The following is a 57,671-nucleotide window of genomic DNA, read 5'->3' on the forward strand; positions in this document are numbered from 1 at the left end:
TCGTTGGCGTATTTCTGCGTGGATATGCGCTAGGCCGAGTTCCGGTGTATTTTGCAATCGGCGCGTCGGCGACTTTTTCGATAGTCCTTTTTACAGGATTGCCCGCGCAATTAATGGAGTACTTCTATTCCGTTTTGCAGTAACGACGAGCAAAGGGAAACATAGAATTCGCCGTCCGATTGGCCCCGATTACTAAGAAATATCCCAATCATCCTCATGCGCAACTTCGCCAATCGCGGTCCACGTGACACGTATTCTGGCGATCCGTGTGTCCGACCAAGTTCGGAACACCGCGCTAAAACCTTCGGGTGTGATGTCTTCGGCTGCCACCTCGGCACGCAGGGCCGACGAGGTGTCCACGTCCCACAGCGAAACGCCAATCTGAACCACGGGAATCGACCGGAACGGTTGGCTGAACATGATAGCCGACCGGCGCTGGCGCGGACCTTCACCCGTCCACATTTCGCCACCATCAGCGAACTCGGAAAATAATACGGCCTCGCCTTGGTCTATACCAATCGGGTGGGTTCTAAATGTCTTCATTCATTCGACTTTATCAATGAACCCCCAGAGGTTAACCCGGTATTTCGATAAAAACACTACAAAAAAACGGCCCCGCATCTACGGGGCCGTTTTTCTTGATCAATCGAACGCGACTGGCCTTACAGGCTCATGTGCGTTCCAAGGGCTTCCATGTCGGCCAGCAGCTTGGCGGCGTCGTCGACGATGGTCTGATCGTCGCCGTTCTTCGCCGCTTCGTGCGAAGCGCGGGCCTCGGCAATCAGGTCGTCCAGATGCGACCGGGTCACTTCGGCAACCGGAATGGCCTTTTCGGCCAGAACCGACAGGCTATCACCGTTGATCTGGGCAAACCCGCCGGTGACCAGGTATTCGCTGGCTCCTTCGGGTGCCTCAACCTTCAGCAGACCGGGGCGCAGCGTGGTGATGGTAGGGGCATGATCGGGCATTGCCGTCATGTCCCCGTCCGCGCCGGGAATCTGGACCGCGGTAACCGCGAGCGAAGCTAGGCTCCTCTCGGGGCTGACGAGGTCGAATTGCATCGTGTTTGCCATCAGGGATACTCCTTAGGCGGCTTCTGCGGCCATCTTTTCCGCTTTGGCGATCACTTCGTCGATGCCGCCAACCATCAGGAAGGCTGCTTCGGGCAGGTGATCGTATTCGCCGGCGACAACCGCTTTGAACGACGCGATGGTCACATCCAGAGGTACCTGAACGCCCGGCGAACCGGTAAAGACCTGGGCCACGTCGAACGGCTGCGACATGAAGCGTTCGATCTTACGGGCACGGGCCACGGTCAGTTTGTCCTCTTCCGACAGTTCGTCCATGCCGAGGATGGCGATGATGTCCTGCAGCGACTTGTAGCGCTGGAGGATCTGCTGAACGTCGGTCGCAACCTTGTAGTGCTCTTCACCGACGATGGCCGGGTCAAGCAGACGCGAGGTCGAGTCGAGCGGGTCAACCGCAGGGTAGATACCCTTTTCCGAGATCGCACGGTTAAGAACGGTGGTCGCATCCAAGTGTGCGAACGAGGTTGCCGGCGCAGGGTCGGTAAGGTCGTCCGCAGGCACGTAGATCGCCTGAACCGAGGTGATCGAGCCCGACTTGGTCGAGGTGATGCGTTCCTGCAGGGCGCCCATGTCGGTGGCCAGTGTCGGCTGATAGCCCACAGCTGACGGAATACGACCCAGCAGAGCCGAAACCTCGGAGCCCGCCTGCGTGAAGCGGAAGATGTTGTCGACGAAGAACAGAACGTCGGTACCGGACTGGTCGCGGAACTGCTCGGCCAGGGTCAGACCGGTCAGAGCAACACGCGCACGTGCTCCCGGAGGTTCGTTCATCTGGCCGTAAACCAGCGCCACCTGCGATTCCGACAGGTTGTCCGGCTTGATCACGTTCGATTCGATCATCTCGTGATAAAGGTCGTTGCCCTCACGGGTCCGTTCACCAACGCCCGCAAACACCGAGAAGCCCGAGTGCACTTTTGCGATGTTGTTGATCAGTTCCATGATCAGAACGGTTTTACCAACGCCGGCACCGCCGAACAGGCCGATCTTACCGCCTTTGGCGTAAGGGGCCAGCAGGTCAACAACCTTGATGCCTGTGACCAGAACTTCCGACTCGGTCGACTGTTCTGCGAAGGTCGGCGCAGGCTGGTGGATTGCGCGGGATTCGGTTGCCTCAACCGGGCCCTTTTCGTCAATGGGGTCGCCAACAACGTTCAGGATGCGGCCCAGAGTGGCGTTGCCAACCGGAACCGAGATCGGCGCGCCCATGTCGGTCACTTCTTCGCCACGGACCAGACCTTCGGTCGCGTCCATCGCGATGGTGCGGACAGTGTTTTCACCCAGGTGCTGAGCAACTTCCAATACCAGGCGCTTGCCGTTGTTGGTGGTTTCCAGCGCGTTCAGAATTTCAGGCAGCTGATCTTCGAAGTGCACGTCCACGACGGCCCCGATGATCTGTGTGACTTTGCCTTTTGCATTCGCCATGTTTCGTCTCCGGTTTTCTTACAGCGCTTCGGCGCCGGAAATAATTTCAATCAGCTCGTTGGTGATCACGGCCTGACGCGAGCGGTTGAACTGGATCGTCAGCTTGTCGATCATCTCACCCGCGTTGCGTGTCGCGTTGTCCATCGCGGACATCCGTGCACCCTGTTCAGACGCTCCGTTTTCGAGCAGAGCCGAGAAGATCGCGGTCGCAACCCCCTTGGGCAGCAGGTCGGCCAGGATGGCCTCTTCGCTGGGCTCGTAGTCGAAAATGGCACCGCTGTCGTCACCCTCGGTTTCCTCGAACGAGGCGGGGATGACCTGCTGTGCCGTCGGGATCTGGGTCACAACGTTGACGAACTTCGAGTAGAAGATCGTGGCAACGTCGAACTCACCCCCGTCGAAGCGGGACAGGATGTCCTTCGCGATGTCTTGCGCGTTGGTATAACCCAGACGCTTGACCTCGCTCAGGTCGATATGTCCAACGAACAGCTCGCCAAAATCACGCTTGAGCGCGTCGCGGCCTTTTTTGCCGACGGTCAGAACTTTGACTGTCTTGCCCTTCAGGCGCAGCTCTTCCGCCTTTTGGCGGGCCAGTTTGGCGATGTTCGAGTTGAAGCCGCCGCACAGGCCGCGTTCAGCTGTCAACACAACCAGCAGATGGACATCATCACTGCCCGTACCACGGAGCAGCTTGGGGGCGCTGTCGCTGCCCCCGACCGACGCCGCCAGCCCCGCCATCACGGCATTGAACCGTTCGGCATATGGGCGCGAGGCTTCGGCAGATTCCTGGGCGCGGCGCAGTTTTGCAGCCGCGACCATCTGCATGGCCTTGGTGATCTTGCGGGTCGATTTGACCGACTCGATCCTGTTTTTAAGGTCCTTCAGACTAGGCATCGGAACCTCCTCTTACGCGAAGGTCGCGGCGTATTCGTCGATCGCTGCCTTGAGTTTGTCTGCTGCGTCACCTTTGATCTTCGGATCTTCGTCGGTGATCCACTTCAGCAGTTCAGCGTGCTTACCGCGCAGGTGCGACAGCAGGCCAGCTTCATAGCGGCCAACGTCAGATACGTCGATCTTGTCGAGATAGCCGTTGGTGCCGGCGAAGATGACGCAAACGATTTCAGCGTTGGTCAGCGGCGAGTACTGCGGCTGTTTCATCAGCTCGGTCAGACGTGCGCCACGGTTCAGCAGCTGCTGGGTTGCGGCGTCGAGGTCCGAACCAAACTGCGCAAAGGCCGCCATTTCGCGGTACTGAGCGAGCTCCAGCTTAACCGGACCAGCAACCGACTTCATCGCGTTGGTCTGAGCCGAAGAGCCCACACGCGAAACCGACAGACCGGTGTTCACGGCAGGCCGGATACCCTGATAGAATAGTTCGGTTTCAAGGAAGATCTGACCGTCGGTGATCGAGATCACGTTGGTCGGAATAAACGCCGAAACGTCACCACCTTGAGTTTCGATAACCGGCAGAGCGGTCAGCGAGCCTGCACCGAAATCTTCGTTCAGCTTCGCCGAACGTTCCAGCAGACGGGAGTGGAGGTAGAAAACGTCACCAGGATAGGCTTCACGTCCGGGCGGACGGCGCAGAAGCAGGGACATCTGACGATAGGACACAGCCTGTTTCGACAGGTCATCATAGATGATCAGCGCGTGGCGGCCATTGTCACGGAAGTATTCGGCCATCGCGGTTGCGGCATAAGGTGCCAGGAACTGCATCGGCGCCGGGTCGGACGCGGTTGCGGCCACAACGATCGAGTAGTCAATCGCGCCGGACTCTTCCAGCTTCTTCACCAGCTGTGCAACGGTCGAACGCTTCTGACCGACCGCAACGTAAACGCAGTACAGTTTCTTCGACTCGTCGTCGCCTGCCGCGTCGTTGTAGGTTTTCTGGTTCAGGATGGTGTCCAGAGCCACAGCGGTTTTACCGGTCTGGCGGTCACCAATGATCAGTTCCCGCTGGCCACGGCCGATCGGGATCATCGCGTCAACCGATTTCAGACCGGTCGCCATCGGCTCGTGCACCGATTTACGCGGGATGATGCCAGGGGCTTTTACGTCTGCAACGCCACGCTTGGTTGCGTTGATCGGACCCTTGCCGTCAATCGGGTTACCCAGACCGTCAACAACGCGGCCCAGCAGTTCGTCACCGATCGGAACGTCCACGATTGAGTTGGTGCGCTTGACCGTGTCACCTTCTTTAATGTCACGGTCAGAACCGAAGATAACGACACCAACGTTGTCGCTTTCCAGGTTCAGCGCCATTCCCATGATGCCGCCAGGGAATTCGACCATCTCACCGGCTTGCACATTGTCCAGGCCGTATACACGGGCAATCCCGTCACCGACGCTCAGCACGCGGCCGATTTCGGCCACTTCGGCTTCCTGACCAAAATTCTTGATCTGGTCCTTCAGGATTGCAGAAATCTCTGCAGCTTGGATTCCCATTTATCCGACCTCTTTCATTGCATTTTGTAGGGAGTTCAGCTTCGAACGGATCGAGCTATCGATCATTTTCGAGCCCACTTTAACGACAAGACCGCCGATGAGGCTTTCATCAACGGTCGCATTGATTGTCACGGTCTTGCCCACACGCTCGGACAGCGTCTTGGACAGTTTATCCATTTGCGTCTTGGTCAGCGCCTTGGCCGAGGCGACATCGGCGGTCACTTCGCCACGCTCATCTGCCAGCATGTCGCGCAGAACCTGCACAAGCTGCGGGATCACGAACAGGCGACGTTTTTCAGCCATCAGACCCAGCGTGTTGCGCAGGATGGTGTGCAGCCCCATCTTGTCGGCAACTGCGGTAATTGCGGCTTCTTGTTCCGCGCGGGAAACCAGCGGTGATGCGATCAGGTTGCGCAAGTCGGCGCTTTCGCCCAGAGCTGCCGCCAGATCGTTGATGCCGGATTCCAGACCTGAGAGGTCATTATTCTCTTTGGCGATCTCAAAGATCGCTGTGGCATAGCGCTCGGCAATGCCAGTGGAAATCGAAGCTGGTTCGGACACGTCCACCCTTCCGATATTTGAGGCCCCGATTTCGCGTAGCGGCCGCTACCCGGGGCGTGAGGAAACCCCGTCCATAAAGGGCGGGGATCAAAATCACCGGGGATGTAGCAGAGCAGAACCCAGCTAGCAATATATTATCACGGTAAACACTTTATCCACAAAACGTTTAATTTCAGCCACTTAAGACAGGTGCGACCCTTTTATCCGGCTGAGACGGGCGAAAAATGTTACGAAAGTGTAGGTTTTTGCGATTCCTGTGGCCTTTTTCCCTCAATTTTCGCGATTTGATGCGGGAAAAGGGCCTGACGTCTCAGGCCGGTTTCAGCAGACCATCTAGCGCCTTGATCGGCCGGCGCTCCGCGTCTTTTGTGACATTGCCGCTGGGGGGCCTGATATGTTTGGTGACCTCGACCATCAGCACCCCGCCCGCCATGATCGTCGGCAAACGCTGCCCGGTCTTTTCGATCAGACTGCCCGATTTCAGCCAAAAACGACGGAAGGACGGCGGCAGGTAGAGCGCCGAACAATGGCGCTCCGGAATAAAGTGATGCGCCTTGAGCTGACTCTCCAGTTGCGAAGCCGAATAGGGCCGACCGAAGCCAAAAGGGGTCTTGTCCGTTCGTGACCACAGCCCTGCCCGGTTCGGAACGATAAAGAACGCGCGACCACCCGGCCCCAGTACGCGCCAGCATTCATCCAGCAACTGACTGGGCCGTTGCGACGTCTCCAGCCCGTGCATGACAATCAGCTTGTCGACATGACCGGTTTCGATAGGCCACAGTGTTTCCTCGGTCAGAACGGACACATTGGCCATGCCGGCAGGCCACGGCATAACACCTTGCGGACCCGGCATCAGGCCAATGACGCGCCGTGCATCGGGCAGATAGGGGCGCAGCAACGGCACTGCGAATCCGAAACCCACAACGGTTTGCCCCTTCGCCTCGGGCCACTGTTGGAGCAATCGTCCACGGATCGCCGCCTGCGCCGCGCGGCCCAGGGTACTGCGATAATAGAAATTCCTCAGATCCTGCACATCAAGATGCATTGCGGACACCCGGTCAATCGGCTTAGCTGGGCGCAGTCTAGCAACGAAAGGGCAAAAGGCCATGCCTCTTGAGATCGTTACCATTCCTTGTCTCAGCGACAACTACGCCTTTCTGGCGCATGATGCCGTTAGCGGCAACACCGCACTGATCGACGCGCCCGAGGCCGAGCCCATTCTGGCCGAACTGGACAAGCGCGGATGGACCCTATCTCATGTCCTGCTGACTCATCACCATTGGGACCACGTCGACGGGTCGGCCGGTATTCTGGAAAAACAACCGGCCAAGGTGATCGGTGCCGCAGCGGACGCGCACCGCCTGCCCCCGCTGGATCGGCAGGTCAGCGATGGAGACACATTCAAAATCGGCGGCGAGCCTGTGCACGTGATGGACGTATCCGGCCATACCGTCGGACATGTCGCTTACTATATGCCGGAAAGCGCGGTCGTCTTTACCGCCGACAGTCTCATGGCGTTGGGTTGTGGCCGCCTGTTCGAGGGAACGGCACCGCAGATGTGGACCTCGCTCAGCAAACTGGCTGTGTTGCCGGATGAAACTATGGTATGCTCGGGACACGAATATACACAATCCAATGCAAAGTTTGCCATTACCGTCGATCCCGACAACAAGGCATTGAAGCAGCGCATGGCGGATATTGACCGTGCACGCGCCGCCGGAGAGCCCACCGTACCGTCGAGTCTGGCCTTGGAAAAAGCAACAAACCCGTTTTTACGCGCCAACGATCCGGCGATTCAGGCGCATCTGGGGATGCCGAATGCCGACCCTGCACAAGTTTTTGCGGAAATTCGGGCTAGAAAAGACCGCTTCTAGTGCCTAAATCGCCTTCTTCACGGCCACGGTCACGTGAAATGTGACTGTCAAGTGAAAGAAAACCCTTGAAGCCGCGCCACGATCAACCAAACTCTAATAGTATGAGGACATGGTTGGATGGGGTGCCGGCCAAAGGCTGCCCCTTTCGACCCAAGACAGAGGAGCACCCGCGTGCCTTCATTCTCGAGCACATTAGAACAAGCCATTCACGCGGCCCTGGCGGCTGCGAATGAACGGCGCCACGAATTTGCTACGCTTGAGCATCTGCTGCTGGCGCTGCTGGAAGAACCCGACGCCATTCGCGTCATGAAAGCCTGCAGCGTTGATCTGGATGAACTGCGCAGCACGCTGGTCGAATTCATCGACGAAGATCTGTCGAACCTGGTGACAGATATCGACGGCTCCGAAGCCGTGCCAACGGCCGCTTTCCAGCGCGTCATTCAACGCGCGGCTATTCACGTCCAAAGCTCTGGCCGCACCGAAGTGACAGGGGCCAATGTACTGGTTGCAATCTTTGCCGAACGCGAAAGTAACGCGGCCTATTTCCTGCAGGAGCAGGACATGACCCGTTACGACGCGGTGAACTTCATCGCGCATGGCGTGGCCAAGGATCCGGCCTATGGCGAGAACCGCTCGGTTTCCGGCGCGGATCAGGTCGAGGAAGAAGTTCAGGCGAGCGCAGGTGAAGGCGAGCAGAAAGAAAGCGCGCTGGGTAAGTACTGTATTGATCTGAACGCCAAGTCCCGCGCAGGCGATGTCGATCCGCTGATCGGTCGCGCCGACGAGGTTGAGCGCTGCATTCAGGTTCTCTGCCGTCGCCGCAAGAACAACCCGCTGCTGGTGGGTGATCCGGGCGTAGGCAAAACCGCCATTGCCGAGGGACTGGCACATAAAATCGTCGGTGGGGAAGCCCCTGAAGTACTGTCCCACACCACTATCTATTCTCTGGATATGGGGGCTCTGCTTGCGGGCACTCGCTACCGCGGTGACTTTGAGGAACGCCTGAAGGCAGTCGTGACCGAGTTGGAAGATCACCCCGACGCGGTGTTGTTCATCGACGAAATCCACACCGTCATCGGTGCTGGTGCCACTTCGGGTGGCGCGATGGATGCGTCGAACCTGCTGAAACCTGCCCTACAAGGCGGCAAGCTGCGCACCATGGGCTCGACCACATACAAGGAATTCCGTCAGCATTTTGAGAAGGACCGCGCGCTCAGCCGCCGGTTCCAGAAGATCGACGTGAACGAACCTTCGGTCGAGGACAGTGTAAAGATCCTGCGCGGCCTGAAGCCCTATTTCGAAAAGCACCACGAGATCAAATACACTGCGGATGCGATCAAGACCGCTGTTGAGCTTTCGGCGCGCTATATCAATGACCGCAAGCTGCCCGACAAGGCCATCGACGTGATTGATGAGGCCGGTGCCGCACAGCACCTGGTCGCGGAAAGCAAGCGCCGTAAGACCATCGGCGTTAAAGAGATCGAGGCGGTCGTCGCCAAGATCGCGCGCATTCCGCCCAAGAACGTCACCAAGGACGATGCCGAGGTACTGAAAGACCTCGAAGCCTCGCTGAAACGGGTGGTGTTTGGACAGGACGAGGCCATTGAAGCGCTGTCCAGCGCGATCAAACTGGCCCGTGCCGGACTGCGTGAGCCTGAGAAGCCCATCGGCAACTACCTGTTCGCCGGTCCGACCGGTGTGGGTAAGACCGAAGTTGCGAAACAGCTGGCAGATACGCTGGGTGTGGAACTGCTACGCTTTGACATGTCGGAATACATGGAAAAGCACGCAGTTTCCCGTCTGATCGGCGCGCCCCCGGGCTATGTCGGCTTTGATCAGGGCGGTCTTCTGACCGACGGTGTCGATCAGCACCCGCATTGCGTGCTGCTGCTGGACGAGATCGAAAAAGCTCACCCGGACGTTTTCAACATTCTGTTGCAGGTGATGGACCACGGTGAGTTGACCGATCATAACGGCCGCACGGTGAACTTCCGCAACGTGGTTCTGATCATGACCTCGAACGCAGGCGCGCAGGAACAAGCCAAAGCCGCCATCGGCTTTGGCCGTGACCGTCGCGAGGGCGAGGATACCGCCGCGATCGAACGGATGTTCACGCCGGAGTTCCGCAATCGCCTGGATGCCGTGATCTCGTTCGCGCCGCTGCCGAAAGAGGTCATCCTACAGGTGGTCGAAAAGTTCGTGCTGCAGCTTGAAGCACAATTGCTGGATCGCAACGTGACCATCGACCTGACGCCCAAGGCCGCTGAATGGCTGGCGGACAAAGGCTATGACGACAAGATGGGTGCGCGTCCGCTGGGCCGTGTCATTCAGGAGCACATAAAGAAACCTCTGGCCGAAGAACTGCTGTTCGGCAAGTTGGCCAAAGGCGGTGTGGTCCGCGTGTCCGTCAAGAAGGGCGAATTGAACCTGGAGATTCTTGGCCCCGATCAGCCGCGCATTCCGGGCGACAAGCCCCCGCTTTTGACAGCGGACTGATCCGCGTACTGATTGCCTAATCTGATCGCCCGGTTGACCCATCAACCGGGCGATTTCCATTTGTGCAACGACCAACACAGGTTGCCATCCACTGATGGTTTTTTCGACGGAATCCCAAGCACAGCGCGTGTCAATTTTATAGTCGAACCGCACAGGGGATTTTCATGACCAAAATCATAACCGTTTGGAGCGTTGCATTCGCCCTTACCACCGTTGCCGCCATAGCGACCGCTCAGCAAAGGTTTCGCTATCACGATGAAACGGAAACCAGACCGCTGGCCTTGCAACCGGCAACGGTCGACCCCGGGATCAGCCGCTCGGAGGTAAAGGAGTCCCGAACCAATTTGCGTGTCTCGGCCAATGGCATTCCGGATCACCTGGTAGGCAAGTTCCCAAACCGGGGGAATCCCCACCAGATTTCCGAGCAAAAGGTCAATCTGAAGATACCTGCCAACCCTAAACGCAATGGGTCTATCTCGCCGCTTGATCTGGGGTGGAATTTTGGCGTGTCGTTGAACGGGGTCGTGTTTGACCCGCTGGCCGCCGAGTTTTGGCAGGGGAACCCTCGCTCGGGCTGGTCGTACAATGCGCTGGGTGGCGCAGTCGCTCTGGGGCTCGACGAAAACTATGCCCATGTGCAACCCAACGGGAAATACCATTACCACGGCATTCCCACAGGTTTGGTCGAACTGTTGGATTATGCGCCAAACCGTCATTCGCCGCTGATCGGCTATGCGGCAGACGGTTTCCCGATTTACGCAATGACTGGTGTCGTGAATGGGACTGTGACGCAAATGACGTCATCCTATCGTTTGAAGAGCGGCAATCGCCCCGGCGGCAGCGCACCTGACGGAAAGCACGACGGAACGTTCAATGAAGACTACGTGTATGTCGCTGGCGCCGGAAATCTGGACGCGTGCAATGGGGCCTTCACGGTATCGCCAGAATACCCCTCAGGCACATACGCCTATTTCCTGACCGAGACTTATCCCGTCGTGCCGCGCTGCTTTGCCGGTACGCCAGACGACAGCTTTCGGTTCGGGCGGCGCTGACCAGAACCTGACGTGGTTAACAAGTATGCTGTTACCTTTCGGTGAGTTTCAGCTCGATCCGCCGGTTCTGCGCCCGTGCCTCCGGCGTATCCGCCGGATTGACAGGCTGGAACTCACCAAACCCGTTGGCGGCCAGTCTGTTGGGCGGAATACCCAGCGCGTCGACCATGTAACGCACAACTGACAATGCCCGGCCCTGGCTCAGTTCCCAGTTGTCGCGGTATCGCCCGGATCCGGCCAGCGGCACGTTGTCCGTGTGACCGTCGACTCGGATCACCCAGTTCAGACCTTCGGGAATTTCGGCTGCCACGCCACGCAGGATGTTGGCCACTTTGGCAACCTCTTGCCGCCCAATCGGTGACAACACGGCCGAGCCTGTGTCAAACAGAACCTCCGACGAGAACACAAAGCGGTCACCTTCAATCCGAACGCCTTCCTCATCCCCCAGGACATCACGTAGACGGCCAAAGAACTCCGAGCGGTAGCGCTGCAGATCTTCGGCTTGAGCAGCCAGTTCCTCGTTCTGACCGGACAGAGCTTCGGCCTCGGCCTCCAGCCGTGCGCGTTCGGCCTCTTCCAGTAGACGGCGGCGACGCTCTTCCGAGGCCGCGCGGGCCAGCGCTGCGTTCAGGTCCTGACCCAGTGTCTGAATGCGGATATCGGCGGCGGCATTGCGTTCTTCATAGTCGTCCAGAATCGCTTGCAACCCGCCCAGCTGTTGGCGCAGCGCAGCCATCTGTTGGTTCAGCAATGCAGTTTCGCGTTGCGCTTCGGCGGAAATCTCCTTCTCGGCAGAAATCGCATCGCGGGCAACAGCCAATAGGGCCGAACGCTCTTCCGCCAGCGATCGCTGGGTTTGCGCTTCGGCCTGTGCTTCAGTTTGTGCGGCAAGTGCGGCCTGTAGCTGGTCCAGCAACTCTTCGGTATTCAACGCACCAAACTGGCGCTCAAGCTCCGCTTTGGCCGCACGCGCGGCAGCTAGCAATGTCAGCGTATCCTCGGCTTCTTTACGCTGTGCTTCCAAAGCCAGCGTCATGGCCGTCAGTTCAGCGTCGGCATCTTGCAGTCGGTTACGCAGGTTTTCGGCAGCGGCGGCCTCGGCCAGTTTAGCGGCCTCTTCCGCGCTCAGCTGTTCCTCCAGCTCTCCGATCCGTGTGGCCTGTGACGCTTCGCTTTGCTCCAGGTCCGAGACCAAAGCTTCCAACGCCTCACGCCGGGCAGCAGCAAGCCGCGCAGCTTCGGTCTGCTCGTCGATCTCGGCCCGACTTTGCGCCAATGCGAGATTCAGCGCCTGCTGTTCATCCAGCAATTCCGCACGTTGAGATTCCAAAGTGGCGATTGCACCGCGCGCACGTTCCTGATCTGCCAGCAGTGCGGTAACCTGCGCCTCGAAATCGGTGATGCGCGCCTGTGACAGGGCCAGATCAACCTCGGCCCGCGCCAGTGTATCCTCGGTTTGCGACAGGGTTGCGTTCAACGCCCCGAGACGTGCCTGCAACCGGCTGTTTTCACGCTCTTCCAGACCCAATGCCCCTGCCAGCGCCGCGACCTCATCGGATAGCGCGGTCAGTTCGTCCTCTTGTCCGGAGATGGTCTCGCGCAACACGAACTGAACCACCATGAAGATGGTCAGCACAAAGGTCAGCACCATCAACAGCCCTGTGATCGCGTCAACAAAGCCCGGCCAAACCGATCCTTGAAAACGCTGACCTGTGCGGCGGGACAGAGCCATAAGTTACTCTCCTTCCGGAGCGGTGCGAACGGCGCCTCGAGGTAATGTCAGGGCTTTGACCAGCAATTCGATATCTTTGCGCATCTCGCTCATGCTTTCCTGCCGACCAGCCGAAATTTCTTCGAGAATGCGCAGCAGCTGCACGTCCATCGATCGCAGGCGCATCCGGCTTTCGGCGTCGATGCCATCACCGGTGCCCTGTTCGCGCATATGATCCAGTAGTGCATCCTGCCCAAGGGCTACGCGTTCCAGCGCGGCCGTTACACCTTCGCTATCGGACTGCCGGATATTCATTTCCCCAATCGCGTCAGCCAACTGACCCAACTTGGACGAAACCGTAGCCCGGTCCGCCTCCTGCGCCGAGAACAGATCCTGTAGCGCATCCATCTGTTCGGACATGGCATCCAGAACGGGCGTCAGCACAGCGATTTCCGCGCCGCCCTCATCGCCTGCGGCAAAGCCGACCCGAGTGATCGAGGACAACCACTCCTCAAGCTCTCGGTAGAACCGGTTTTGCCCATGGCCTGCAAACAGTTCCAGAAGACCGACGATCAATGATCCGGCCAAACCCAAAAGGGATGAGCCGAACGCCACGCCCATGCCTTGCAACTGCGCCTCAAGCCCGACCATCAGGCGGTTGAACACGGCCAGTCCTTCTTCGCCCTCTTGCGGGTTCAGGCTGCGGATCGTATCGACGATGGCTGGAACCGTGGTTGCCAGACCGAAGAACGTGCCCAAAAGGCCAAGGTAAATCAGCACGTTCGTGATATAGCGCGTGATCTCACGCTCTTCTTCAACCCGTTCCGCGACCGAATCCAAAATCGAGCGTGTGGACGTTGAACTGATCTGCGACCGCGCGCCCCGCTCCCGCAACAACGAGGCCAGCGGTGCAAGTAATTGGGGCGTACGGTCATCTTCGCGGACGACTCCGCCGACAAAGGCCTCGATCCAGCGGACCGAACCGATCAATTGCGTCACCTGATAGAAACAGGCGAATACGCCGATCACAAACACCAGAATGATAAAGCCGTTCAGGTACGGGTTTGCCTGAAAAACCGGCATGACATAGGGCAACGCCATGAAGACGCCCAAGCCCGCTAGGCCAATTGCGACTAACATCATCACAATCTGACGAATGGGATGCGAGAAATGGGGTCTCGCGCCCTGATGTGCCTGCGCCATGCGCGTTGATCCTGATTTTGCCTGCTCTTGCCCGAATCTAGCGAAAATCAGCCGGTGACGCCAAGGGTTTATGCGGTGATGCTGCGCACCCGTTGCGCTAACCACTCAAGATCAGGATCCCGCAGGTCGATCTCGGCCAGATGTTCGGCAGTATTATACAGGTATTCCTTATTCGGCCCGCGCCCACCAACCGCATGAGCGATGATCTGTGCCTGCTCCTCAAGTGGCAGACCGCCGCAATATTGCACATGGTCTGCATCTATCACGTAGGTCACGGCGTTAACGATCTCGCCATTGTCCAGACGCACGTCCAGCATCTTTTCGACGTAGGCCGAAGAAATCAGTTCACGCTCGCGCAACTCATGCAATGTTCGGTCTTCGTGACCCGCCTCGACCGCAAGCGCCAGACCCTGGCAATTGACATCCGCCTGTTCGTCCAGCGCCAGCACAAGACCGGGGTGTTCTTCGGTTCCGCGATGGTGGATCGAGCTCATGCAAAAGGAGCGCGCATAGCCCTGCAATGTCGCGTGTTCACTGCGGGCCACGGGAAAACCCGGATTCCACAGCAGCGATCCATATCCGAAAACCCACATCGTCATAGCTCTGGTCCTTGCCCGTTTGCGTCTATAAACATCAAATTCAACGCGGGAAAAAGGGCCAACTGCCATGCGCGGTCTTATACGAGTAATCATTTTATTGGCGGTTGTCTGGAGCGCCTATTGGTTCGTCGCCGGATTCGGATTGCGAAACGCGATCACCACCTGGTTCGACAATCAGCAGGAAAGAGGATGGCAGGCGGAGTTTTCGGATGTCTCGACCGCTGGGTATCCGTTTCACCACGTTACGCGTCTGAACAGCCCGGCACTGGCCGATCCTGTGAATGGCACGGCCTGGAGCGCAGACTGGATCGAGTTCCAAAGCCCCGCGATTTGGCCCGGACGGCAGGTGCTGCGCTTTGCGGATACGCCACAACGCCTGTCGTATTTCGACCAGACCGCGACCATCGAAGCCAGTGATCTGCAGGCCGAGTTGCAATTGCAGCCGGGTGTCGCGCTAGTACTGGAAAAGATGGCGCTGACCGCGGGTCCGTGGTCGATCACAGACGATGCCGAAGCTTTGGCGGGGGGCAACACGCTAACGTTGGTCATGGAGCAGACATCCGTTCCCGAGGCATATGCAGTCGGCGCCAGGATCGATGGGTTCACGCCGGGGGACAATCTGCGGGAGCTAATGCGTTCGGCCACAACTCTGCCTCAAGCGTTTGAAACGCTTGAGATGGACATGACGGTCACGTTCGACAAAGCCTGGGATCGAACGGCTCTGGAACAGAGCAGACCGCAACCGGTGAAGATCGATCTGCAACTGGCCGAGATCAAGTGGGGCGAATTGCGCCTGTTTGCGGCGGGTCAGTTGGATGTGGACGCTCAGGGCATTCCCACCGGTGAAATCGCAGTCAAGGCCGAGAACTGGCGGGATATGATTGCCATGGCCAACGCAGCGGGTGCTCTGCCCGATCAGGCCGTTGATCCTGTTACGCGGGCGCTGAATTTCATGGCCGGGCTAGGCGGCAATCCTAATGCGCTGGACCTGCAGTTGAACTTTCGGGACGGCTTCGTGGCACTCGGTCCATTGCCCCTTGGGCCTGCCCCGCGTCTGATCCTGCGCTAACGACAATATGGACCGCGGCGGTGGCGGGCCGTGTCCAGATGGAAATGGTCGCGGTGGTAGCGGTCGGCATTCGGCCCCAAAACGGTTCCAAACGGGCCACATGCCCCGCGCCAGACTTTGGTCAACTGGCTTTGCGACGGATTTTTGCGCCAGCCATTCAGGACCGTCACGACCTCTCCATCCGCCATTTTGAAGGCCGAGATGTCGATTGCCCGGCCTTTCCCATGCTCTGAAATGCGGGCACCCTTGCGGTTGTTCCGCGTCCGGCAAGCGTAATGCGCAGCGACCTGCAATTCGACCACCGGCCCGCGCCGCTTGAACGTCGGCTTGACCGTCTTCTCGACCCAATTGTTCAGCGCGACTGCCGTACCACAATCCATCGTGGATGGCCGGCTTAACGTGACACCCGACACCGAGGTGACCTGAACAGCGTCTTTGATACCGCAGGCATTTATCTTGCCCGGCACCTTGCCCACCGCCTTGCCCTGAATATCAATATCACCGCAGACAGATCCCTTGCGCAGTTTGCGCTTTTTGAACAGAGCCTCCTGTTCCAGAGATTTGGGCCGCAGGTAAGGCATCAGAGAGGTGTCGGGGCCAAGAAGCGGCAATTCGGCTGGGCGGGCCGCAACGGCCAGCACCTGCGGTGAAACCGGACGCAACTCAGGTCGCGTGTTTGGCAGCGCCAACTGCGGCGCGGTACTTAGGAAAGCGACGGCCTCAACTACTGGAGTCGTGCCGGGGCGCGAAACCGGGAACAGAGAGCGCTCTGGAGAGCCGGCCTGAGAAGATGAGGCGCAAATTGCCGCCAGTCCGATCAGAAAGGTTCTCCAGCCGTGTCTCATGGGTTCGTTTTTCCCCGTCCGAAATCGGGCTTGTCCGTGTCCTGCCCGGCGTCGATGATTCCGCGCCGGATCGCGCGTGTGCGAGTGAAATAGTCGAATAATTGCTCGCCGTCACCTGTTCTGATCGCGCGCTGCAAGGCAAACAGCTCTTCGGTGAACCGGCCGAGGATCTCCAACGTTGCGTCCTTGTTGGTCAGGAACACGTCTCGCCACATAGTCGGGTCCGAGGCTGCAATACGAGTGAAGTCCCTGAAACCAGCTGCGGAATACTTGATGACTTCGGTGTCCGTCACCCGGCGCAGATCGTCGGCCACGCCAACCATCGTGTAAGCGATCAGGTGCGGCGCGTGCGAAGTGACGGCAAGAACCAGATCATGGTGATCCGCATCCATCTCATCCACGTTCGAGCCCATGCCCTCCCAAAGCGCACGCAGGCGGGCGATTGCATCCGGGTCCGAGCCTTCGACCGGCACCAGCAGGCACCAGCGATTGTCAAACAGCTCGGCAAAGCCGGACTCAGGGCCGGAATGTTCGGTCCCCGCCAATGGGTGCGCGGGGATGAAATGCACACCTTCGGGAATATACGGAGTCACAGCTTGGATGACATGCCGCTTAACCGAACCTACATCGGTCACCGTGGCCCCCGGTTTGAGGGCCGGAGCAATATCCTGGGCGACAGCGCCCATTGCGCCCACGGGAACACAAAGCACGACGAGGTCGGCGCCCTCGACTGCCTCTTTCGCGGTGTCACACACGCGGTCGCACAGGCCGATCCGGCGGGCGGTCTCGCGGGTTGCCTCGGACCGGGCATAGCCGGTCACTTCGCCAGCAAGTCCTGCGCGTTTGATGGCCCAGAACATGGACGAGGCGATCAGGCCCAGCCCGATCAAGGCCACACGATCATAAACTTGGCTCATGCGGCGCCCCCTTTGAACGCAGTGATGGCCGCAACAACGCGGCGGCAGGCTTCTTCATCGCCCACGGTGATCCGCAGGGCGTTTGGCAGGTTGTAGCCCGCCACACGGCGCACGATCAAACCCTGGGTCTTCAGAAAGTCATCACAGGCCTCGGCCTCGGCCTGATCGGCAAAGCGGGCGAGGATGAAATTGGTGCAGGACGCGTCCGAAGGCACTCCGATCTTGGCCAATTCCTCTGACAACCAAACCCGCAAACGCGCGTTTTCGGATTGGCAGAAAGACAGAAACTCCACGTCTTTCACAGCGGCCTCTGCCGCTGCCAACGCGGTCAAAGATAGGTTAAACGGCTGACGCACCCGGTTCAGCACGTCGATGATCGACTGCGCAGCATAGCCCCAGCCGACACGCATCCCGCCCAGGCCGTACACCTTGGAAAAGGTCCGGGTCATGATCACGTTTTCAAACCGGTCCACCAAGGACGCGCCACCGTCGAACCCATCGACAAACTCGGCATAGGCCCCGTCGATTACCATCAGGCAAGTCGGCGGCAGCGCCTCGGCCAGTCGCACCAGTTCCGCCTCGGGGATCATAGTCGAGGTCGGGTTGCCCGGGTTGGTCACGAACACGATACGCGTCTGGCCATTCACGACAGCCAGAATGTTGTCGACGTCCACATGGCGCGCGCGTTCGGCCACCATAACGGGCGTCGCGCCGGCCATGCGCGCGATGATCGGGTACATCGAGAACCCATGCTCGGTATAGATCACCTCATCCCCCGGCCCCGCATAGGCCTGAGCGATAAATTGCAGCACTTCGTCACTGCCGACGCCGCAGATGATCCGCGCCGGGTCTAGCCCGTGACACTCACCAATCGCTGCTCGCAAGCTGGCGTGATCGGTGCTGGGGTAACGATGCAGGGTTACCGCGCTTTCCCGAACAGCTTCGATCGCCTTGGGGCTGGGGCCGAACGGGTTTTCGTTCGAGCTGAGCTTGATCACATGCTCCACCCCGGCCACATGCGACTGGCCGCCCTGATAGAGCGCGATGTCCATAATGCCGGGTTGTGGGGTGATCTTGTTCATAAGAGGCTCCGTTGTTGGAGCCTCTCATACCTGTCTCAACGGATTGAGAAAAGCGGCAATTCCGTCACGCCGCCTTGAAGCGGGCGGTCGCCGGGTCCGCGTTGTAAAAGCGCGTGAATTCCTCAGTCCGGTGGGACAGTTCATTGACGCTGTCGATGATGAACTGAACAGTCTCTTCGCTCATCAGGTAAGAGAAGTTCAGGCGGACCCATCCCGGTTTCTTCATCTCTTCCCCTGCGGCCAAAGCCGCGTGAAGCTCCGTGGACGATTCCTTGTCAATCTCCAGCAGGCGGTGCGCATATGGCCCGGCGCAAGCGCAACCACCGCGCGCCTGAATACCGTAGATGTCACTGAGCATCCGGGTGAACAGTTGCTGGTGCACAGGCTTGCCGGAATTGTCCCGCACAAGGAAAGAATAGATCGGCAAACGGTGCGGATTGTCTGTGCCCAGCAATGTCAGGTTCGGATTGTCGCCCCACCCTTTCAATGCCATCTCGTTGTATCGCGCTTCGCGTTTGGCGATCTCATCGGTACCGACAACGTCCTTGACGATGAAGGCAAGCGCCGCGCGAATATCACCGATGACGTTGGGCGTTCCGGCCTCTTCGCGCGTTGCCAGATCTTCGCTGTAGTCATGGCGCCAGGGCGAAACAAAACTGACAGTGCCACCGCCGGGCCAGCTGGGACATGTGCGCCGCACCGCGTTCTCGTTGACGATCAACACTCCGGATGCGCCCGGGCCGCCCGGAAACTTGTGAGGGGAAACAACGATGGCGTCCTTGCGCGCACCCTCTGGCCCCATGTCCATCGGCAGATAAGGTCCCCCCCCGGCGTAATCCCAGATCGAAACAGCACCATGAGACTTGAGAAGGCGGGTGATCGGATCCGGATCGGTGATGATGCCGGTCACATTGGACGCCGCTGAAAAAGACCCGATGATCAAATCGGAACCGGCGTTTTCAACCAATGCTTTTTCCAGCGCCTTTAAATCGACGCCACCTTCAGGTGCTTCGGGGATTTCGATCACCTGCGCCTTGCTTTCACGCCACGGCAGAATGTTCGAATGATGCTCGTATGGTCCAATCAAGACAACCGGCCGGTCAGCCCCTTCAACTCCCATCAAACTGACCAGCCGGTTAAGACCCGCAGTGGCGCCGGAACCGGTAAAGATCACCGCGTCCTTTTCGTTCGCTCCAACAATGCGGGCTATCTCTGCGCGCGCTTCGCGGCGCAGACGGGTCATGAAAGACCCACAATAGGAGGCTTCGGTGTGGCTATTGGCATAGAAAGGCAGCACCTCATGGGCAACAAAATCCTCTACTTGCTGCAGCGCACGACCCGAAGCGACGTAATCCGCGTAAACCAGCGGCACGTCCCCATTCAGACCGGGGATCAGAACATTTTCTCCGATCAGCCCATCGCGCAGGGTGGAATTGCGAGTGGTGGATTGGAGGTCTGCGCGAAATTTGGACAAGGTCATGGTTAAATCTCCGTATTGCACTATCAAATATGATTGATGCACGGTGGGGAAACTTCACCTTTCTTTGGATGGATTTCCAAAATGTTGTGTCATATGCTTCGGAATGGATGAAAAAATAGATCAAATTGACAAGCGCATCCTTCGTGAGCTTCAAACAGACGCCACCCTGTCTCAGCGTGAGCTGGCGGATCGGGTTGGGTTATCGCAGAACGCCTGCTGGCGACGCCTGAAAGCCTTGAATGAGAATGGGGTCATTATCGGCTCGACCGCACGGATCGCGCGTGAAAAGCTGGGGCTGAGCCTCGTTGTATTTGTCATGCTGCGCACACGGCACCATTCGGCAGAGTGGCTGCAGGCCTTTCGAAGGCATGTTCTGACGATCCCCGAAGTGGTGGATTTTCACCGCATCGGCGGCGACTATGACTATCAGTTGAAAGTCGTTACGCAGGACATGGCGTCCTATGACAAGGTCTATCAGCGACTGATCGACAAAGTAGAACTGGACAGCGTGACGTCCTATTTCGCGATGGAGGCCATCGCCGAAGGGCGCCCACTGCCGATTTGATCAGGCCACGAACATTGGGCGTTTTTCGCGAAAGAATGGAACGGCGATGGCACGAAACGCCTCAAGTTTGGCTGAAGGCCAGACATCCGGATGCGCGACGATCCAGATATCCGCGTAAGGTCGCGTTTGAAACTCGGGCACCTGAACCAGCCCCGGCAGCGACCGCCCCAGAAACACGGGCATCCTGACCACGCCCAACCCGGCCTGTGCAGCGGCGGCCATTGCGACCATGTCATCGAACCGCATCTTGATACGGGATCCGGGGCGTGACGTGCGTACATGTTCAGGCAGGTCCTGTCGGCGTTCGTAAGCCAACCAATCCACGACGCCCTCTGGATCATTGGCAATTTGCTCGGCCAGTTCTGGTGTGGCAAAGCTGGCCGCATGTTGTTCCGCCAGGCGCAACCCTTTAAAGGAATCGCCGGGATTGCGACTGATACGGATGGCGATATCGGCTTCACGCTTGTTGAGGTCGAGGATTTCGTTCGCTGCTCGGACCCGCAAAGTGACGTCTGGATGCTTCTTGCTGAACGCATCCAAAACCGGAGCTAATACATGGGCGATCAGCAGTTGGGGCGCGGTTAGCGTCAACTCTCCTTCCAGCTTTTGGTCGCGCCCGGATAACCCGCGCAGCATGGCATGCTCTGCGATCTCCATCTCGGCCGCATGGCGGGCAACCAGTTTTCCCGCTTCAGTGGGCCGATACCCGTCAGCCAATCTTTCGAACAACACCTCTCCTGTCGCGGTCTCTGCCCGGGAAATGCGGCGCGCAACGGTGGTATAGTTTACCCCCAGATCCTCGGCAGCAGCGGACAAGGTCCGCCTGCGCACAACTGTCAAAACTGCGCGATAGTCATCCCAGTGAATGTTCATGCGTGCAAAATTGCATATGATGAATGCAAAAGCACGCATTTTCGCCAACCGGCACGAGACTTAGTTTTGCGTCACACAAATGAGGACCAAAACCATGATCTACGCATACGCCAAACTCACAGTGCAGAACCCCGACGCTCTGGTCGCCTATCGCGAGCAGGCAGGCCCTGCCTTGGCCCGTCACGGCGGCAAGGTCGAACAGGCCACTACCGAAACAACGGCGTTGGACGGCACACCCGATCTGCCTGACGTTGCTGCCCTACTGTCCTTTCCGGACAAGGACGCGGCCCTTGGCTGGATCAACGACCCGGACCTGAAAGAGCTTCACGATCTGCGCCGCAGCACCGGAGCATCGGTCATCGTTTTGCTGGGATGAAAGAAAAAGAGCCGCGCTGGGAAGCGCGGCTCTGAATTTCGGCCGGATCGGCGAAGATTAGTTCTTCGCGTAGAATTCGACGACCAGGTTCGGTTCCATCATGACCGGGTAAGGCACATCGCCCAGGCCCGGTGCGCGTACGAAAGTCGCGGTCATTTTCGAGTGGTCGGCGTCGATGTAGTCAGGAACATCACGCTCGGCCAGAGCAACAGCTTCCAGAACAACAGCCAGCTGCTTGGACTTGTCGCGCACTTCGATGACGTCGCCTTCTTTGACACGGTAGGACGGGATGTTGACCCGCTTGCCGTTCACTTTGACGTGGCCGTGGTTCACGAACTGACGTGCAGCAAACACGGTCGGGACGAACTTGGCACGGTAAACAACAGCGTCCAGGCGGCGCTCCAGCAGACCGATCAGGTTTTCACCGGTGTCGCCTTTGACACGCTCGGCTTCGGCGTAAATACGGCGGAACTGCTTCTCGGTCAGGTCGCCGTAGTAGCCTTTCAGCTTCTGCTTGGCGCGCAGCTGCAGACCGAAGTCCGACAGTTTGCCCTTGCGGCGCTGACCGTGCTGGCCGGGGCCATATTCACGACGGTTGATCGGGGATTTCGGACGACCCCAGATGTTTTCGCCCATCCGGCGGTCGATTTTGTACTTGGCAGACGTGCGTTTGGTCACGGCTGATCTCCTTCGTTTAGGTCGAGGCCTGTGCAGGCCACTATGAAGGGCGTTGTCCTCTTGAGGTTTCCCCCATGACAGGCATCCCCTTGCGGGGGCCACCAACACCAATGAAGCCGCGCTTATATCCGCAGAACTGGCAGAGTCAACACGGCTTGGGAAGTTTTGCTAATGATCAAAGAACCGATCGGCTCGTGCGCTCAGTCCGCCATGGTCCTGGCACAAACGGCAGGACGATCAGCCGATTTTCCCCAGCCTTCATCGGCTCGCGCCCGTGTTGGGAATGTGACGACAGTTCGATCCAGCTGAAGCGAATCGCTTTGATCTTCAAATTCGGTATACGCGCCGATCCAGAAATCCTGATCACGGACAGGGCATCCGTCTTCGAAAACCAGGACAGGGTCCGCTTCTCCGGTAACCAAATACAGGTGCGCTGTAAACGTTTGCGCTCCGTTGGTCAGAACGACAACACCCATCGCGCCGTCAGCCGCTTCCAGCGAAGGCACTAAGCTCTTCAACATTTTTGCGGTGTTCTCTTGGGCCTGCCCCGATAGAGCTAGACTTTGTGGGGAGGATTCAGCCAACGAATGTACTTGTCCACGCCACGACCACGCGGCACCAACCTTCAAAAAAGACTGAGGCGCCGCCTCAAGCCCATCCAACTCTGTCTGCGTCCACGAAATGGCTATACGACCGCTATGCCCGGCTCTCATTGTGCCCGCCTGTACCTTTCAACAAATCACTGCTCACTGGGCTATTCTTATCAGGGCAGATTCTGTCGGAAAAGAGACGGAAATGCAGCAATCACGAAAATGTTGCCGGAGAGTCATTTTAAAATGAGACTCCGGCGGCACTTTATACAACCCTAGGGAGAAAACGACAGAGTCGTCAACCACATTTTGAGTACCCACAACTGCGGCAAGTCATGCAACCCTCTATCATCACCATGTCAAACTGGCCGCAAGACGGGCAGGCCTTACCGCGTGGTGCGTCCATGTTGACGACCTGAGCTTGTGGATCGGATTTCAGCCCCATGCCTTCGCCTTCGAGAAAGCCGATATTGATCATGTGCTGTTCAATCACGCCACCAATAGCGGCCAGAATCGAAGGGATGTATTTTCCCTGAACCCACGCACCGCCCCGTGGATCGAACACCGCCTTCAGCTCTTCGACAACAAAGGACACGTCTCCACCCCGTCGGAAAACGGCCGAGATCATCCGGGTAAGCGCCAATGTCCAGGCGTAGTGTTCCATGTTCTTGGAGTTAATGAACACCTCGAACGGACGACGGCGACCGCCGATTACGATGTCGTTGATGGTCAGGTAAATCGCGTGCTCGCTATCGGGCCATTTCAGCTTGTAAGTCGACCCCTCCAGAGATTGCGGGCGATCTAATGGCTCGGACATATAAATCACGTCTCCGCCATCCACCTCATGCGGGGCATCGGCGCTTTCCCCCGGTGCCTTGTCATCGCTCTCCGACACCGTCAGGACCGATCCGGTCACATCATTGGGACGATAGGTGGTGCACCCTTTGCATCCCTGATCCCAGGCTTGCATGTAGACATCCTTGAAGGCGTCAAAGCTGATGTCCTCGGGGCAATTGATCGTCTTCGAGATCGAACTGTCTATCCATTTCTGCGCCGCCGCCTGCATCTTGACATGATCGGACGGAGACAGGGTCTGTGCGTTGACAAAGTAATCCGGCAATTCCTTGTCGCCAAATTTGTCGCGCCACATTTGCACGGCGTAATCCACGACTTCCTCTTCCGTACGTGAACCGTCTTTCTGCAGCACTTTCCGTGTGTAGGCATAGGCAAACACCGGCTCAATCCCGGACGAAACGTTACCGGCATAAAGCGAGATCGTCCCAGTGGGCGCAATCGACGTCAGCAGCGCATTTCGGATGCCATGTTCGCGGATTGCGTCACGCACGTCGTCATCCATTTGCTGCATGGTGCCGCTGGCCAGATACTTCTCGGCGTCGAACAAGGGGAACGCCCCCTTTTCCTTTGCCAAGTCAACCGACGCCAGATACGCGGCGCGGGCAATCGCGTGCAACCAGCGCTCGGTCTGACGCGCCGCTTCGTCCGAACCGTAACGCAGACCCACCATCAGCAGAGCATCCGCCAGCCCGGTCACACCCAAACCGATACGGCGTTTGGCCTGCGCCTCGGCGGCTTGTTCGGGTAGCGGGAATTTCGATGCATCCACGACGTTGTCCATCATCCGAACGGCTGTGGCGACCAAGTCCTGCATCACGGCTTCGTCCAGATGCGCGCCCTTCTCAAACGGCTCAGCCACCAGACGCGCCATATTGATCGAGCCCAGAAGACAGGCGCCATAAGGCGGCAAGGGTTGCTCGCCACAGGGGTTCGTCGCCGCGATGGTTTCCACGTAGCTGAGGTTGTTGGCCTGATTGATCCGGTCGATGAAGATCACGCCCGGTTCGGCATAGTCATAGGTTGCCTGCATGATCTTGTTCCACAGATCACGCGCCTGAACGGTGTGATAGACCTTGTCACCGAACACCAACTCCCACGGGCCATCGGCCTTGACCGCCTCCATAAAGGCGTCCGTCACCAGCACCGACATATTGAACATGCGCAGGCGGGCCGGGTCGGATTTGGCGGTGATGAAGTATTCGATATCCGGGTGGTCGCAGCGCATGGTTGCCATCATCGCCCCGCGGCGCGAGCCTGCGGACATGATGGTGCGACACATCGCGTCCCACACATCCATGAACGACAATGGCCCCGAGGCATCTGCCGCCACCCCTTTTACATCCGCGCCACGTGGGCGGATGGTCGAGAAATCATAACCGATCCCCCCACCCTGCTGCATGGTTAGCGCGGCCTCTTTCAGCATATCGAAGATGCCGCCCATGCTGTCGGGCACGGTGCCCATGACGAAGCAGTTGAACAGGGTCACCTGCCGTGCCGTGCCCGCACCCGCAGTGATACGCCCGGCTGGGAGGTATTTGAAATCCTCAAGCGCCTTGTAGAATTTTTCTTCCCAATGACCCAGGTCCTTTTCCACCCGCGCCAGGTCGCGTGCGATGCGCCGCCAGCTGTCCTCGACAGTCTGGTCGATGGGCGTGCCATCCGCCTTTTTGAAACGGTATTTCATATCCCAGATCTGCTCGGCGATGGGGGCGGCAAAGCGGCTCATTGGTGATTCCCTGTCTTGAAAGAGGTATCCAGACTATCCCAATTCACATGCGCACCACAACACCTTGATGACAGCCACCAGAGAGCTACAATATAAAGATGAGCCTCGGGACGACTCTGTGGGAAAGCTGTGGATAAGTACGTAAACCTCATAAAACTTTCGGTCGGATCGGAAAGCGTCGAGACGCTGATCGCGTGGCAGGACAGCCGTAAGCCGCTCTATGAGGACGGGTGCCCGCGCCACGTCACCCGCATGTGGCCCAAGCGTGAAACCGAGATTCTGAACGGCGGATCAATCTACTGGGTGATCAAGGGCGTCGTGCAATGTCGCCAAAAGATCCTGCGGCTGGACGAAGTGCGCGGCGAAGACGGCATCCGCCGCTGCGCCATCGTGCTGGACCCAGAGGTGCACCGCACCCAGAACGCTTTGAAACGCCCATTCCAGGGTTGGAGATATCTGAAACCCGAGGATACTCCCGCCGACCTTCCTAAAGGGAGGGCAGAGGACGATTCTCTACCCGATGATCTGAACCGCGCGCTGGCCGAGATCGGCGTGCTGTAATCAGCTCAGCCGATCCAAGAGTTCAGTCAGAATCTCTTTATCACCCGCATCATAATCAGCTACACGGCTACGCCACAGCGTTGCCTGCGATTGCAGGATCAGACCATCCGACAGGATCTTGAGGTGGTTGGCCCGCAGGGTTTCACCTGTCGATGTGATATCGGCAATCGCCTCGGCGGTTTCATTCATCACGGTGCCTTCGGTCGCGCCCTGGCTGTCAACCAGTGTGTAATCGGCAACGCCCGCATCAATCAGAAACTCTCGCACCAGTCGGTGATATTTGGTCGCAATACGCAAACGATGGCCATGGGTTTTGCGGAACGCCGCAGCCGCGGCATCAAGATCATCCAGGGTTTCCACGTCGACCCAGCATGCGGGTGTCGCGATGATCAGATCGGCTTTGCCGAACCCCAATTGTGAAACTTCCTCAATCTGCTGCTCCCAGCGTGGCAGTTTCTCTTGTACCAGGTCTGTCCCGGTCACACCCATATGAATGCGGCCCGCTGCCAGTTCGCGGGGTATTTCCCCGGCGGACAGCAAGATCAACGAGACGCCATCGATCCCCTCGACCTTACCAGCGTATTCCCGGTCTGATCCGCTGCGCGACAAGGTGATACCGCGCTTTTCGAACCACGAAAAGGTTTTCTCCATCAACCGGCCCTTGGAGGGCACGCCAAGTTTCAGGCTCATTGCGCATCCTCCTCAATTTCCAGCATCAGGTCGGGGCGCAGAACCCCACCAACGGCCGGAATTTCCGCCCCGTTGCCCAACTGACGCGTCAGCGCGTCATAGCGACCGCCGGTGGCAATCGGCGGCAGGTCCGGGCGACCCTCGGCATAGAACCCAAAAACAAACCCGTCGTAATATTCCATGGACGTGCGCCCATAGGCGGCCTCGAAATCCAGCGTCTCGACATCCACGCCGCGCGCCTGCAGGGCCGCTATTCTGGCCTCGAGCCGGTTCAGCGCCGGCGTGATCTGCGGCAGATCAACCGCGACGTCCCGCAACTGTTCAAGAGCAAAGGGCATGGTTTCCCGCACCGCCAACAGTGACTCGAGCCCCGCGAGTTCGCTATCCGAAATCGGTGGCGTCTCGCGATCTTCGCGCAAAGCGTCGATACGGGCCTCAATCTCGGCCGCACGGCGTTTGCCGATCAACGGCGCGTCGACACGCATCGGATCTTCTGCGTCCAACAGTTTTGCGCGGTTTTCTGGTTCGGGCTTTCGCCCCGAAAAGCGATCCAGCAGGATACGAAACCGACGCGGACGCCACAGGTGGCGCATCAAAGCAGCTTTACGGCGATCCGTGGTGCGAAGACCCTGAACAGCCGCAGTCAGAATGCCGATATCGCCGGTGGCGGCGCGCAGGGGCAGCCCACGCAATTGCAGGGCAAACAGCGAAAACACCTCGGCATCCGCCCCGGCCGGATCGTCACGGTCAAAGACCTCGTACCCGACTTGAATGTACTCGTTGGACCGGTCCGGGTCGTGCTCCTGCCGCCGGAAAACCTCGCCCGAATAGGTATAGCGCGCGGGCTCGGCCCCATCGTTCATGTGCATCTGCACAACCGGCAGCGTGAAGTCGGGGCGCAGCATCTGCTCGCCGCGCAAGGCGTCCGACGTCACATAAGCACGGGCACGAATGTCTTCACCATAGAGGTCCAGCAGTATTTCCGCCGGTTGCAGCAAAGGCGTATCCACGACCTGCGCCCCTGCGGCCTCGAACCGGACGCGCATCATCGCGGCGCGGGCCTGTATCTGAGAACGGTTGGCCATGGCTCAGTCCTGACTGTCCAGAATTTCACGCACTTTGGCGACCAGATCGCCGCGCGGCACTTCGAACTGACTGGGACGTTCTTTCCATTCCTCCAGCGTGGCGCTTTCGGCGATTTTCGCGCCAAGGATCAGATCTTTGATCTGCACGATCGCATTGGCCTTTTCATCGCCACCTTCGATCACTGCGATCGGAGAGTTCCGCTTGTCCGCGTATTTCAACTGATTGCCAAAGTTTTTGGGGTTACCAAGATACACCTCGGCCCGAATACCTGCGTTGCGCAGTTCGGCCACCATCGCCTGATAGTCGGCCATGCGGTCGCGATCCATGACGGTGACCACCACAGGGCCGGTGGCCTGTGCGGCGATCCGACCCTTTTCGCGCAGGGCGGCCAGCAGACGGTCAACACCGATGGAGACGCCAGTCGCGGGCACCTCTTGTCCGGTGAACCGCTTGACCAGATCGTCGTAACGCCCACCACCCGAAACCGAACCGAACTGCCGCTTGCGGCCTTTCTCGTCGAAAATCTCGAAAGTCAGTTCAGCCTCGTAGACGGGACCAGTATAGTAGCCCAATCCACGCACGACTGAAGGGTCGATCTCGATCCGGTCCGCGCCGTAGCCGCCCGCATCCAGCAAGGTGCCGATCTGTTCCAGCTCGGAAATCCCGTCCGCACCGATCTTGCTGTCGCCGACGGCGGCGCGCAGGTTGGCTAACGTTCCGGCCGCATCCGCAGCCTTGGAGGTCAGGAAAGCAATCACCGGCTCTGCCTGGTCGTCGCTGAGCCCAACGCCATCGATGAACGCGCCGGACGCATCCAGACGGCCCTTGGTCAGCAACTCGCGCACGCCAGCCTTACCCACCTTGTCGAATTTGTCGATGGTGCGCAGGACGTTGTCGCGGGCGGCAGCGTCTTCGCCAAGACCCATCGCCTCAAGCACGCCGTTCAGAACTTTGCGGTTGTTGACGCGAACCAGATAGTCGCCACGCGGGATGCCGACGGTCTCCAGCGTGTCTGACAGCATGGCGCAAATCTCGGCGTCTGCGGCCATCGAAGCCGTACCCACCGTATCCGCATCACACTGATAGAACTGACGATAGCGCCCCGGCCCCGGCTTTTCGTTGCGCCAGACCGGACCCATCGCATACCGGCGATAGGGCGTCGGCAGGTCGTTGCGGTGCTGCGCGTAAACACGGGCCAGCGGCGCGGTCAGGTCATACCGCAGGGCCATCCAGTCGCCTTTGTCATTCTCATCGACCTCCTGCCACGCGAACACGCCTTCGTTCGGGCGATCCACGTCGGGCAGGAACTTGCCCAGCGCCTCAACGGTTTCCACCGCGCTGCTTTCCAGGGCGTCGAACCCGTAACGATGATAGACGTCCGCAATAGCCCGCAGCATCTCGGTGCGCTGCGTGACTTCCTGGCCGAAATAGTCGCGGAACCCTTTGGGCGTAATTGCCTTAGGGCGGGGCTGTTTCTTGGGCTTGGCCATCGGGGGCGTCCTTCACGGGTCATGTTCCGCGCGCGGTCTATCCCATGGCCCGCATCGGGGCAAGGCGCGCTTTCGCTGGCCACGGCGTCACAGGGTCGCTATGACCAGCACAAGACACAGGAGTCGCCAATGCAGCATCTGGAAGAACAGATCGCCCACCTGACCCGCACGGTTGAAGAACTGAACACAGTCGTCACCCGCCAGCAAGGCGAAATCGACCGCCTGACCCGCCGGGTCGAGATGTTACTGCAGCGTGAGGCCGAACGGGCGCAGGAAGGATCAGGCGGGGTCGTATTCGGAGATGAACGCCCGCCGCATTATTGAGCGTTCAAAATCCCAGCGTTGTTTTCACTGCGTTATCCACCACTCCGCCCAAAAGGGCATCCTTATCCGCGGCGCATCCTTCTGACAGCGCGGTTATGAATGCTTCACGCAGCTGGGCCTTTTCCTCATCCGTGATCGCATGATCTTCGATATTGATCTGGCGATTGTAGAGCGAGAGGGCCGTCATCTTTCCGACGACAGCAACAACAAAGGCTTCGTCACCATCCGCCTCTTCAGCAATCGAGGCGCAGGTATAGTGCATCACAGGCAAAGCCTCCTGTACCATCTGTTCAGCCGCGTCATCCGCTGTGGCCATACACGGAGCCGCCAGAATTGCGGCACAAGCGGACATTCTGAGTTTGATAAACCGCATCGCCATCACTTCCAGTTATGTCCGATGATAGCACCGGCCACACCGCCGATTGCAGCGCCTTTGCCGTCACCAACCAGTGCGCCCACGCCTGCGCCGATCAGCGCGCCTTCGATGGTTTTCTTTTTCTTCTTGTCATCCGCCATCGCGGCCGACGCCATCGCCAGGGACGCAACAACGGCCAACGTGAATGCTCTGAAACCAATACCAGAGTGTGTCATATCGGAACCCTCCTATGACGGTCTTCAAATAGATATGGTATCAGCCTAGCGGCGTGATTTGCCTGTGGCAACAAAACGCTGTGTCAGATTTCCTCGACCGACATGACGCCGTCCAGGGATTTGATCGCCCCTTTGATCTGCGGGTTGATCGGGAAGTCCTGCCCAAGGTCCATCTCGACATCTCCCGGCAGACCGGGATCAAGCAGGCACAGATGGATCGGCCCTTTCGCCGCCCCTTTGGCCGCGCCAGCCGCGTCCTCAAGCACTTTGGCAACTGTCGGCAGCACCTTTGGTTCGTCCACGAAGATGCGTAAACCGGTCGCACCGGCCTCCGCCACGACCGAGTCCACCGGCCCGACTGAACGACCAAGCAGTTTGAGCTGATCGGCCTCCATCGTTGCTTCGGCGGTCAGGACGACCTGCGCGCCGGTTTCCAGAAACTCGCGGGATTTCTCCAGCGTTTCCGAGAACAGTGTGACCTCATAAGCGCCGGTCGGATCTGACAATTGCGCAAAAGCGAACCGGTTGCCGCGCGCGGATTTCCGTTCCTGACGCCCGGCGACCACGCCCGCCATCTTGGCGATCAGCGGACCGGAACGCGCCTTTTCGGTCACTTCGTCCAGCGTCAGAACCTGCTTGCGTTTCAAAGCGGGCATGTAGTCGTCCAGCGGATGGCCAGAGAGGTAGAATCCGATAGCCTTGAATTCTTCGCTAAGACGTTCAGCCGGAAGCCAATCCGGCGTCGGCGACAGGCGGGGTTCCGGCAGGTCATCGCCCGCTTCACCGAACAAAGACACCTGGTTCGAGTTCTTCTGATCGTGGATCGCAGCCGAATACTGCACCAGTTGCTCAAGGCTTTCGAAGACGCGGCGGCGGTTCTTGTCGAGCTGGTCAAAAGCCCCCGCCCGCGCCATCATCTCAAGCGGGCGCTTGCCGACCTTCTTCAGATCGACCCGGCGCGCGAAGTCGAACAGGTTGACGAACGGCTTGTCCTCACGTCCAGCAACCACAAGGTTCATCGCCTCGACGCCCACGTTTTTGAGCGCGCCCAGCGCGTAGACCAGATGACCATCGACCACATCAAATGTCGCCAATGAGCGGTTCACGCAGGGCGGTACATAGGGCAGTTCCAACCCTTTGCGGACTTCCTCAAAATAAATCGCCAGCTTGTCGGTCAGGTGGATATCGCAGTTCATGACGCCCGCCATGAACTCAACCGGGTGGTTCGCCTTTAGCCAGCCCGTCTGATAGCTAACCACCGCGTAGGCCGCAGCGTGGGATTTGTTGAAGCCGTAGTTGGCGAATTTTTCCAGCAGGTCGAAAACCTCGCTGGCCTTTTTGGCGTCTACGCCATTCTCGCCCGCTCCCTTTTCGAACTTGGGGCGTTCGGCATCCATCGCCTCTTTGATCTTCTTACCCATTGCGCGGCGCAGCAGGTCGGCGCCACCAAGGCTGTAACCCGCCATGACCTGCGCGATCTGCATCACCTGTTCCTGATAGACGATGATGCCCTGGGTTTCCTCTAGGATGTGATCGATTAGCGGATGCACGGATTCGATCCTGCGCAGCCCGTTCTTGACCTCACAATAGGTCGGGATGTTCTCCATCGGGCCGGGACGGTACAGCGCCACGAGGGCCACGATGTCCTCGATACAGGTGGGTTTCATGCGCTTGAGCGCATCCATCATGCCCGAGGATTCCACCTGGAACACCGCGACAGTCTTGGCCGCCGAATAGAGCTTGTACGTAGCCTCATCATCCAGCGGGATGGCGTTGATCTGGTTCTCGGCTCCGTCGGCGGGTTCATAGAGCTCAGTGCCATCGGCCGACACGTGCAAAGGTCGCCCGGACTTGAAGATAATATCCATCGCGTTCTGGATCACGGTCAGTGTCTTCAAACCCAGAAAGTCGAATTTCACCAAACCGGCCTGCTCAACCCATTTCATGTTGAATTGGGTGGCTGGCATATCGGACCGAGGGTCCTGATAGAGCGGCACAAGTGCATCCAGAGGGCGATCCCCGATCACAACCCCCGCTGCATGTGTCGACGCATTTCGCAGCAACCCTTCGACCTGCTGGCCATAGGTCAGCAGCCGGTCGACGACCTCTTCGTTGCGCGCCTCTTCGCGCAGTCGCGGTTCGTCTTTCAGCGCTTTTTCGATGGAGACTGGCTTTACGCCCTCTACCGGGATCATCTTGGACAAGCGATCCACCTGCCCGTAAGGCATTTGCAGTACACGCCCGATATCGCGCACGGCCGCCTTCGACAGCAACGCGCCAAAGGTGATGATCTGCCCCACCTTGTCGCGACCATATTTCTGCTGCACGTAACGGATCACCTCTTCGCGACGGTCCATGCAGAAGTCAATATCGAAGTCAGGCATGGACACCCGCTCGGGGTTCAGGAACCGTTCGAACAGCAGCGAATAGCGCAGCGGGTCAAGGTCGGTGATCGTCAGCGCATAAGCCACCAGCGAGCCCGCGCCCGAGCCCCGCCCCGGTCCCACCGGGATGTCGTGATCCTTGGCCCATTGGATGAAGTCCGCGACAATCAGGAAGTAGCCGGGAAAACCCATGCCTTCGATGATGCCCAGTTCGAAATCCAGCCTCTCCTGATATTCTTCAGGCGTGACCGCGTGCGGGATCACCGCCAGACGTTTCTGCAGGCCCTCATTGGCTATGCGGCGCAGCTCGGCCACCTCGTCATCGGCGAATTTCGGCAGGATCGGGTCGCGGCGATAGGCCATGAAGGCGCAGCGTTTGGCGATCTCGACCGTGTTCTCGATGGCCTCGGGCAGATCGGCGAACAGGGTCGCCATTTCCTGCTGCGACTTAAAGTAGTGCTGCGCTGTCAGGCGACGGCGGCCTTCCTGCTGGTCAACATAGGCACCCTCGGCGATACAGATCAGCGCGTCATGCGCCTCATACATATCTGTGGTCGGGAAATAGACGTCATTGGTGGCGACCAGTGGCAGGTTCTTGGCATAGGCCATTTCGACATGACCGCGCTCGGTCAGGCGTTCGGCCTCAGGCTGACCACCTTCGCCTGGATGACGCTGCAGTTCGATATACAAGCGATCCGGGAACATTCTCGCCAATCGGTCCACCAAGACTTCAGCGGCGGGGCGCTGCCCCTGTTGCAGCAACATACCAACCGGTCCATCCGGCCCGCCGGTCAGGCAAATTAGGCCGTCCGATCGGTCCGCGAGTTCTTCCAGCGTGACCTGCGGTAGCTGCCCACCTTTATCGACGTAAAGGCAGGAACTGAGCTTCATCAGGTTCTCGTACCCCACCTCTGACTGCGCCAGCAAAACGAGCGGCGCAGGCATTTTTGGTTTTTCCCCCGGTTGCGCCTTCACATAGGTCAGGTCGACCTGACAGCCCATGATCGGCTGCACCCCTGCCCCGCTGGCGGTCACGGAAAATTCCAAGGCAGAGAACATGCTGTTGGTGTCGGTAACGGCGACGGCGGGCATCTCCATTTTCTCACACAAGCCGGGCAGCTTTTTCAGCCGCACGGCGCCTTCCAGAAGGGAATATTCGGTGTGAACACGGAGGTGAATGAATCGAGGTGTACTGCTCATGACCGCCACGCTATCCCAGTCGGACACGGTGCAAAAGCAGGAACCTTGGCCGTCAGATGCCAAAAGGATAAGGCTTGATTATTCGGATTTTTTGGAAGGTGCTTCGGATATCAGAACAAACCAAAAGACAAAAGACCTTTAATTTCAAACAGCTGATCGTTAATCGGATATCTCGATCAAACGCCGTTGGCACCCATTGGTGTATCAATTAGGCAGTTTTTCTTGCCAGACAACCTATGCACTTTCTAACATCTGACGGCAAGCTATTCGCCCGCCACTCTTTCTACGTCGCATCGAAGGAGGGTACCGATGGGCGCAACCGGGTAAGGCGACGGGTTTCTCGAATGAATATCACGTTTCTTCTGAACGGAGAGACAGTGGAGCTGGCGGATGTCGATCCGACAGCGACCCTGCTGGACTGGCTGCGCGAGGATCGCGGCCTGACCGGCACCAAGGAAGGCTGCAACGAAGGCGATTGCGGGGCCTGTACCGTCATGGTCACGGATGAAGGCGGCCACAAGGCGCTGAACTCTTGCATCCTGTTCCTGCCTCAACTGCACGGCAAAGCGGTGCGCACGGTCGAGGGCGCAAGCGGTCCAAACGGCGAGGCACATCCGGTTCAGCAGGCCATGGTTGATCTGCACGGATCGCAATGCGGCTTCTGCACTCCCGGTTTCGTCATGTCGATGGTTGCAAGCCACGCCAACGGCGCAACGGATCACGACACGCAGCTGGCCGGGAACCTGTGCCGTTGCACCGGATACGCACCGATCATTCGAGCGGCAGAGGCGGCAGAGGAACAGCCCGTCCCGGTTTGGGTGAAGGATAAGCCTGTCGCAACGCGCGCCGCATCACCGATGCTGCCCGGCTCGTCCGACGAGTTGGCGGCTGTGTACGCCGAGAACCCAAATGCGACACTGGTTGCCGGAGCGACCGATGTGGGCTTGTGGGTCACCAAACAGTTGCGCGATCTCGATCCGGTGATCTTTCTGAACCGCTGCGATGATCTGAAAGAGATCACGATCACCGAAGAAGAAATCCGCTTTGGTGCCATGGTCGACATGAACCGCATGGGCGAGGCGCTGGCCGACCTGCACCCCTCTTACGCCGAAATGATCCGTCGTTATGCCAGTGTACAGGTGCGCCACGCGGCCACGGTCGGTGGCAACATCGCCAACGGTTCGCCCATCGGGGACAACCCGCCCGCCCTGATCGCCTTGGGTGCAACGCTGCATCTGCGTAAAGGTGACGCGCGCCGATCAATCCCGCTGGAAGAGTTCTTCATCGACTACGGCAAGCAGGACCGCGCGCCGGGCGAATTCGTCGAAGCGGTCAGTTTCGCCCGTCAGGAGGATCGTTTGAAAGCTTACAAACTCAGCAAGCGGTTCGATCAGGATATTTCGGCCGTTTGCGGGTGTTTCAATATCACGGTGACGGATGGCGTGGTCACCGATGCGCGTATCGCGTTCGGCGGCATGGCTGGCATTCCAAAGCGCGCCTCGAATGTCGAAGCAGCGCTTACGGGCGAACCCTGGACGCGTGAGACGGTTCAAGCCGCAACCCCGGCTTTTGCCAACGACTTCACGCCTATGACGGATATGCGCGCCTCGGCCAACTACCGGTTGGAGACGGCAAAAGCGATGCTCGAAAGGTACTTCCTCGAAGATCAGGGTGAAGTAACAAACGTATTGGAGGTATCGGCATGAGCGTGACCAAACCCCTCCCCCATGACGCGGCGCCGCTGCATGTCTCTGGTACTGCGCGTTATGTCGATGACATTCCAACACCAAAAGGCTCGCTGCATCTGGCCTTTGGCTTAAGCCCGATTGCCAAGGGTTCGATCACGTCGATGGATCTGTCAGCGGTAAAAGCTGCCGATGGTGTCGTCATGGTCATGACCGCCGACGATCTGCCTTTTGCAAACGACGTCTCTCCGTCGATCCATGACGAGCCATTGCTGTCAGATGGTTCGATTCACTACATCGGACAGCCCGTTTTCCTTGTGATCGCCACCAGCCATCTGGCCGCGCGCAAGGCCGCCCGGCTGGGCAAGATCGAGTATGCCGAGAAAACCCCAATCTTGACGGTCGAAGAGGCGCTGGCCGCAGACAGCCGGTTCGAGGATGGCCCTCGCATCTACGCCAAGGGTGACGCTGATGCAGCTATTGCCGGATCCGCGCGCGTCATCGAAGGCACGTTCGAGATCGGCGGGCAGGAGCATTTCTATCTGGAAGGACAGGCCGCGCTGGCCGTGCCGAATGAGGGCGCGGATATGCTGGTGCATAGCTCGACCCAGCACCCGACTGAAATTCAACACAAAGTGGCAGATGCCCTGGGCGTTCCCATGCATGCCGTTCGTGTTGAAACCCGCCGCATGGGCGGAGGATTTGGAGGCAAGGAAAGTCAGGGCAACGCGTTGGCCGTATCCTGCGCTGTCGCTGCTCGGGCAACCGGCAAGGCCTGTAAGATGCGTTATGACCGCGACGATGACATGATTATCACCGGCAAACGTCACGCTTTCCGGATTTCGTATAAGGCCGGGTTCGATAAGAACGGGCACCTTCAGGGCGTCTCGCTCCACCACTACGCAATCTGTGGCTGGGCGCAGGATCTATCCCTGCCCGTCGCGGACCGTGCGATGCTGCATTCCGACAACGCCTATCTGTTGCCGAATGCGCGGATCGAAAGCCACCGGCTGAAGACCAACACCCAATCCGCCACCGCCTATCGCGGCTTCGGCGGTCCGCAAGGTATGGTTGGTATCGAACGCGTCATGGACCACGCAGCCTATGAATTGGGGATGGACCCGGTCGAACTACGCCGCCGGAACTATTACGAACCGGCGCATAAGGTTGCGGACCCTGTGCCTACAGAAAAACCACTGGGCCACCCCGATCCGCATGAAGACCTGACCAGCCGTGGCGCGGTCGAGATGGGAGACGCGCCCGTGCGCCCCCTGCCCGCAGGCGGTAACACCACGCCATACGGTATGGAAGTCAGCGACTTTGAACTGCACGGAATGACCGAGAAGCTGCTGAAAACCAGCGATTATGTGTCACGCAAGGCCGCCATCGAGAAGTGGAATGCTGAGAACAGCGTGATCAAGAAAGGCATCGCTTTTTCCCCGGTCAAGTTCGGTATTTCCTTCACACTGACCCACCTGAACCAGGCGGGTGCGCTGGTGCATGTGTATCAGGACGGCTCTGTCCACCTGAACCATGGCGGAACCGAAATGGGTCAGGGCCTGTTCCAGAAGGTTGCGCAGGTCGCGGCCTCGCGCTTTGGCATTCCGCTCGAGATGGTGAAGATCACCGCAACCGACACTGCCAAGGTACCCAATACCTCGGCGACCGCGGCGTCTTCCGGCAGTGACTTGAACGGCATGGCGGTGAAAGCGGCCTGCGACACGATCCGTGACCGGATAGCCGATTATCTGGCCGAAAGGCATCAGGCCGATCCATCAACGGTGACGTTCTCGGATGGCCATGTCTCGGTCGGAGAAGAACGCTATACCTTCGCAGAAGCCGCCGCGCTGGCCTACCAGGGACGGATCAGCCTGTCGGCAACCGGGTTCTACAAAACGCCGAAAATCGAGTGGGACCGGATCAAAGGCCGCGGCCGCCCGTTCTTTTACTTCGCCTACGGTGCATCTGTTACCGAGGTCGCAGTCGATACGCTGACCGGTGAGAACCGCATCCTGCGCACCGATATCCTGCATGACGCAGGCGCGTCGCTGAACCCGGCACTGGATATCGGGCAGGTCGAAGGTGGCTATGTGCAAGGCGCTGGCTGGCTTACGACCGAGGAATTGGTCTGGGACGACAAAGGAAACCTGCGCACGCACGCACCTTCGACCTACAAGATCCCGGCCTGCTCGGACCGTCCGGACATCTTCAATGTCGCCTTATGGGACGGGCAGAACCGCGAGGATACGATTTATCGCTCGAAAGCGGTGGGAGAACCGCCGTTCATGCTGGGTATCTCTGCCTGGCTGGCACTTTCGAACGCGGTGGCAGCCTGTGGGGACAGCTATCCGGCACTGGATGCGCCCGCCACGGCCGAAGAGGTCTGGCACGGTGTCCAAAGGATAAAGGGAGGCATCTGATGGGATTTGATCGAGAGGCTTTGAGGGAGGCGGTCAAAACCCACGGCAAGGTGATCCGGGTGGTCATCGCCGGGATCAAGGGGTCGTCACCGCGCGAAGTCGGAGCCGCGATGCTTGTTTGGGAGGACGGGCAATCAGGTACCATCGGCGGAGGTGCCCTGGAGTTTCAAGCGGCCGAGGCGGCGCGGTCCCAAACAGCGCCTGCACGCCAGACGCAACATGCGCTTGGACCTGATATGGGCCAGTGCTGCGGTGGGGCTGTAACCCTGCTTAGCGAAATCTATGACCTCAAGGCAGTTGAACAGCTGAATGACACGATCATCGCGCGTTCAGCCTCGGGCGGTGACATGCCACTGTCGGTCAAGCGCTTGCTGGCACAGGCCCGCGGTCAGGGTGTAAAACCCGACCCGCAGTTGATCGAAGGATGGATGATCGAGCCGGTTCACGAACCCACGCGCAACCTTTGGATCTGGGGCGCGGGTCATGTCGGCCGAGCTCTGGTCGATGTCCTATCGCCCCTGCCCGATCTGGCAATTACCTGGGTTGATACCGGGCCAGAGCGGTTTCCGGACGTCGTACCGAGCGGTGTAATACCGGTTCCGGCGATCAAACCGGCCGAGTTGGTCCGTCACGCACCGACCGATGCCGAGCATCTTGTGCTTACTTATTCACACAATTTGGACCTGGAACTGTGCAACAGGCTGCTTTTGCATGATTTCCGCTTTGCTGGCCTGATTGGCTCGGCTACGAAATGGGCGCGATTCCGGTCCCGGCTGGCCGCATTGGGGCATACGCCCGAACGGATTGGCCGGATCACCTGCCCAATCGGGGACCCGTCCCTGGGCAAACACCCGCAGATGATCGCAGTTGGTGTCGCGGCGCAAATCCTGCGCCCTGCCCGGCAGAATGAATTGAAGAAGGACCTGAGCGCGTGACCACTCCACTTCTAAGCTTGCAAGGGCTGACCAAAGCCTATCCCGGCGTCGTGGCCAATGACCAGGTGTCTTTCGACATCGGTGAAGGCGAAGTTCACGCCCTGCTGGGCGAAAACGGTGCGGGAAAATCCACACTGGTGAAGATGATTTACGGGCTGGTGAAGCCCGACAGCGGCACGATGCTGCTGCGCGGCCAACCCTTTGCGCCACCCGAACCACGCGCGGCGCGGGCCGACGGGATTGCGATGGTGTTCCAGCATTTCTCACTGTTCGACGCGCTGAACGTGGCCGAGAACATAGCACTGGGGATGGAAAACCCTCCGGCCATGGGTGATCTGGCCGCGCGTATCCGTGAGGTTTCAGAAACCTATGGTCTGCCGCTGGACCCGTATCGCATCGTCGGTGATCTTTCCGCAGGCGAGCGTCAGCGCGTCGAGATCATCCGCTGTCTGCTGCAAGAGCCCAAACTGCTGATCATGGATGAGCCGACCTCGGTTCTGACGCCACAAGAAGTAGACATCCTGTTTGAGACGCTGAACAAATTGCGCTCGGAAGGCACATCGATCCTCTATATTTCGCACAAGCTGGAGGAAATCCGCACGTTGTGTGACCACGCCACAATCTTGCGACTGGGCAAGAACGTGGGTGAATGTGTTCCAGCCGAGACGTCAGCCCGCGACATGGCCGAGATGATGGTCGGATCGACCCTGCAGACCCCAGAACGTTCGGGGCGCGAGTTTGGTGAGGTGGCGCTGGATGTCAGCGGGTTGTCGGTTCCGTCACCGTCCGAGTTCGGGACCGCATTGAGAAACATCCACATGACTGTCCGCAAGGGCGAGGTTCTGGGTATCGGCGGTGTTGCCGGCAACGGTCAAGACGAGTTGCTGGGCGTTCTTTCGGGAGAGATCCTCACAGCCGCCGATGCGATCAAGTTCAACGGTCAACGGATTGGCAAACTCGGGCCGACTGCACGTCGCAAGCTGGGCGTACTGACTGCGCCCGAAGAACGGCTGGGCCATGCCGCAGCCCCCGACATGAGCCTGACTGAAAACGCGCTGCTGACCGGTTCGGTCCGCGAGGGATTGGAGAGTAACGGCTTTCTGAAATGGGCCGAGACCAAAAGTTTTGCCGAAAAGATCATCAGCGCTTTTGACGTACGCACGCCCGGACCTGAAAACGCCGCGCGATCTCTGTCAGGGGGCAACCTGCAGAAATTCGTCATCGGGCGTGAGGTTCTGCAAAACCCCGACGTTCTGGTGGTGAACCAACCGACATGGGGCGTGGATGCGGCAGCGGCGGCCTCGATCCGTCAGGCCATTCTGGATCTGGCTGCAAAAGGCACCGCAGTCATTTGCATCAGCCAGGACCTGGACGAGCTTATGGAAATTTCGGACAGCTTTGCCGCCCTGAACGAAGGACGGCTAAGCGCCCCGCGCACAACGACAGGTCTGACCGTGGACGAAATCGGCCTGATGATGGGCGGCGCCCATGGCATGGAGGTGGCCCATGTCTAACACAAATCAAAAAAGAAATGAAAACAGGGGGATGAGCAGATGATTGTGTTGGAGAAACGGCCTCAGCCGTCCAAGGCGTGGTCCTATGCCACCCCATTGGTCGCGGTTCTGGCAACCATGATCTTCGGCGGCATCCTGTTCGCCATTCTGGGCAAGAACCCGGTCGAAGCAATCGGTACGATATTCTGGGAGCCTTTGTTCGGCGAGTTCGCATTCTACTATCGCCCGCAACTGCTGGTCAAAGGCGCGCCATTGGTGTTGATCGCCATTGGCCTGTCGTTGGGCTTCCGCGCAGGTATCTGGAACATCGGGGCCGAGGGTCAATACATCATGGGTGCCATCTTTGGCGCTGGTGCCGGTCTGGCCTTCTACCCTCTCGACGCATTCTATATCTTTCCGATCATGGTGATTGCCGGGGCGTTTGGCGGCTGGCTGTGGGCAATGATCCCGGCTTTCCTCAAGGTTCGCTTCGGCACCAACGAAATCCTTGTGTCGCTGATGCTTGTCTATGTGGCCGAGCAGATGCTGGCCTCGGTCTCGTTGGGCCTGCTGAAGAACCCCGAAGGGTTCGGCTTTCCCGGCTCGCGCAACCTGCAATCCTACGAGAGCGCGCATAACGCTGAGCTGATCGCCGGATCGGGCATGCACTGGGGCGTCGTGACAGCGTTGATCGCCGTGATCTTTGCCTATGTCCTGCTGAACCGTCACATGCTGGGCTTCCACATCCGACTGACGGGCGAAGCCCCTCGCGCCGCGAAATTCGCCGGTGTGAACCCGGCACGTCTGATCCTGTTCTGCCTCGGCCTGTCCGGAGCGCTGGCCGGTCTGGCAGGAATGTTCGAAGTCTCCGGTCCCTCGGGCGTGGTCAGCATCGACTTTAACGTCGGCTACGGCTTCACCGCGATCATCGTGGCCTTTCTGGGCCGTCTGCATCCGGTTGGAATCCTGCTGGCCGGTGGTCTGATGGCTCTGACCTATATCGGTGGTGAAATCGCGCAGTCCCAATTGGGTCTGCCTGCCGCTGCCATTCAGGTTTTTCAGGGGATGCTCCTGTTCTTCCTCCTGGCGTTCGATCTTCTGACAAACTACCGCATCCGTGCGGCCCGTAGCGAGGTGGCGTGACCCATGGACCTAGGTGAAATCAATCCCGTACTTCTGGTCGCCTCGTTGATGGTGGCCGCAACCCCCCTGCTATTGGCCGCGATCGGAGAACTGGTGGTCGAAAAAGCAGGCGTCCTGAACCTCGGCGTCGAGGGCATGATGATCGTGGGCGCAATCAGCGGCTTTGCAATCTCGGTCGAGACCGGCTCGCCCTGGCTAGGCTTTATCGCCGCGGCCATTGGCGGCGCAGTGCTGTCCTTGCTGTTCGTTCTTTTGACACAAGTGGCTTTGGCCAACCAAGTGGCCAGTGGCCTTGCATTGACGCTGTTTGGTCTCGGCTTCAGCGCCCTTATGGGTCAGAGCTATGTGGGCGTGAAACCCCCGGACATGGCCGACATCCACATCCCGGTGATCAGCGATATCCCGGTCATCGGCCCGATCCTGTTCCAGCATGACCCAATCCTCTATGTCGGCATCGCCCTGACCGCAGCGGTCTGGGCCACGCTGAAATACACCCGTGTCGGTCTGATCCTGCGGGCGGTGGGCGAGAACCACGATGCCGCGCATGCGTTGGGCTATAAGGTCATCAAGATCCGCATCATGGCGATCCTGTTCGGCGGTGCCTGCGCGGGCCTGGGCGGAGCATATATCAGCCTGATCCGCGTGCCGCAGTGGACCGAGGGCATGACCGCCGGTGTCGGCTGGATCGCCCTGGCGCTGGTGGTGTTCGCAAGCTGGAAGCCATGGCGTGCATTGCTGGGTGCTTATTTGTTTGGCGGAATCACGGTGTTGCAGCTTAATCTGCAGGCAGCGGGCGTTGCCATTCCTGTCGAGTATCTGGCAATGTCGCCCTACATCATCACGATCCTTGTGCTTGTGATCCTTTCGGCCGACAAGAGCAGCGCACCTGCCGCACTGGGCCGGACCTTCCATGCCTCGCATTAGACGGGGCCAACTGAACCAACTTGGGGAGTAACCACATGAAATTCAATTTACTTCTGGCAAGCGCCGCCATGGCGCTGGGTCTGGCGACAGGCGCCATGGCCGAAGACAAGACCAAAGTCGGGTTCGTCTATGTCGGCCCGGTCGGCGACGGCGGCTGGACCTATGAACACAACAAGGGCCGTCTGGCCGTGGAAGAGCACTTTGGCGACAAGGTCGAAACCGTATTCGTGGAATCGGTTCCGGAAGGTCCCGATGCCGAGCGTGTGATGACCCAGATGGCACTGGAAGGTGCCGACCTGATCTTCACCACCTCGTTCGGTTACATGGACCCGACGATCAACGTGGCCAAGAAGTTCCCGAACGTGAAGTTCGAGCACGCCACAGGCTACAAGACCGCCCCGAACGTATCCGTCTATTCGGCACGCTTTTACGAAGGCCGCGCCGTTCAGGGCCACATCGCCGGCAAGATGACCGAGTCGAACATCATCGGCTATATCGGCTCCTACCCGATCCCCGAAGTGATCCGCGGTATCAACTCGGCCTATATCCACGCCAAGAAGGTGAACCCGGATGTCGAGTTCAAGATCGTCTGGGCCTACACCTGGTTCGACCCGGCGAAAGAGGCTGACGCAGCCACCGTTCTGATCGAACAGGGCGCTGACGTGATCCTGCAGCACACCGACTCGACCGCGCCACAGGCGGCCGCGCAAGAGGCAGGCAACGTGATCACCTTCGGTCAGGCCTCAGACATGAGCGAATACGCTCCGCACCCGCGCGTATCTTCGATCATCGACAACTGGGCACCCTACTACATCGCGCGTACGCAGGCCGTGATGGACGGTTCGTGGGAAACCGTGAACACATGGGATGGCATCAAGGAAGGCATGGTTGAGATCGGCGAGATCACAGATGCTGTGCCGGCCGACGTCAAGGAAGAAGCACTCGCAATGAAAGCCGCAATGGCCGCAGGTGAATACCACCCATTCACCGGCCCTATCAAAAAGCAGGACGGCAGCGACTGGCTGGCTGAAGGCGAAACCGCTGATGATGGCACGCTGGCCGGCATGAACTTCTACGTCGAAGGTCTGGAAGGCGAAATTCCGCAGTAATTTACCTCACAAACGCACCAAAGGGCTGGCCATTTGGCTGGCCCTTTTTTGTGTCAGGGCGAACACCCCGCTCTTCGAAAACTGGATGGAGCCTTGACGCGCGCAGGTGTGCGGGACCTGATGGGGTCAATGGCTTACCCACCTCAACACGAAGCGAAAAAACCTATAGAGCCCATTGCGCGGGATCGCAGCCGCTGGTGGATACTTGGCGCGATGGGGGCCATTCTGGGTGTTATTCTGCTGGACGAAACCGTAGTCAGCGTCGCGCTTCCGACCATCCGTGCTGAGCTTGGCCTGTCTCGGCTGGATGCACACTGGGTAGTGAACATTTATCTACTGGTATTGGCCTGCTTTGCCGGAGCGGCGGGACGACTTGGCGATATTCTGGGCATACGCTTTTTGCTTAGCGCGGGGTTACTGATATTTGGCCTGTCCTCCGCGCTGGGTGGGTTTGCCGAAAGCGGCTTTGCTCTGCTTTCAGCCCGAGCGGTTCAGGGCATCGGAGCGGCCCTGATTTTCCCGCTGTCACTGGTGGTTTTGATCCAGTCCTTTGACGAAAGGGAACGAGGGCTGGCACTGGGCCTTTATGGCGGGATCGGGACCGTTTTCCTGTCGATGGGGCCGCTGGTCGGGGGCTTGCTGACCGAATACCTGTCCTGGCGTTGGATCTTCTGGGTCAATCCTCCAATCGTGCTGGTCGTCGCACTGGTTGCCTGGATTTTCTGGCGAGACCCACCGCACCAAAAAGAGAACGGGTTTGACACGAAAGGCCTTGTGCTGCTGGTAACCGGGCTAGCAGCAATTGTTTTCGGGGTCATGGAGGGCCCGGATCGGGGCTGGGCACAACCCGAGGTTCTGATGGCCCTTTCAACTGGCCTTACTTTACTGGTGTTGTTTGTCCGCGTTGAACAGAGGGCACAATCGCCCCTGATTGCCATATCCCTTTTCGCCAACCCAGGCTTTGCGGCCTCGAACATGATCCTGTTTACCGCCCAGTTCGGAAAGATTGCCCTGTTCGTCTTTGGCGCGTCGTATTTTCAATCCCAGCTCGGGTACTCACCGCTGACCGCTGGCGTCGCCTTGCTGCCGATCGCCTTCCCACAGATTTTCGTGGCCCCGATGGCGGGAAAAATTGCTGACAAATTCGGCACACGTGGCCCGTCGTTGACTGGTATAGCGCTGGGTACTATCGCCATTCTTTTGGTCGCCTTGGGAATGTATCTGGACATCGCCGCGCTGATCTATAGCGGTTATTTCCTTTGGGGATGCTGCGTGCCGTTTCTGTTTGTCCCCCCAAGGCGCGCCATTATGTCAACCGTGCCGAAGGCTTTCCACGGACAAGCAAGCGGAATCTCAATGACATTCCAGTTGTTGGGCGGAACCGTCGGCATGGCTTTGGGCAGTTCCGTTTTCGCTATAACAGGTTCGTTCACGATGGTCTTCTGCTTTGTCGCAGCGTTTGCCGCCTGCGTTCTGGCTTATTCCTTTGCCTCGCTTACCCCAGATGACTAACCTAGTCGCAAATCACAGTAGGTGCGACGCGCGACCGGATCGGTTCATCCATCAGCTGAACCGTTTAATGCCCCGTCAGAACCAGCGTATTCACTGGCATCAGGATCAGGCGCAGACGCAGGCCCGCCGCGTGAACGACCCCGATCGTGTCGACCACGTGCAAGAAGGCAGCCTCCCAGAACCCAAGGTCCTCGTGCTCCAGTTTTTCATGGTTGTCGGTATAGACGTTCGCCAGACAGTTGCTGCCGGGGGGAATGTCGTCCGCCATGCCTTTGTACAAAGGTTCCAGATACACCAGAATTGAGCCCGGATTGTTGTTGGCCTGCACATCGCGCAGTTCGTCCGAGGGGCGGATCTGCCCCGAGGGGATGACGTCCTGAATTTCGACCACGACCATCGGGATCACGGTGAACGGCTTGGTCATGCAGCCCAGTTCACCAATCATGCCGGGCTTGATGACTTGTGCCGACATCTGGTTGAACGCAGCCTGAAACCTGTCATGCCCCGAGGCGGACGGGACCAGAATACCAGCCGGCCGCAACAATGGGCTGACGTAATCGCCGACCTGCAAGCCGAACTGTTCAACCCGGCCCGTCACGCCCGCGCTGACCACAGTTTTGTCCAGCTCTGTCAGCGCTGCGTCCAATTGGGCATTTGCGCTGGCCAGTTGCGCCGGGATCAGTTGTTCGATCTGCTGCTTGACTGCGGCGCGGCGCGACTGGGCCGCGGTCAACTGCGCCTCGCGTTCGGCCACAAGGTTTTCAAGCCGATCAATCTCGGCCAGGCGAACGGCGCTTGATCCCTCGTCCCGCAGCGTGGTGTTACGCTCCAGATCCTCAAGCGACTGGTCCAGAGCGGCACGTGCCCCTGCGATGCCAGCTTCGGCTTCAGCCAGATCGGTCTCGGCCACTTTCAACGAGGCCTGAACCTGCGCAATCTGCGCATGCGCGGCCTCGACCATTGCGGTCTGGGTGAAATCTTCGATCCGGAAAATGGGCTGCCCGGAAACGACCTGCTGGTTATTGCTCACATAGACCTCAGAGACGCGCCCCCCCAATTGCGGCAGGATCGTTACGGTACGAAAGTAGGACGCCGCCGTTTTGCTGGCCGGGTGGAAATAGAACAGCGTGGTGATCACAGTCAGAGCGAGAATGGCACAGGTGGTGAGGCCCCAGCGCAACTCGTACCACATCGTGAACAGAGTGATCTCCTGCCCAATGCGTTTGCCCTGCACGAAGCGACGGAACAGGTAATCGGGCAGCACCGTTACCAGCGCGCACATCAGTGTCTCTAGCATCGTTTACTGCTCCTGCTGCGCGGTGGTTTGTGCCGGTTCGGCAGGCAACAGTTCATCGCCGCGTTGATTGCCCAGCGATCGGATCGCATCCGCAATAGCGCGCAAGGGTGCTGCGACATCCGGGAACTGGAACCCGGCCACCAGAATGGCAGCTACCCAGAACAGACCGTTATGAGTAAATAGCGCCAACAGCGCCAAAATGCCCACAAGCTGAAACTGGGGATGGTTGGATTCATGCGCAATTTTTTCAGGAATTGAATGCAGGGTGAAATAGCCAACACCAATCAGCACGATCACAAGGACGGTAAACACAAACATAAAGGTCAGCAGGAAGTCACTGCCATCTGCCTGCGTGACGTAAGACGGGATATGACCCGTTGCCATTGGATGTAACTCTGCCGGTGTCACGTTTTTCTCCGATTCCGATGTTGGCTGCACTAAAAACAGGCCGATAGCCTTGGATCAAGTTTACATTACGGAAATTACACCTCTTTTCGAACTGTGTTTCGCGTGCAAGTGTTCGCGCACGAGCCACGTTAAAGCAAATCAGCAGGATATTCGGGAGAGTCCTCCCGCGGAGCTTCGGACATGATCGACTTTCTAATCATTGGCGGAGGCATAGCTGGCCTAAGCGCGGGCGCACGGTTGTCCGAACATGGCCATGTTGTCGTTCTCGAGGCGGAAGACGCATTGGGGTATCATACCTCTGGCCGATCTGCGGCAATGTTCGAAAAAGGTTATGGCCCGCCGTCCGTGGTTGCCCTGAACACGGCCAGCGAGGCGTACCTCACCTCGAACGATTATCTGTCACCGCGTGGCTTGATGCTGATCGCCGCACATGGCCAAGAAGAGCTGTTTTCGCACGATGCGGCAGATCTTGGACTTCAAGGGATTTCAGTGGACGAGGCCGTTGCGCGGATCCCGATATTGAACCCACAGACAGTTGGGCACGTGGCCACAAGTAACTCGGCCTTTGACATCGACACCGACCGGATGATGCAGGATTTTGCACGTGTGATCCGGGCCAATGGCGGTCTGGTTTTGACCCGCCACAAGGTGCAGAGCATCATAAAATCCGGGCATTGGGTTGTAGAAACCCGCGAAGTTTTCGAAGCCCGAAACGTTGTGAACGCTGCTGGCGCGTGGGTGGACGAGGTCGCAACGATGGCAGGTGTCGCACCGATCGGTATTGAACCGCGTCGCCGCTCGGTGGCGCGCATCCCTGCTCCCGCCGGACATGATGTAACGGGTTGGCCTATGATGCTGGGTGCCGGTGAGGGCTGGTACGCCAAACCTGATGCCGGAAAACTGATCGTCTCACCCTGTGAGGCCGATCCGAGTTTTCCCCATGACGCCTACGCCGACGATATGGTGCTGGCTGAAGGGCTGGCACGATACGAGGCGATGGTGACCGAACCCGTGACAAGGGTCGAGGCAAACTGGGCCGGTCTACGCAGCTTTGCGCCGGACGGAACACTGGTTCTGGGCCCTGATCCCACTGATCCAACGTTTATCTGGTCGGCTGCTCAGGGCGGTTACGGCTTTCAAACTGCGCCTGCCGCATCGCAGCTTGTGGCGGATTTGACGACCGGAAATCAGTCAGAGTTGGATAAAGCCAATGTTTCGACCCTTAGACCGGAAAGGTTACGCGCATGACTCAACGCAAGCTTCCCCAGAATGCCAGTGTCGCAACCGCATCCGATGGGGGAAAAATGGTGGCACCGGCAGCCAGCCGAAACGTCAAAGTGCTTTGTGATCTGTTGGCGCAGTTCGCACCACCAACAGGCCGCGCACTAGAATTGGCCAGCGGCACAGGACAACACGTTGCCGCCTTTTCGCAACGCCTACCCTGCCTGAGTTGGCAACCCAGTGAAGTTGAACCCCAACGGCGCATTTCGATTGACGCCTACGCCGATGGCCTCAAAAACATAGCCCCTGCAGTTGAATTGAATGCGACCGAACCGGGCTGGCATTCGAGCTATGGCGCGCAGGACCTGATCGTCTTGATCAACCTGCTGCATTTGATCAGCTGGCCCGAGGTCAAAACTCTGGTAACCGAAGCCGCGCTGTCCCTGAATCCAGGAGGCCGCCTTGTTCTATACGGGCCATTCATGCGCGCGGGCCAATTGACCAGCGAGGGCGACCTGACATTTCACGCGGCGCTGACACAACAAGACCCTGAGATCGGGTACAAAGACGACGGCGAAATCCGGGACTTGCTGCGTCAATGCAATCTGACCTTGGTTGAGATTGTCGATATGCCCGCCAACAATCTTGCTTTTATTTCGGAAAAGCCGGGGACCTGATCGAAATCAAGGTCTGAGGGGATCCGACTACATATTCAATGCGTGATATATATAAGGATCCTTACTCATGAGTTGGCAAGAAAAGCTCTCGGACACACGCAAAAACCTGCGTAACCTCAACTCCGCTATCCCAGACACAGCCCGCGCATTTGGTGCGCTTGGAAAGTCCGTCAAGGAAGGCGGCACGCTGGACTACAAAACAAAAGAGTTGGTCGCCTTGGGCATGTCAATCGCGGCCAGATGCGAGCCCTGTATCACGCTGCATACCGAAGCCTTGATCAAAGCCGGGGCGAGTCGGGAAGAGGTCTCGGATGTTCTGGCCATGGCCATTCAAATGGGCGGAGGTCCGTCGATGATGTACGCGGCCAAAGCGTTGGAATGTTTCGACGAACTCTCCGCGTAAACAAAAAAAGGCCCCGGACTTACCCGGGGCCTTTGTTTGATCAACCGTCCTTGCGGATGGTTTCGTTCTTCGGATCGTAGGGGCTGTCGCAGGTGACGACCGCGTCCCACAGCTTGTCCTGAATTTTAACTTGCAGCTTGGTGCCTTCGACCGCCAGCTCTGGCTTTACGTAGCCCATGCCGATGGATTTCTCGAACGCGACCGAGTAACCGCCCGAGGTCAGGCGACCTACGCGCTCACCTTCCGGTGTGTACAGCGCCTCACGGCCCCACGGATCGGCATCGTCCGGTCCGTCGATCAGCAGAGTGCAGCACTTCACGCGCACGCCGGTCTCTTCCAGCTTTGCCTTGCCATAAAAATCCTTGGACAGGTCGACAAAACGCGGCAGGTCAGCTTCCAGCGGGGTCGCATCGCGTCCCAGTTCAGTGCCGAAGGCGCGATAGGATTTCTCCTGACGCAGCCAGTTCTGAGCCCGTGCCCCAACCAGCTTCATACCGTGCTTCTCACCAGCTTTTTCCAGCAGGTCGAACAGGTAGTTCTGCATCTCGATCGGGTGATGCAATTCCCAGCCCAGCTCACCGGTATAGGCCACGCGGATCGCATTGACCGGGCACATGCCTAGTTCGATCTGACGGGCCGACAGCCACGGAAAGCGCTTGTTGGACAGAGCGGTTTCCGGATCAGCGTCTTTGATGACCTCTTTCAGAACGTCACGCGACTTGGGTCCAGCGATGGCGAAGACGCCCCACTGCGTGGTCACGTCCTGGATCTCGATGTAGCCGAACTCCTCCATCTTGTCCTCGGCCGCCTTGCGCAGATAGTCGGCGTCGTACTCGGTCCATGCACCGGCAGAGACGATGTAGTAGTTGTTCTCGCCATTGCGGACGATGGTGTATTCGGTGCGGGTGGTGCCGTGCGAGGTTAGCGCGTAGGTCAGGTTGATGCGACCGACCTTGGGCAGCTTGTTGCAGGTGAACCAATCCAGGAACTGAGTCGCACCGGGGCCTTTGACGACATGCTTGGTGAAGGCCGACGCGTCGATCAGGCCAACGCCTTCGCGGATCGCTTTGGCCTCTTCGACGGCATATTGCCACCAGCCACCGCGACGGAACGAACGGCTTTCTTTGTCGAAGTTGTCCGGTGCATCGACGGGGCCGAAATAGTTTGGACGTTCCCAACCGTTGACCCAGCCGAACTGAGCGCCGCGCGCTTTCTGCCGGTCATAAGCCGGAACAGTCCGCAACGGGCGGCAAGCTTCACGCTCTTCGTCGGGGTGGTGCAGTATGTAGACGTGCTCATAGCACTCTTCGTTCTTGCGCGCCGCGAACTCGGTGGTCATCCAGTTGGAGGAATAGCGCTTGGGATCCAGCGAGGCCATGTCGATCTCGGCTTCGCCATTGACCATCATCTGCGCCAGATAATAGCCGGTACCGCCTGCAGCGGTGATGCCGAACGAGAACCCTTCAGCCAGCCACATGTTGCGCAGACCCGGAGCCGGACCAACCAGCGGGTTGCCGTCGGGGGTGTAGCAGATCGGGCCGTTGAAATCGTCTTTCAGGCCGGATTCAGCGCAAGAAGGAACGCGTTCGGCCATCGCCATGTACTGATCTGCAATCCGGTCCAGATCCAGCGGGAACAGGTCAGCGCGGAAGCTGTCCGGCACGCCGTGTTCGAACTGCGCAGGAGCGCCATGTTCGTAGATCCCCAGAATCCAACCGCCGCGTTCTTCGCGCGCATACGACTCGTTGTCGGCATCACGCACTACCGGATGCTCGGGGTTGCCTGCTTCGCGCCATTTGACCAGCTCAGGGTCTTTGTCCATGACGATGAAGGTGTGTTCGACCGGGATCGCAGGCATCTTGATACCCAGCATCTTGGCAGTCCGCTGCGCGTGGTTACCGGATGCGGTCACGACATGCTCGGCGGTGATCACCACCTGCTCATCCGATGGGACGAGGTTACCGCCCTTTTCGACCATCTTGGTGCAGGTGACTTCCCAGTGGGTGCCGTTCCAGTGGAAGGCGTCGGCCTGCATCTTGCGGACGATGTCGACGCCGCGCTGACGGGCGCCCTTGGCCATCGCCTGGGTCACATCGGCAGGGTTAATGTAGCCGTCCTCGGTGTGGTAGATTGCGCCCTTCAGGTCGGAGGTCTCGATCAGCGGCCAGCGTTCCTTGATCTGGTCCGGGGTCAACCACTCATAGGCAACATCGCAGGTTTCGGCGGTGGAGGCATAGAGCATGTACTCATCCATACGCTCTTGCGTCTGCGCCATACGCAGGTTGCCGACCACGGCGAAGCCTGCGTTCAGGCCGGTCTCTTCCTCAAGCGTCTTGTAGAAATCGACCGAGTACTTGTGGATGTGGGTCGTCGCGTAGGACATGTTAAACAGCGGCAGCAGGCCTGCCGCGTGCCAGGTGGATCCGGACGTCAGCTCGTCCCGCTCGATCAGCATCACATCGTCCCAGCCTGCTTTGGCCAGATGATAGGCAATCGAAGTCCCGACGGCGCCGCCGCCAACAACCAGTGCTTTGACTTGGGTTTTCATAACCGGGCGTCTCCCCTTGAATTCAGTTGACACCATATGGCGCATTTGAGGGACCCGGCGCGACATTCATCCGACCAGTGATAGAAAAAAAACGACCCGCGCGCGGCACGGGTCGTCGATTTTGCGTATTAGGTGTCAGTTGCCGCCCACCGAACACCGTTTGCTGCTGCCCAGCGTTGCGCAGGACGATGTACCCAGACCGCCCTTGCGAACCTTCACCTCTTGCGATGGAGCCTTTTGCTGGGATCCATCTGTTCCGGCTTTTGCCTTGAACGCCTTGTTCATGAGACTCTGGAAAAACCCACCGTCGCCACCCGCGCTGGCCACCGCGGGTTCGGCCTTGCTAAGGGCAGATTCCAGCAACAGATCCTGCGTGCGAATGTAAGCCAGCTGCGACAATTCCTGGTTTTCGAACACTTTGCCATTCGTAATGTCCACCACGCCCTCGGAATTGAACCCAGAACTGGCCAAAGTGTTAACCATTACAGAGGCAGCATCCAGATTTTTGAGCTTTTCCTGCCCCAGTTTGAGTTGCGCATTTTGCATCGCTTCGTAGAGCTTGTGCATTTCGTCCGCGATCTGAGACTGTTGTTCCAGGGGAACATCAATCCCCTTGCCGACAACCAGGGCAGGCAGCGGCAACAGCTCGTTCAGGCCCGCGTAATCGATCCGGCCCAGAAAGTCGCGGATCGTCGCGTCGTTGGCATCTGTATGAAGGCGAATGACGACCTCCTGATCAAAACCGATTCGACCTGTGAACGCGCGATACCTTGGCATTTTGTCGTTATCCAGCAGATTTCCAGTGGTTTCCATGAATGCCACACCGTCGATCACCGCATAGCCTTCCTCAACTTTCATGCCTCCAAGGAATGCGCTCTGCGCACTCAAAGCCAGCCCGGCCATAGTATTGCGGGCGGACTTTGGTTTGAGCGAGATATCAAGCCAGATAACCTCTGAATCGTTTGAATACACCGCGCCAGTCTCATCCAGTTTACGAATCACGCCTTCTTCCCCAGCGTTATTGAGCGCGACCAACTCAGCCGGGCCACTGACGGAACTGATTAGCGGTGTCAGGTCAAACTCGGTCAGAGCCGTGGAAACCGCGCTGTTGTCAGCTTCGGTCATGGCATGTTGTGTCCACCCGACCGGTGGCTTGGGCAAATAGCTTTTGGCCCCCACATCCCACAGCTTCTGACGCTCGCGATCAGCCTTTTTTGCCTCGCGCTTCTGTTGGCTCCGGTCGAATCGTTCAGAGATCGTTTCGACATACCCATTGAAGGAAAGTGTGCCTTCCGACTTTTTGTCCTGCTGAAAATAATCCAGGCCAGCTACGACCAGGACCACAATCAACCCAAATCCAATGAACCTTAATGCGTCCATTTCAATCCCCAAAATCAATCACTGCTCTTATCCGCAATTGATAATGATTAATTTGGGCGCTCTTGTGGCTTCGAGACGAAATTTCGAAGCGTTACGGTACTGGCAAAATCTTTCCGGGATTCATGATGTTATCCGGGTCCAGCGCCTTTTTGATGGCCTCCATAAATGTAACTGCCGGACCAAGTTCTTTGACCAGATAGGGCCGTTTACCCTGTCCGATTCCATGCTCCCCCGTGCAAGTGCCCTCCATCGAAATGGCCAGATCGTTCAGCCATCCGACAAAGTCTTCGGCCTTGTCCACCTCTTCGGCGTTCTCCATGTCGATCAGTAGCAGAGTATGGAAGTTCCCGTCGCCAACATGTCCGACCATGGGCGCCATCAACCCAAGTTCACTCGCCTTGTCCTGAGTTGCTGTCACGCATTCGGCCAATCTGGAAATCGGAACGCACACGTCGGTGGAAATCCCCCGCGCGCCTGGACGCAACTGCAGGCAAGCCCAGTACATGTCGTGCCGCGCCTGCCAGAGTTTATTTCGCTCTTCGGTCGTTGAGGTTGCTGCAAAATCGGTGCCGCCGAACTCTTCTGCGATCTGACCGAAGGTCTCGGCTTGCTCGACCGCACTGCTTTCCGACCCGTGGAACTCGAGCAGCAGCAGTGGTGTTTCAGGCAAGCTCAGGCCGGAATAGGCATTGGCGGCCTTGACCGACATTTCGTCCAGCAGCTCGATCCGGGCGACGGGTACGCCATACTGAATGGTCATCATGACCGCCTGACACGCCGCATCCACAGTGGGGAATGAACAGCGGGCCGAGCTGATCGCCTCTGGGATACCCTGAAGGCGCAGTGTAAGTTCCGTGATGATGCCCAGCGTCCCTTCTGCGCCGATCAGCAGACGGGTCAAATCATAACCGGCCGAGGATTTCTTGGCCCGGTGACCGGTTCGGATAATCTGCCCGTCCGGCATGACGGCTTCGAGGCTGAGAATATTGTCCTTCATCGTGCCATAGCGCACTGCATTGGTACCGGACGCCCGCGTCGCGGCCATCCCCCCCAATGAGGCATTTGCGCCGGGATCAATTGGGAAGAACAAGCCCTGGTCGCGCAGATGCGTATTCAGGTCTTCACGCGTCACACCAGGCTGCACCACACAGTCCAAATCTCCGGGATGAACGGCCAGCACCTTGTTCATTTGGGACAAGTCGACCGAGATACCGCCAGCGGGCGCATTCACATGGCCTTCCAGCGACGTGCCAGTGCCGAAGGCGATCACCGGCACTTTGTGGGTCGCGCAGGTTTTGACGATCTCCGACACCTCTTCCGTCGATCGCGGAAAGACCACGGCGTCCGGGGACTGGTTTTCGATCCAGGTGGTCGTATGGCCGTGCTGTTCGCGGATCGCCTGTCCGGTTTGCAGCCTGTCACCAAACTTCTGCTTCAGAATGCCGACAGCGGCCTCAATCCCAACCTCGTTTCGCGGCAAATCCACTGCCTGCACCATGTCTATCCCCTTTAAAACGCAGGACTATTCGCCCAGCGCTATGCCTTCACGGCGCGGATCGGCACCACCGACCAGCACATCCCCAATTTCAATCGCATGCAGGCCCGAGGTCAGATCCCGTGGGTTCACTTCGAACCCAAGCTCGATCAACGCGTCCGAGAAACCTTCAGCTGCCGTGCCTTCTTCGACATCATAAGTCCCGAAGCGATTGACCAGATGCGGAAGCGACAGAGCCTGCTGCACGTCCATATCCCAATCGGCCCAGGCGATGATCGACTTGGCCACATAACCAATGATACGGCTGCCGCCCGGTGATCCGATGGCCAAGACAGGCGCGCCGTCCTGCATCACAATCGTCGGGCTCATCGACGAACGCGGACGCTTGCCCGGTTCCAGCCGGTTGGCAATCGGCACGCCATCGCTGTGGGTTTTGAACGAGAAATCCGTCAGCTCGTTGTTTAGCAGGAATCCGTTGGTCATCAGGCGTGACCCGAAGCCATTTTCAATCGTCGTCGTCATCGACAGGACGTTGCCATATTGGTCGACGATCGAGATATGCGAGGTCGAAGGCAACTCGATAGAGACATCATCGGCCCAGTTTGACGCATGATCGAACTCGGGGTTGCCCGGCGTGACCTCTGTCAGCGCAGCCTCACCGCCCAAGAGCGCACCCCGGTCGGACAGATACGCAGGATCAACCAGACCTTGTGTCGGCATAGGGACAAAGTCGTGATCCGCCATGTAACGGCCGCGATCCGCAAAAGCCAAACGCGATGCATCTCCGATCAGACGCCATGCATTCGCGTCCTCGGGGCCCATGGCCGCCAGATCATAGCCATCCAGCATGCCGAGGATCTGACCGACGGTCAGCGCACCCGACGATGGCGGCCCCATACCGCAGACCTCGTACGCGCGATAAGTGGCGCAAACCGCCTCGCGCTCGATCACTTGATACAACGCCAGATCGATACCCGACAGAACCCCAGGATTGCCCTCGGCACCACGAACGGTACTGACGATACCCGCTGCTATTTCGCCACCGTAAAAACCTGCAGACCCTTCGCTTGCCAGAGTCTGCAGCGTTTTGGCGTAAGCCGGGTTCGTCAGGCGTTGCCCCTGCTCCAGTGGCTTACCTCCAGGCAGGAAGTATTCTGCCGTTACAGGAAACCGCGACAGGCGTTCGGCATCCTTCTCGACCAAGCTGGCGAGACGCGGCGAGACAAGGAAACCTTCATCGGCCAAATTAATGCCATCGGCAAACAGGCTGGGCCATGGGCTGCGCCCCCAGCGCCGGTGCGCCTCTTCCAACAAGGCGGGTGTGCCGGGGGTACCGACTGACAACCCGCCGACGACCGCATCGAAGAATTTCAGCGGTTCGCCATTTCCATCGTGAAACAGCCTGTGGTTTGCTTCAAGCGGTGCAGTCTCGCGCCCGTCCAGCGTGGTCAGCTTACCCGTCGCAGCGTCGTACCAGACCAGAAACGCCCCGCCACCAAGCCCCGAGGACTGCGGCTCGACCAGCCCGAGCACAACCTGAACGGCCACCATCGCATCTGCTGCCGAGCCACCGGCCCGCAGCACTTTTGCGCCGGCTTCAACCGCCAATGGGTTCGCTGCGGCAACCATCCAATTCTCGGAGGTGACCGGCTGTCCGGCCATCTTGGCCTCAAGTGCGGCGATAACCTCTTCGGTAAGGCCCTGAATCTGCCCTTCGGACGCACCTTCAGGGGCAACCGCATCCGCGGTTTCCTGAGCGAAGGATGGCGCTGCCACAACCATCGCCGACAAAAACAACCCCGAAATCAGACCTCGTTTCATTGTATCCTCCTGAAAATTGCGTGTTCCAAAAAGCCGGGTCCGCCTTGAAGCGCAGGCGGAACCCCGTCAAAGCATCGCGGGAACCACCTGATCCGGCGGGCGGTGCCCGTCTTCGAATGTCTTGATATTAATAATAACTTTCTCGCCCATTTCGATCCGACCTTCCATCGTGGCCGATCCCATATGGGGCAACAAGACAACGTTCGGTAATTGCCGCAAGCGCGGATTCACATCTGTTCCGTGTTCATAGACGTCCAGACCTGCCCCGGCGATTTCGCCCGAGCGGATCAAACGCGTCAACGCGTTTTCATCTACCACTTCGCCCCGAGAGGTATTCACGATCACAGCCGACGGTTTCATCAGCTTCAGCCGCCGCGCGTTCATCAGGTGAAAGGTCGACGGTGTTGATGGGCAATTGATGGAAATGACATCCATCCGCGCCACCATCTGGTCGAGGCTTTCCCAATAGGTCGCCTCCAGCTCCTGTTCCGTTTCGGGGCGCAGACGGCGGCGATTGTGGTAATGTACCTGCATTCCAAACGCACTGGCGCGGCGCGCAACGGCCTGACCAATGCGCCCCATGCCCAAAATACCCAGGCGACGCCCGCCGATCCGGCCACCCAGGAAAGCAGTCGGTGCCCAACCGGCCCAATCGCCTTTCTGCATCACGGACAGGCCTTCAGGAATTCGGCGGGTTACCGCCAGAATAAGAGCCATGGTCATGTCCGCAGTATCGTCGGTCAGAACACCCGGAGTATTGGACACCAGAATGCCCCTCTGTCGGGCGGTCGAGACGTCGATATTGTCGACCCCAGCCCCGTAATTCGCGATCAGGCGCAGGTTCTCACCCGCCTGCCCCAGCAAACCACCGTCAATCGTATCGGTTACTGTCGGCACCAACACATCAGCTGTTTTTACCGCCGCAACCAGTTCTTCGCGGGTCATTGGGTTGTCATCGTCGCGCAATTGTACATCGAACAATTCGCTCAACCGGGTTTCAACCGCCTCGGGCAACCGTCGCGTAACGACAACACTCAGACGTTCTCTTGGCACCTCTGCACTCCCACTGCTTTGCAAACCTTCGCGCGCCATGGCATCGTGGCGCAGGATAAGGCGGGGCACAAGAACCCCATAGACATTGAGTCGACCTTTTTTCGAACCAAGATCAACAGGCACAAGAGCAGACAGTAAGTGAGTGGCTTTCTACCCGTAAAACGCCTTGTTCCGGCGGTATTCACCGTTTTTCTGACCGTGTTCAGCAGTTTGCCTGCCAACGCGCAGGACAAACGCGGGCCTGTCACCAACCTCCCGCTGCCACGATATGTCTCGATGAAGGCAGCCGAAGGCAACGTGCGCCGGGGTCCGTC

The 57,671-nt window shown here is 58.7% G+C and carries 51 protein-coding genes (1 of these 51 only partly in view); 20 read left to right on the forward strand and 31 right to left on the reverse strand.

All coding sequences use genetic code 11. The features are described from left to right. Positions 1-192: 192 nt before the first annotated feature. The 7 genes from ACR0AA_RS04910 to ACR0AA_RS04940 all read right to left on the reverse strand — a co-directional run bounded on the left by ACR0AA_RS04910 (position 193) and on the right by ACR0AA_RS04940 (position 6,561). Positions 193-543 carry an H-type lectin domain-containing protein gene (locus ACR0AA_RS04910; RefSeq protein ID WP_480662181.1) on the reverse strand — a complete coding sequence of 117 codons (351 nt, stop codon included), beginning with the start codon at positions 541-543 and terminating at the stop codon, positions 193-195. Between the two features lie 119 nt (positions 544-662). Continuing rightward, complete coding sequence (locus ACR0AA_RS04915) at positions 663-1,073, reverse strand: F0F1 ATP synthase subunit epsilon (RefSeq protein WP_480662180.1); 411 nt, start codon at positions 1,071-1,073, stop codon at positions 663-665. A 12-nt stretch (positions 1,074-1,085) separates the two neighbouring features. After that, positions 1,086-2,510 carry a F0F1 ATP synthase subunit beta gene (atpD, locus tag ACR0AA_RS04920; protein WP_480662179.1) on the reverse strand — a complete coding sequence of 475 codons (1,425 nt, stop codon included), beginning with the start codon at positions 2,508-2,510 and terminating at the stop codon, positions 1,086-1,088. An 18-nt stretch (positions 2,511-2,528) separates the two neighbouring features. Continuing rightward, positions 2,529-3,404, reverse strand: a complete 876-nt coding sequence (locus ACR0AA_RS04925) for a F0F1 ATP synthase subunit gamma (RefSeq protein ID WP_480662177.1) — start codon at positions 3,402-3,404, stop codon at positions 2,529-2,531. Between the two features lie 12 nt (positions 3,405-3,416). Continuing rightward, entirely contained in the window at positions 3,417-4,955 is a 1,539-nt protein-coding gene (gene atpA, locus ACR0AA_RS04930; protein ID WP_480662175.1) for a F0F1 ATP synthase subunit alpha, read from the reverse strand. After that, positions 4,956-5,516, reverse strand: coding sequence for a F0F1 ATP synthase subunit delta (locus ACR0AA_RS04935; RefSeq protein WP_480662173.1), 561 nt, complete (start codon positions 5,514-5,516; stop codon positions 4,956-4,958). It abuts the gene before it with no gap. A 310-nt stretch (positions 5,517-5,826) separates the two neighbouring features. After that, positions 5,827-6,561, reverse strand: coding sequence for a class I SAM-dependent methyltransferase (locus ACR0AA_RS04940; protein WP_480662171.1), 735 nt, complete (start codon positions 6,559-6,561; stop codon positions 5,827-5,829). Positions 6,562-6,622: 61 nt separating this feature from the next. Here ACR0AA_RS04940 and gloB point away from each other — a divergent pair, with 61 nt between their 5' ends. The 3 genes from gloB (at position 6,623) to ACR0AA_RS04955 (ending at position 10,938) form a co-directional block, all read left to right on the forward strand. Beyond that, positions 6,623-7,390, forward strand: a complete 768-nt coding sequence (gloB, locus tag ACR0AA_RS04945; RefSeq protein WP_480662169.1) for a hydroxyacylglutathione hydrolase — start codon at positions 6,623-6,625, stop codon at positions 7,388-7,390. Positions 7,391-7,561: 171 nt separating this feature from the next. Then, entirely contained in the window at positions 7,562-9,886 is a 2,325-nt protein-coding gene (gene clpA / locus ACR0AA_RS04950) for an ATP-dependent Clp protease ATP-binding subunit ClpA (protein ID WP_480662167.1), read from the forward strand. Between the two features lie 164 nt (positions 9,887-10,050). After that, entirely contained in the window at positions 10,051-10,938 is an 888-nt protein-coding gene (locus ACR0AA_RS04955) for a YHYH protein (protein WP_480662165.1), read from the forward strand. 31 nt (positions 10,939-10,969) lie between these two features. Here the strand turns inward: ACR0AA_RS04955 and ACR0AA_RS04960 are convergent, their stop codons facing one another. From ACR0AA_RS04960 to ACR0AA_RS04970, 3 genes are all read right to left on the reverse strand, one after another. Then, positions 10,970-12,670 (reverse strand): peptidoglycan -binding protein, encoded by a 1,701-nt coding sequence (locus tag ACR0AA_RS04960; protein ID WP_480662164.1) that lies wholly within the window; start codon positions 12,668-12,670, stop codon positions 10,970-10,972. 3 nt (positions 12,671-12,673) lie between these two features. Beyond that, positions 12,674-13,852, reverse strand: coding sequence for a biopolymer transporter ExbB (locus tag ACR0AA_RS04965; protein WP_480662162.1), 1,179 nt, complete (start codon positions 13,850-13,852; stop codon positions 12,674-12,676). 68 nt (positions 13,853-13,920) lie between these two features. Beyond that, complete coding sequence (locus ACR0AA_RS04970) at positions 13,921-14,451, reverse strand: gamma-glutamylcyclotransferase (protein WP_480755552.1); 531 nt, start codon at positions 14,449-14,451, stop codon at positions 13,921-13,923. 67 nt (positions 14,452-14,518) lie between these two features. Here ACR0AA_RS04970 and ACR0AA_RS04975 point away from each other — a divergent pair, with 67 nt between their 5' ends. After that, positions 14,519-15,520, forward strand: a complete 1,002-nt coding sequence (locus ACR0AA_RS04975; RefSeq protein ID WP_480662158.1) for a DUF2125 domain-containing protein — start codon at positions 14,519-14,521, stop codon at positions 15,518-15,520. On the opposite strand, the gene ACR0AA_RS04980 is transcribed toward ACR0AA_RS04975, so the two are convergent. The 4 genes from ACR0AA_RS04980 to ACR0AA_RS04995 all read right to left on the reverse strand — a co-directional run bounded on the left by ACR0AA_RS04980 (position 15,517) and on the right by ACR0AA_RS04995 (position 19,844). Next, entirely contained in the window at positions 15,517-16,365 is an 849-nt protein-coding gene (locus ACR0AA_RS04980) for an extensin-like domain-containing protein (protein ID WP_480662156.1), read from the reverse strand. The two genes, ACR0AA_RS04975 and ACR0AA_RS04980, sit on opposite strands and share 4 nt — an antisense overlap. After that, positions 16,362-17,282, reverse strand: coding sequence for a prephenate/arogenate dehydrogenase family protein (locus tag ACR0AA_RS04985; protein ID WP_480662154.1), 921 nt, complete (start codon positions 17,280-17,282; stop codon positions 16,362-16,364). The genes ACR0AA_RS04980 and ACR0AA_RS04985 overlap by 4 nt, the downstream gene beginning before the upstream one ends. Beyond that, positions 17,279-18,364 carry a histidinol-phosphate transaminase gene (hisC, locus tag ACR0AA_RS04990; protein WP_480662152.1) on the reverse strand — a complete coding sequence of 362 codons (1,086 nt, stop codon included), beginning with the start codon at positions 18,362-18,364 and terminating at the stop codon, positions 17,279-17,281. Before hisC ends, ACR0AA_RS04985 begins: the two co-directional genes overlap by 4 nt. A gap of 64 nt (positions 18,365-18,428) precedes the next feature. Next, positions 18,429-19,844: an aminotransferase class V-fold PLP-dependent enzyme gene (locus tag ACR0AA_RS04995; RefSeq protein WP_480662150.1), complete on the reverse strand. Its 1,416-nt coding sequence runs from the start codon at positions 19,842-19,844 to the stop codon at positions 18,429-18,431. 103 nt (positions 19,845-19,947) lie between these two features. Between ACR0AA_RS04995 and ACR0AA_RS05000 the strand changes: the two genes are divergently transcribed. Then, entirely contained in the window at positions 19,948-20,409 is a 462-nt protein-coding gene (locus ACR0AA_RS05000; RefSeq protein WP_480662148.1) for an Lrp/AsnC family transcriptional regulator, read from the forward strand. Here ACR0AA_RS05000 and ACR0AA_RS05005 read toward each other — a convergent pair whose 3' ends face one another. Then, positions 20,410-21,321: a LysR family transcriptional regulator gene (locus tag ACR0AA_RS05005; RefSeq protein WP_480755553.1), complete on the reverse strand. Its 912-nt coding sequence runs from the start codon at positions 21,319-21,321 to the stop codon at positions 20,410-20,412. Positions 21,322-21,376: 55 nt separating this feature from the next. Here ACR0AA_RS05005 and ACR0AA_RS05010 point away from each other — a divergent pair, with 55 nt between their 5' ends. Beyond that, positions 21,377-21,658: a DUF1330 domain-containing protein gene (locus tag ACR0AA_RS05010; protein WP_480662144.1), complete on the forward strand. Its 282-nt coding sequence runs from the start codon at positions 21,377-21,379 to the stop codon at positions 21,656-21,658. A gap of 57 nt (positions 21,659-21,715) precedes the next feature. Here the strand turns inward: ACR0AA_RS05010 and rpsD are convergent, their stop codons facing one another. The 3 genes from rpsD to ACR0AA_RS05025 all read right to left on the reverse strand — a co-directional run bounded on the left by rpsD (position 21,716) and on the right by ACR0AA_RS05025 (position 25,507). After that, positions 21,716-22,336 carry a 30S ribosomal protein S4 gene (gene rpsD, locus ACR0AA_RS05015; protein WP_170763724.1) on the reverse strand — a complete coding sequence of 207 codons (621 nt, stop codon included), beginning with the start codon at positions 22,334-22,336 and terminating at the stop codon, positions 21,716-21,718. A 200-nt stretch (positions 22,337-22,536) separates the two neighbouring features. After that, positions 22,537-22,857, reverse strand: a complete 321-nt coding sequence (locus tag ACR0AA_RS05020) for a hypothetical protein (protein ID WP_480755554.1) — start codon at positions 22,855-22,857, stop codon at positions 22,537-22,539. 367 nt (positions 22,858-23,224) lie between these two features. Further along, complete coding sequence (locus ACR0AA_RS05025; RefSeq protein ID WP_480755555.1) at positions 23,225-25,507, reverse strand: adenosylcobalamin-dependent ribonucleoside-diphosphate reductase; 2,283 nt, start codon at positions 25,505-25,507, stop codon at positions 23,225-23,227. Between the two features lie 129 nt (positions 25,508-25,636). On the opposite strand from ACR0AA_RS05025, the gene ACR0AA_RS05030 reads away from it, so the two are divergent. Continuing rightward, on the forward strand, positions 25,637-26,068 hold the full coding sequence (locus tag ACR0AA_RS05030; protein ID WP_480662139.1) for a DUF1489 family protein: 432 nt from the start codon (positions 25,637-25,639) through the stop codon (positions 26,066-26,068). Here the strand turns inward: ACR0AA_RS05030 and hisG are convergent, their stop codons facing one another. Genes hisG through hisS form a run of 3 tightly spaced genes read right to left on the reverse strand, consistent with a single transcriptional unit; the run spans position 26,069 to position 29,334 of the window. Next, entirely contained in the window at positions 26,069-26,758 is a 690-nt protein-coding gene (hisG, locus tag ACR0AA_RS05035; protein WP_480662137.1) for an ATP phosphoribosyltransferase, read from the reverse strand. It lies immediately after the preceding gene. Then, positions 26,755-27,843: an ATP phosphoribosyltransferase regulatory subunit gene (locus ACR0AA_RS05040; protein WP_480662135.1), complete on the reverse strand. Its 1,089-nt coding sequence runs from the start codon at positions 27,841-27,843 to the stop codon at positions 26,755-26,757. Before ACR0AA_RS05040 ends, hisG begins: the two co-directional genes overlap by 4 nt. Before the next feature lie 3 nt (positions 27,844-27,846). Further along, positions 27,847-29,334 carry a histidine--tRNA ligase gene (gene hisS, locus ACR0AA_RS05045; protein WP_480662133.1) on the reverse strand — a complete coding sequence of 496 codons (1,488 nt, stop codon included), beginning with the start codon at positions 29,332-29,334 and terminating at the stop codon, positions 27,847-27,849. Between the two features lie 129 nt (positions 29,335-29,463). On the opposite strand from hisS, the gene ACR0AA_RS05050 reads away from it, so the two are divergent. Beyond that, positions 29,464-29,658 carry a SlyX family protein gene (locus ACR0AA_RS05050; protein WP_170573549.1) on the forward strand — a complete coding sequence of 65 codons (195 nt, stop codon included), beginning with the start codon at positions 29,464-29,466 and terminating at the stop codon, positions 29,656-29,658. Between the two features lie 4 nt (positions 29,659-29,662). On the opposite strand, the gene ACR0AA_RS05055 is transcribed toward ACR0AA_RS05050, so the two are convergent. From ACR0AA_RS05055 to dnaE, 3 genes are all read right to left on the reverse strand, one after another. Then, positions 29,663-30,031, reverse strand: coding sequence for a hypothetical protein (locus ACR0AA_RS05055; RefSeq protein WP_480662131.1), 369 nt, complete (start codon positions 30,029-30,031; stop codon positions 29,663-29,665). Between the two features lie 5 nt (positions 30,032-30,036). Further along, positions 30,037-30,249 carry a YMGG-like glycine zipper-containing protein gene (locus ACR0AA_RS05060; RefSeq protein WP_480662129.1) on the reverse strand — a complete coding sequence of 71 codons (213 nt, stop codon included), beginning with the start codon at positions 30,247-30,249 and terminating at the stop codon, positions 30,037-30,039. 83 nt (positions 30,250-30,332) lie between these two features. Continuing rightward, positions 30,333-33,833 (reverse strand): DNA polymerase III subunit alpha, encoded by a 3,501-nt coding sequence (dnaE, locus tag ACR0AA_RS05065; RefSeq protein ID WP_480662127.1) that lies wholly within the window; start codon positions 33,831-33,833, stop codon positions 30,333-30,335. A gap of 344 nt (positions 33,834-34,177) precedes the next feature. Between dnaE and xdhA the strand changes: the two genes are divergently transcribed. From xdhA to ACR0AA_RS05105, 8 genes are all read left to right on the forward strand, one after another. Then, positions 34,178-35,539 carry a xanthine dehydrogenase small subunit gene (gene xdhA, locus ACR0AA_RS05070; RefSeq protein ID WP_480755557.1) on the forward strand — a complete coding sequence of 454 codons (1,362 nt, stop codon included), beginning with the start codon at positions 34,178-34,180 and terminating at the stop codon, positions 35,537-35,539. After that, positions 35,536-37,938: a xanthine dehydrogenase molybdopterin binding subunit gene (gene xdhB, locus ACR0AA_RS05075; RefSeq protein WP_480755558.1), complete on the forward strand. Its 2,403-nt coding sequence runs from the start codon at positions 35,536-35,538 to the stop codon at positions 37,936-37,938. Before xdhA ends, xdhB begins: the two co-directional genes overlap by 4 nt. After that, a complete protein-coding gene (xdhC, locus tag ACR0AA_RS05080; RefSeq protein ID WP_480755559.1) occupies positions 37,938-38,873 on the forward strand; it encodes a xanthine dehydrogenase accessory protein XdhC in 936 nt (311 codons plus the stop codon). Before xdhB ends, xdhC begins: the two co-directional genes overlap by 1 nt. Next, the gene (locus ACR0AA_RS05085) at positions 38,870-40,387 is read left to right on the forward strand and encodes an ABC transporter ATP-binding protein (protein WP_480662119.1); all 1,518 of its coding nucleotides are present in this window, start codon (positions 38,870-38,872) and stop codon (positions 40,385-40,387) included. Before xdhC ends, ACR0AA_RS05085 begins: the two co-directional genes overlap by 4 nt. A 39-nt stretch (positions 40,388-40,426) precedes the next feature. Then, complete coding sequence (locus ACR0AA_RS05090; RefSeq protein WP_480662117.1) at positions 40,427-41,509, forward strand: ABC transporter permease; 1,083 nt, start codon at positions 40,427-40,429, stop codon at positions 41,507-41,509. Positions 41,510-41,512: 3 nt separating this feature from the next. Then, positions 41,513-42,433: an ABC transporter permease gene (locus ACR0AA_RS05095; protein WP_170686863.1), complete on the forward strand. Its 921-nt coding sequence runs from the start codon at positions 41,513-41,515 to the stop codon at positions 42,431-42,433. Positions 42,434-42,468: 35 nt separating this feature from the next. Continuing rightward, complete coding sequence (locus ACR0AA_RS05100) at positions 42,469-43,542, forward strand: BMP family ABC transporter substrate-binding protein (RefSeq protein WP_480662115.1); 1,074 nt, start codon at positions 42,469-42,471, stop codon at positions 43,540-43,542. A gap of 93 nt (positions 43,543-43,635) precedes the next feature. After that, a complete protein-coding gene (locus ACR0AA_RS05105; protein WP_480662113.1) occupies positions 43,636-45,054 on the forward strand; it encodes an MFS transporter in 1,419 nt (472 codons plus the stop codon). A gap of 64 nt (positions 45,055-45,118) precedes the next feature. Here ACR0AA_RS05105 and ACR0AA_RS05110 read toward each other — a convergent pair whose 3' ends face one another. Next, entirely contained in the window at positions 45,119-46,351 is a 1,233-nt protein-coding gene (locus ACR0AA_RS05110) for an HlyD family secretion protein (RefSeq protein ID WP_480662111.1), read from the reverse strand. A 3-nt stretch (positions 46,352-46,354) separates the two neighbouring features. Continuing rightward, positions 46,355-46,735 (reverse strand): hypothetical protein, encoded by a 381-nt coding sequence (locus ACR0AA_RS05115; protein WP_480662870.1) that lies wholly within the window; start codon positions 46,733-46,735, stop codon positions 46,355-46,357. A 204-nt stretch (positions 46,736-46,939) separates the two neighbouring features. Here ACR0AA_RS05115 and ACR0AA_RS05120 point away from each other — a divergent pair, with 204 nt between their 5' ends. The 3 genes from ACR0AA_RS05120 (at position 46,940) to ACR0AA_RS05130 (ending at position 49,060) form a co-directional block, all read left to right on the forward strand. Next, positions 46,940-48,007 carry an NAD(P)/FAD-dependent oxidoreductase gene (locus ACR0AA_RS05120; RefSeq protein ID WP_480662109.1) on the forward strand — a complete coding sequence of 356 codons (1,068 nt, stop codon included), beginning with the start codon at positions 46,940-46,942 and terminating at the stop codon, positions 48,005-48,007. Beyond that, positions 48,004-48,657 (forward strand): DUF938 domain-containing protein, encoded by a 654-nt coding sequence (locus ACR0AA_RS05125; protein ID WP_480662107.1) that lies wholly within the window; start codon positions 48,004-48,006, stop codon positions 48,655-48,657. The genes ACR0AA_RS05120 and ACR0AA_RS05125 overlap by 4 nt, the downstream gene beginning before the upstream one ends. Positions 48,658-48,724: 67 nt before the next feature. Further along, positions 48,725-49,060 (forward strand): carboxymuconolactone decarboxylase family protein, encoded by a 336-nt coding sequence (locus ACR0AA_RS05130; protein ID WP_480662105.1) that lies wholly within the window; start codon positions 48,725-48,727, stop codon positions 49,058-49,060. Between the two features lie 40 nt (positions 49,061-49,100). Here the strand turns inward: ACR0AA_RS05130 and ACR0AA_RS05135 are convergent, their stop codons facing one another. The 5 genes from ACR0AA_RS05135 to ACR0AA_RS05155 form a co-directional block, all read right to left on the reverse strand. Continuing rightward, positions 49,101-51,608 (reverse strand): GcvT family protein, encoded by a 2,508-nt coding sequence (locus ACR0AA_RS05135; protein ID WP_480662103.1) that lies wholly within the window; start codon positions 51,606-51,608, stop codon positions 49,101-49,103. 135 nt (positions 51,609-51,743) lie between these two features. Then, the gene (locus ACR0AA_RS05140) at positions 51,744-52,988 is read right to left on the reverse strand and encodes a hypothetical protein (RefSeq protein WP_480755561.1); all 1,245 of its coding nucleotides are present in this window, start codon (positions 52,986-52,988) and stop codon (positions 51,744-51,746) included. Positions 52,989-53,079: 91 nt separating this feature from the next. Next, positions 53,080-54,486: an FAD-binding oxidoreductase gene (locus ACR0AA_RS05145; protein ID WP_480662100.1), complete on the reverse strand. Its 1,407-nt coding sequence runs from the start codon at positions 54,484-54,486 to the stop codon at positions 53,080-53,082. A 24-nt stretch (positions 54,487-54,510) separates the two neighbouring features. Next, entirely contained in the window at positions 54,511-56,304 is a 1,794-nt protein-coding gene (gene ggt / locus ACR0AA_RS05150; RefSeq protein ID WP_480755562.1) for a gamma-glutamyltransferase, read from the reverse strand. 66 nt (positions 56,305-56,370) lie between these two features. Continuing rightward, positions 56,371-57,357 (reverse strand): 2-hydroxyacid dehydrogenase, encoded by a 987-nt coding sequence (locus ACR0AA_RS05155; protein ID WP_480662868.1) that lies wholly within the window; start codon positions 57,355-57,357, stop codon positions 56,371-56,373. A 192-nt stretch (positions 57,358-57,549) separates the two neighbouring features. On the opposite strand from ACR0AA_RS05155, the gene ACR0AA_RS05160 reads away from it, so the two are divergent. Next, positions 57,550-57,671, forward strand: partial view of an SH3 domain-containing protein gene (locus ACR0AA_RS05160; protein ID WP_480662866.1) — the beginning only. Its footprint extends 346 nt past the window's final position; the window shows 122 of its 468 coding nt (coding positions 1-122); it begins with the start codon at positions 57,550-57,552; the stop codon falls past the right edge of the window.

The organism is Ruegeria sp. CE8, from assembly GCF_056537465.1.

Excerpts from the sequence above, each read along its gene's own strand:
- ACR0AA_RS05100 (WP_480662115.1), top strand. The coding sequence starts at position 42,469 with ATGAAATTCAATTTACTTCTGGCAAGCGCCGCCATGGCGCTGGGTCTG.
- hisC (WP_480662152.1), bottom strand. The coding sequence starts at position 18,364 with ATGAACAAGATCACCCCACAACCCGGCATTATGGACATCGCGCTCTAT.
- atpA (WP_480662175.1), bottom strand. The coding sequence starts at position 4,955 with ATGGGAATCCAAGCTGCAGAGATTTCTGCAATCCTGAAGGACCAGATC.
- ACR0AA_RS04980 (WP_480662156.1), bottom strand. The coding sequence starts at position 16,365 with ATGAGACACGGCTGGAGAACCTTTCTGATCGGACTGGCGGCAATTTGC.
- dnaE (WP_480662127.1), bottom strand. The coding sequence starts at position 33,833 with ATGAGCAGTACACCTCGATTCATTCACCTCCGTGTTCACACCGAATAT.
- ACR0AA_RS05145 (WP_480662100.1), bottom strand. The coding sequence starts at position 54,486 with ATGGTGCAGGCAGTGGATTTGCCGCGAAACGAGGTTGGGATTGAGGCC.
- ACR0AA_RS05095 (WP_170686863.1), top strand. The coding sequence starts at position 41,513 with ATGGACCTAGGTGAAATCAATCCCGTACTTCTGGTCGCCTCGTTGATG.
- ACR0AA_RS05005 (WP_480755553.1), bottom strand. The coding sequence starts at position 21,321 with ATGCGTGCTTTTGCATTCATCATATGCAATTTTGCACGCATGAACATT.
- ACR0AA_RS05050 (WP_170573549.1), top strand. The coding sequence starts at position 29,464 with ATGCAGCATCTGGAAGAACAGATCGCCCACCTGACCCGCACGGTTGAA.
- ACR0AA_RS05020 (WP_480755554.1), bottom strand. The coding sequence starts at position 22,857 with ATGTTGAAGAGCTTAGTGCCTTCGCTGGAAGCGGCTGACGGCGCGATG.
- ACR0AA_RS04955 (WP_480662165.1), top strand. The coding sequence starts at position 10,051 with ATGACCAAAATCATAACCGTTTGGAGCGTTGCATTCGCCCTTACCACC.
- ACR0AA_RS05090 (WP_480662117.1), top strand. The coding sequence starts at position 40,427 with ATGATTGTGTTGGAGAAACGGCCTCAGCCGTCCAAGGCGTGGTCCTAT.
- ACR0AA_RS04970 (WP_480755552.1), bottom strand. The coding sequence starts at position 14,451 with ATGACGATGTGGGTTTTCGGATATGGATCGCTGCTGTGGAATCCGGGT.
- ACR0AA_RS05010 (WP_480662144.1), top strand. The coding sequence starts at position 21,377 with ATGATCTACGCATACGCCAAACTCACAGTGCAGAACCCCGACGCTCTG.
- ggt (WP_480755562.1), bottom strand. The coding sequence starts at position 56,304 with ATGAAACGAGGTCTGATTTCGGGGTTGTTTTTGTCGGCGATGGTTGTG.
- hisS (WP_480662133.1), bottom strand. The coding sequence starts at position 29,334 with ATGGCCAAGCCCAAGAAACAGCCCCGCCCTAAGGCAATTACGCCCAAA.
- ACR0AA_RS05055 (WP_480662131.1), bottom strand. The coding sequence starts at position 30,031 with ATGCGGTTTATCAAACTCAGAATGTCCGCTTGTGCCGCAATTCTGGCG.
- ACR0AA_RS05115 (WP_480662870.1), bottom strand. The coding sequence starts at position 46,735 with ATGGCAACGGGTCATATCCCGTCTTACGTCACGCAGGCAGATGGCAGT.
- gloB (WP_480662169.1), top strand. The coding sequence starts at position 6,623 with ATGCCTCTTGAGATCGTTACCATTCCTTGTCTCAGCGACAACTACGCC.
- ACR0AA_RS04995 (WP_480662150.1), bottom strand. The coding sequence starts at position 19,844 with ATGACCTTGTCCAAATTTCGCGCAGACCTCCAATCCACCACTCGCAAT.
- xdhB (WP_480755558.1), top strand. The coding sequence starts at position 35,536 with ATGAGCGTGACCAAACCCCTCCCCCATGACGCGGCGCCGCTGCATGTC.
- xdhA (WP_480755557.1), top strand. The coding sequence starts at position 34,178 with ATGAATATCACGTTTCTTCTGAACGGAGAGACAGTGGAGCTGGCGGAT.
- ACR0AA_RS04925 (WP_480662177.1), bottom strand. The coding sequence starts at position 3,404 with ATGCCTAGTCTGAAGGACCTTAAAAACAGGATCGAGTCGGTCAAATCG.
- ACR0AA_RS05040 (WP_480662135.1), bottom strand. The coding sequence starts at position 27,843 with ATGGCCAACCGTTCTCAGATACAGGCCCGCGCCGCGATGATGCGCGTC.
- ACR0AA_RS05060 (WP_480662129.1), bottom strand. The coding sequence starts at position 30,249 with ATGACACACTCTGGTATTGGTTTCAGAGCATTCACGTTGGCCGTTGTT.
- ACR0AA_RS04975 (WP_480662158.1), top strand. The coding sequence starts at position 14,519 with ATGCGCGGTCTTATACGAGTAATCATTTTATTGGCGGTTGTCTGGAGC.
- ACR0AA_RS05125 (WP_480662107.1), top strand. The coding sequence starts at position 48,004 with ATGACTCAACGCAAGCTTCCCCAGAATGCCAGTGTCGCAACCGCATCC.
- ACR0AA_RS04910 (WP_480662181.1), bottom strand. The coding sequence starts at position 543 with ATGAAGACATTTAGAACCCACCCGATTGGTATAGACCAAGGCGAGGCC.
- ACR0AA_RS04965 (WP_480662162.1), bottom strand. The coding sequence starts at position 13,852 with ATGGCGCAGGCACATCAGGGCGCGAGACCCCATTTCTCGCATCCCATT.
- ACR0AA_RS05130 (WP_480662105.1), top strand. The coding sequence starts at position 48,725 with ATGAGTTGGCAAGAAAAGCTCTCGGACACACGCAAAAACCTGCGTAAC.
- ACR0AA_RS04940 (WP_480662171.1), bottom strand. The coding sequence starts at position 6,561 with ATGCATCTTGATGTGCAGGATCTGAGGAATTTCTATTATCGCAGTACC.
- xdhC (WP_480755559.1), top strand. The coding sequence starts at position 37,938 with ATGGGATTTGATCGAGAGGCTTTGAGGGAGGCGGTCAAAACCCACGGC.
- ACR0AA_RS04985 (WP_480662154.1), bottom strand. The coding sequence starts at position 17,282 with ATGAGCCAAGTTTATGATCGTGTGGCCTTGATCGGGCTGGGCCTGATC.
- hisG (WP_480662137.1), bottom strand. The coding sequence starts at position 26,758 with ATGAGCCTGAAACTTGGCGTGCCCTCCAAGGGCCGGTTGATGGAGAAA.
- ACR0AA_RS05120 (WP_480662109.1), top strand. The coding sequence starts at position 46,940 with ATGATCGACTTTCTAATCATTGGCGGAGGCATAGCTGGCCTAAGCGCG.
- ACR0AA_RS04960 (WP_480662164.1), bottom strand. The coding sequence starts at position 12,670 with ATGGCTCTGTCCCGCCGCACAGGTCAGCGTTTTCAAGGATCGGTTTGG.
- ACR0AA_RS05110 (WP_480662111.1), bottom strand. The coding sequence starts at position 46,351 with ATGCTAGAGACACTGATGTGCGCGCTGGTAACGGTGCTGCCCGATTAC.
- ACR0AA_RS04915 (WP_480662180.1), bottom strand. The coding sequence starts at position 1,073 with ATGGCAAACACGATGCAATTCGACCTCGTCAGCCCCGAGAGGAGCCTA.
- ACR0AA_RS05140 (WP_480755561.1), bottom strand. The coding sequence starts at position 52,988 with ATGGACGCATTAAGGTTCATTGGATTTGGGTTGATTGTGGTCCTGGTC.
- ACR0AA_RS05000 (WP_480662148.1), top strand. The coding sequence starts at position 19,948 with ATGGATGAAAAAATAGATCAAATTGACAAGCGCATCCTTCGTGAGCTT.
- ACR0AA_RS05135 (WP_480662103.1), bottom strand. The coding sequence starts at position 51,608 with ATGAAAACCCAAGTCAAAGCACTGGTTGTTGGCGGCGGCGCCGTCGGG.
- atpD (WP_480662179.1), bottom strand. The coding sequence starts at position 2,510 with ATGGCGAATGCAAAAGGCAAAGTCACACAGATCATCGGGGCCGTCGTG.
- ACR0AA_RS05025 (WP_480755555.1), bottom strand. The coding sequence starts at position 25,507 with ATGAGCCGCTTTGCCGCCCCCATCGCCGAGCAGATCTGGGATATGAAA.